Source organism: Pseudomonas sp. IT-232MI5 (genome assembly GCF_949767845.1).
Taxonomy (GTDB): Bacteria; Pseudomonadota; Gammaproteobacteria; order Pseudomonadales; family Pseudomonadaceae; genus Aquipseudomonas.
Genome location: NZ_CATKQE010000059.1, coordinates 230,686 through 288,356, shown reverse-complemented (window position 1 = coordinate 288,356; position 57,671 = coordinate 230,686). Strand labels below are relative to the sequence as shown.

The window sequence follows — 57,671 nt, the reverse complement described above, 5'->3', positions numbered from 1 at the left end:
CCTGGAACTGTCCGCCGCCGTGCGTCACGACAAGTACAGCGACTTCGGCAGCACCACCAATCCGAAGTATTCGTTCCGCTTCCAGCCGTTCAAGGAACTGGTGGTGCGCGGTGCCTACAGCGAAGGGTTCCGCGCGCCCTCGTTGTATGAGTTGTACAACCCGACCTTCACCAGTTTTACCAACGCCAACTACAACGATCCGCGCTTGTGCGCTGGCGGCAATCCGAGCAATGGCGGTATCGCCAACCGTGATTGCGCGCAGCAGTTCAATCGCACCAGTGGCGGCAATACCGACCTGAGCCCGGAAACCGCGCGCAACGTTACCCTCGGGTTCGTCTATCAACCGTTCGAGCGCCTGAGCGCCGGGCTGGATTTCTGGTGGATCGACATCGCCAACCAGATTGCCGAATTCCCCGAGTCGGCGGTGTTCGACAATCCTGAGCTGTACCCGGATCGCCTGATCCGCAAGCCGGACGGCTCCATCGATCACATCGTCACCGGCCTGGCCAACCTCGGCAAGATCAAGACCAACGGCGTCGACGTCAGCTTCGATTACCGTCTGCCGAGCACCCCGTACGGCAATTTCGGCATCGGCCTGCAAGGCACTTACGTCACTCGCTATGACTATCAGCAACAGCTCAAGGGCGACTACATCGACAAACTGGGCGATTTCCGTGGCGGCGACTTTGCTTCGGCGGGCGCCGTGGCGCGCTGGCGGCACAGCCTGACCGGCAGCTGGAATTACGGCCCGTTCGGCGCCGCACTGACCAACCGCTACACCAGCGGTTACCACGACTCCGACCGCGACACCCACGACTACGTCGGCTCGTACAACGTCTGGGATCTGGCCGGCACCTACACCTGGCGCAAGACCCTGAGCGTGACCCTCGGCGCGAAAAACCTGTTCGACCGCGAACCACCGTTCAGCAACCAGACGTACACGTTCCAGAGCGGCTACGACCCGAAATACGGCGATCCGTTTGGGCGGACGCTGTACACGCGGGTCAGTTACAAGTTCTGAAACCAGCCCTGTAGGAGCTGCCGAAGACTGCGATCTGTTGATCTTCCAATGGCGATAGATCGCAGCCTTCGGCAGCTCCTACAGAACGGGCTTTAGCAGTTGGTGCGGATTTTAGTCACCTATTGATCTAAAGCCCGCCCTATAAAAATCGCCGGCCTGTTGCACATCACAGGTAGGCAGAAGGTGTATTGGCTGTTCTGGCCTCATCGCTGGCAAGCCAGCTCCCACATGGGATTTGTGAACACCACAGACCCTGTGGGAGGTGGTTGCCAGCGATGAGGCCAGTAGCAGCACCGTGTAAAAGGATCTGCCCATGTTCTCCAGGCTCATTTTATTCAGCGCATGTGCGCTTTTAACGCCGTTCAGTTGGGCCGCACCGCAACCCGCGTTAACGGTCTACGGCGAACCCGCCAAATACGCCCCCGACTTTCAGCACCTGGCTTACGCCAACCCCGATGCACCGAAGGGCGGCAGCCTGCGCCGTTCTTCGCTGGAAAGCGGCCCGTTCGATCACCTGATTCCCTATACCGACAAAGGCACTGGCGTGGCCGACATCGATGGCTGGCTCTACGCACCGCTGGCCTATCGCAGCAAGGATGAGCCCTACAGCGTCTACGGTCTGGTGGCGCAGCAGATGGAGCTGGATCCGGATCGCCGCTGGATACGCTTCTACCTGAACCCGAAGGCGCGTTTCGACGACGGCACGCCGATCACCGCCGAAGACGTGCGCTACACCTTCAACCTGTTCACCACCCAGGGCAGCCTCAAATACCGCCAGCAGTTTCGCGATGTCGCTGAAGTCGTCGTGGAGTCGCCGACGCAAGTGCGCTTCCTCTTCAAGAACAACGACAGCCGCACCTTGCCGCTGGATCTGGCGACACTGCCGGTGCTGCCCGAACATTGGTGGCGGACCCGCGATTTCGCCGAGGGTGGTGGTTTCGAGATCCCGCCCGGCAGCGGTCCGTATCGCCTCAGCGCGGTGGATGCCGGACGCAGCGTGAAATTCCAGCGGGTGCAGGACTGGTGGGCGAAGGATCTGCCGATCACGCGCGGTTTGTACAACTTCGATCAATTGAGCGTGGAGTTCTTCGCCGACACCGACGTGTCACGGCAGGTGCTCAAGGCCGGTGGCTTTGATTACAACCGCGAATTCTCCGCCACCAGTTTCACCATCGGTTACGCGGGGGTCGCACTGGAGCAAGGCAAATTACTCCGCGAACATCTTGCACCCGGTGCTGCGCAAGGCGCGCAGGGCTTTGTGTTCAACCTGCAGAAACCGCCGTTTCAGGATCGTCGCGTGCGTCAGGCGATCGCCATGCTCTGGGATTTCGAGTGGACCAACCGACAGATGATGCGCGGCATGTACCTGCGTCAGCGCAGCTTCTTCTCCCACAGCGCACTGGCGGCCACGGCATTGCCGGATGCCGAAGAGTTGAAGATTCTTGAGCCGTTGCGCGGACAGATTCCCGATGAAGTGTTCACCACGGTGTTTGAAGCACCGAAAACCGATGGCAGCGGCAACGTCCGCGCCGAACAGTTGCAGGCTTTGAAATTGCTCGAAGCCGCTGGCTGGAAACCCCGTGGCGATCAATTGGTGAACGCCAATGGCGAGCCGCTGCACTTCACGTTTCTCAATGGCCAGAAAGGTTTCGAACGACTGTTGTTACCGTTCAAACGCAACCTCGCGCAGATCGGCATCGGCTTCGATATCCGTCAGGTCGACACCGCGCAATACACCAACCGCGTGCGCAATCGCGACTACGACATGATCGTCGCCGGTTACCCGGTGAGTCAGGCGCCGGGGCGCGAGATGTTCAATTACTTCGGCTCAGATGGCGCCGCTGATCCTGGCTCGAACAATTACATGGTGCTGCGCGATCCAGCCATCGATGCCCTGCTCGAAGGGCTGGTGCGGGCCGACAATCGCGAGAGTCTGCTGCGCCATGCTCATGCGTTGGATCGGGTGTTGCAGTGGGGCTATTACTGGGTGCCCAACTATTACCCGCCGGGGATTTCCACGGTGTGGTGGAACCGCTTCGGCCGACCGGCGATTGCGCCGCTGTACGACGCCGGCCTCGACACCTGGTGGGAAATCAGCTCGACTGCACTGACCACAAGCGAGATGCACAAGGAGTACAGCCATGTGGGGTTATAGCCTGCGGCGTCTGCTGCTGATCGTGCCGACCTTGTTCGCGATCCTGCTGGTCAACTTCGTTATCGTCCAAGCCGCGCCCGGTGGCCCGGTGGAACAGGCCATCGCGCGCTTGCAGGGAATTGGCGTCGGCGCGGCGGTGGGTTCCAGCCATGTCGAAACCGTCGGTGGCGAGTCTCGCGCCACCCGAGGGCTGGACCCGAAACTGCTGGCCGATATCGAGCGTCAGTACGGCTTCGATAAACCGGCCAGCGAGCGTTTGTGGCTGATGCTCAAAAGCTATGCGCGACTGGATTTCGGCCAGAGTTTCTTTCGCGGTGCCAGCGTCACGCAACTGATCTGGCAGAAACTGCCGGTGACCTTGTCGTTGGGCGTGTGGGCGACGCTGATCACCTATCTGGTGTCGATTCCGTTGGGCATTCGCAAAGCCGTGCACAACGGCTCGGCGTTCGATGTCTGGAGCAGTGTGGCAATCATCATCGGTTATGCGCTGCCCGGATTTCTCTTCGCGCTGCTGCTGATCGTGGTGTTTGCCGGCGGCACGGCGCTGGACTGGTTTCCGGTACGCGGGCTGGTCTCGGACAACTTCGCCGAACTGTCGCCATGGGCCAAGGTGGCCGACTATTTCTGGCACTTGGTGTTGCCGGTGATTGCCTTGGTCATTGGGGGGTTCGCCACGTTGACCATTCTGACCAAGAACAGCTTTCTCAATGAGATCTCACGACTGTACGTGGTCACAGCGCGTGCCAAGGGACTGAGTGAAAAACAGGTTTTGTACGGGCACGTGTTTCGCAATGCGATGCTGCTGGTCGTCGCCGGTTTGCCGCAAGCCTTGGTGACGGTGTTCTTCGGCGGCTCGCTGTTGATCGAAGTGATCTTTTCCCTCGATGGTCTCGGCCGTCTCAGTTACGAAGCGGCGGTGGCGCGCGACTATCCGGTGGTGTTCGGTTCGCTGTTCATCTTCACCCTGTTCGGCCTGCTGATAAAACTGCTCGGCGACCTTTGCTACACGCTGGTCGACCCGCGCATCGACTTCACCGCGAGGGTTGCCTGATGTTGACGTTATCTCCGATCGGCCAGCGCCGCTGGGCGCGCTTCAAGACGCATCGCCGTGGTTGGTGGTCGTTGTGGCTGTTTCTCGCGTTGTTCGGCCTGAGCCTTGGCGGTGAACTGGTGGCCAATGACAAACCGCTGCTGGTGACGTATCAGGGCGACTGGTATTTCCCGGCGTTCAAGCGCTACACCGAGCAGGACTTCGCCGGTGAGTTGCCGTTTCAACCGGACTATCGCAGTGCTCAGGTGCGGCAATTGATCGAGGGGCAGGGCGGGCGAATGTGGTTTGCGCCGATTCCGTTCGCGTTCGACACGGTCAATTACGACCTGACGGAGCCGGCGCCGAGTCCACCCAGCGGCGACAATTGGCTGGGCACCGATGATCAGGCGCGCGACGTGCTGGCACGGGTGATATTTGGCACCCGCGTGTCGCTGCTGTTTGCCTTGGCGCTGACGGCGGCGAGTGCGCTGATCGGCATCGCCGCGGGGGCCTTGCAGGGTTACTACGGCGGCTGGGTCGACCTGATCGGTCAGCGCTTGCTGGAGGTCTGGTCGGGGCTGCCGGTGTTGTACCTGCTGATCATTCTGTCCGGGTTTGTCGAGCCGAATTTCTGGTGGCTGCTGGGGATCATGGCGCTGTTTTCCTGGTTGAGCCTGGTCGATGTGGTGCGGGCCGAATTCCTGCGCAGTCGCGGTCTGGAGTACGTGAAAGCGGCGCGGGCGCTGGGTGTAGGTGATGCGCAAGTGATCGTTCGGCACATCCTGCCCAATGCCATGAGCGCAACGCTGACTTATCTGCCGTTCATCCTCACTGGGGCAATCGCAACCTTGTCAGCACTGGATTTTCTCGGTTTCGGCATGCCGGCGGGCAGCGCTTCGCTGGGCGAGTTGATCGGCCAGGGCAAGAGCAATCTGCAAGCACCGTGGCTGGGTTTCACCGCGTTCTTTGCGTTGGCGCTGATCCTCTCGCTGCTGGTATTCATCGGCGAAGCCTGCCGCGATGCGTTTGATCCGAGGACTTGAGATGCCTGAACACTTGATTGAAATTCGTGACCTGCGCGTCGCCTTCAATGGCCAGTCTGTGGTGCACGGCATCGACCTCGATATCCGCCCCGGCGAGTGCCTGGCACTGGTCGGCGAATCCGGTTCGGGCAAATCCGTCACGGCGCACAGCATTCTGCAATTGCTTGACCCGGCCATCACCCGGATCGACGGCAGCATCCGCTATGACGGCACGGAACTGCTGGGCGTGCATGAGCGCTACTTGCGGCAATTGCGTGGCAACCGCATCGCAATGATTTTTCAGGAGCCGATGAGCTCGCTGAACCCTTTGCACACGATTGAGCGGCAACTGGGTGAAAGCCTTGCGCTGCACAAGGGGTTGGCTGGAGCGGCTGCACGTCAGCGAATTGTGCAGTTGCTCGAACTCGTGGGTATTCAGCGCCCGCGCGAGCGGCTCAAGGCCTATCCGCATCAACTCTCGGGCGGTCAGCGCCAACGGGTGATGATTGCCATGGCGCTGGCTTGCGAGCCGCAGTTGTTGATTGCCGACGAGCCGACCACCGCGCTGGACGTGACCGTGCAACGCAAGATTCTGCTGTTGCTCAAAGAACTGCAGGAGCGCCTGGGCATGGCGCTGTTGATCATCAGTCATGATCTGAATCTGGTGCGCAATATCGCTCAGCGGGTGGCGGTCATGCGTGGCGGGGTGATTGTCGAACAGGCGCCCTGTGAACAGTTGTTCAGCGCGCCGCAGCATCCTTACAGCATTGAGTTGCTCAATGCCGAGCCGGGTGGTGAGGCATTGTGCCGTGAGCCCGCCGAGGATTTGCTGGAGGTGCGCGATCTCAATGTGCGCTTCCGTTTGGGCGGTGGATGGCTGCGGGCGAAGTCTTGGTTGCACGCGGTCAACGGCATTGATTTGCATCTTCAGCGCGGCAAGACTTTGGGGATTGTCGGCGAATCCGGTTCAGGCAAGTCGACACTGGGCCAGGCCATTCTGCGTTTGCTCGATGCCCAGGGCAGCATCCGCTTTCAGGGCGAGGCGCTGGAGCACTTGAGCGGCAAGCAACTCAGACCGCTGCGCAAACGTCTGCAAGTGGTGTTTCAGGATCCGTTCGGCAGCCTCAGCCCACGCCTGTGCGTGGAGCAGATCATCGCTGAAGGTTTACAGGTGCACAGCGATTTGAACGCCAGCGAGCGTGAGAGGGCAGTGATTGAAGTGTTGCATGAAGTCGGTCTCGATCCGGCTACCCGCCATCGCTATCCCCACGAGTTTTCCGGTGGTCAGCGGCAACGCATCGCCATTGCCCGGGCGCTGGTGCTCAAGCCCGACTTGATCCTGCTGGATGAACCGACGTCGGCACTGGATCGCACGGTGCAAAAGCAGATCGTCGCGTTGTTGCGGCGTTTGCAGGCGGAGCACGGCTTGACCTATCTGTTCATCAGCCACGATCTGGCGGTGGTGCGCGCGTTGGCCCATGACTTGATTGTGATGAAGGACGGTGAAGTGGTGGAGCGTGGCGAGACGAGTACGCTGTTTCATGCGGCGCGGCATCCGTATACCCGGGAGCTACTGGCCGCTTCGTTCACCGGGTAACCCTGTAGGAGCTGTCGAGTGAAACGAGGCTGCGATCTTTTGACTTTGCTTTCTAAAAAAACAGGGTCAAAAGATCGCAGCGTGCCGCAGCTCCTACAAGGCCGAAACGCAAAAATCCCGCCACAGGGGGCGGGATTCTTGTGTCACTGAACGCGTTATTACGACGGGAACAGCTCGGACAGTTTCATCGACAGCATCATGTCGCCTTCAACGCGCAGCTTGCCGCCCATGAAAGCCTGCATGCCGTCGGTTTCGCCGCTGACGATACCTTTCAGGGTTTCGCTGTCCAGCACCAGCGTGCAGTTGGCGTCCGGGTTTTCGCCTTCCTGGATGTCGCAGGTGCCGTCTTTGACGATCAGCGAGTACTGCTTGTCTTCGTCAGTGATGTTGAAACCGAAGACCAGATCCAGACCGACAGCAGCGGCTGGGTTGAACTTGGCTTGCATTGCTTTTACGGCATCGGCTACGGAGGTCATGGTTCGATCCTTATGAGGTTGATTACAGCAAGGTTCACAGTTAACCGGACTCAGCGAAAAGTGATGAGTTCCGGAGCCTTCAACAACTGCAGATGTGCATGACTGTTGAAGGCGGCCAAAGCCACCTCGCGACCGCGGAACTTCAGCAGGTTGAGCGAGGTGTTGACGATTTGCCAGTTCAATTCAAAAGCCTGTTTAGCCGGCATTTGCGTAATGAGGTGGAGCAGGGCGGTGATGGTGCCGCCGGAGGTGAACACGGCGATTTTCTGGTTTTTATCGGCCAGATCAAGAATCCGCTGCAGCCCGGCCTGAACGCGTTCGACGAACCCCAGCCAGCTTTCCAGCCCCGGTGTGTCATAAGTGCCGGCCAGCCAGCGCTCGATGATCAGGGCGAAAATGCGTTGGAATTCGCCACGGTTTTGCGCGGCGTTGCGCAAGATGTCGAGCGCTTCCGGCTCGTCCGCCAGCATGTCCGGGAGCAGCGCGCGGATGACCGCGTCGGCATCGAATTCGTTGAAAGCGGAATCGGTTTCCAGCGTCGGCACCGGCAAACCTTTGGCGGTGAATTGCGCCAGCGCGCTGGTGGCCGTGTGCTGCTGACGACGCAGGTCGCCGGCAAGGCAGCGATCGAAGCTGATACCCAGTTCAGCGAGGTGCTGACCGAGGATTTCTGCCTGGTGCACACCGGTCGGCGAGAGGACGTCATAGTCGTCTGCACCAAAGGAGGCCTGGCCATGTCGAATCAAGTAGATGCTGCCCACGTCCGCGTCATCCCGGTACGTTGAAGGTTGTGGCGAGGTTATGAGGATGACGGGTAGCTGTCAATGAAAAAACATACGCTTGTTTGAAATGCCCGTTACAGGGGTGTTGCCAGAGGTTTCACGGCTGGCCGACAAGCCGGCGCATGGGTATGCTGGAGCCATCCCGCGTGTGTCTGAAATCCGCGCATCGTTTAAGGAGTCTCTGTGGAGTTTTTCACCGAATACGCCAGCTTCCTGGCCAAGACCGTCACCCTGGTGATCGCCATTCTGGTGGTGCTGGCCAGTTTTGCTGCATTGCGCAGCAAGGGCCGGCGCAAATCGGCCGGTCAGTTGCAGGTCAGCAAACTCAATGATTTCTACAAGGGCCTGCGCGAACGCCTGGAGCAGACCTTGCTCGACAAGGATCAGCTCAAGGCCCTGCGCAAGGGCGAGGCCAAATCGGAGAAAAGCGAGAAAAAGAAGAAGAGCAAGCCCGAGACCAAGTCACGGGTGTTCGTGCTGGATTTTGACGGCGACATCAAGGCCTCGGCCACCGAAAGCCTGCGCCATGAAATCACTGCACTGCTGACCCTCGCCACACCCAAAGATGAAGTGGTTCTGCGTCTGGAAAGCGGTGGCGGCATGGTTCACAGCTACGGTCTGGCGTCCTCGCAACTGGCGCGTATACGTGAAGCCGGCGTGCCGTTGACCGTGTGTATCGACAAGGTCGCGGCCAGCGGCGGTTACATGATGGCGTGCATCGGCGAGAAGATCATCAGCGCGCCGTTCGCGATTCTCGGCTCGATTGGTGTGGTTGCACAGTTGCCCAACGTCAACCGCTTGCTGAAGAAACACGACATTGACTTTGAAGTCCTCACCGCCGGTGAGTACAAGCGCACCCTGACCGTATTTGGCGAAAACACCGAGAAGGGCCGGGAGAAGTTCCAGGAAGACCTCGACATCACTCATCAGTTATTCAAGAACTTCGTCGCCCGCTACCGTCCACAACTGGCGATCGACGATGTCGCCACCGGTGAAGTCTGGCTCGGTGTCGCGGCGCTGGATAAGCAACTGGTCGATGAACTCAAAACCAGCGATGAATACCTCGCAGACCGAGCGAAAAAGGCCGAGGTCTATCACCTGCACTATGCCGAGCGCAAAAGCCTGCAAGAGCGCATTGGCATGGCCGCCAGCGGTTCGGTTGATCGCGTACTGTTGAGCTGGTGGAGTCGCCTGACCCAGCAGCGTTTCTGGTAAATCGAGCAGGCATAAAAAAACGCCGGTCACATGACCGGCGTTTTTTTGTCCGCGCTAAACCAGAAGACTTAGCGGCGACGGAACAGCGGCAGCGGCTCGTCGGTGGCAGCCTGGTAGGTCACCGAAAAGTCCTTGAGACCTTCCAGGGCTTCGTACGGATCTTTGTCCGCACGCACGGCAAAGGCGTCGAAACCACAGCGGTGCATGTAGAACAGCTGATCGCGCAGCACGTCGCCAATCGCCCGCAGTTCACCTTTGAAACCGTAACGGTCACGCAGCAGGCGGGCGTTGGAGTAGTTGCGGCCGTCAGTGAACGCCGGGAAGTTCAGGGCAATCACCTGGAACTCGGCAACGTCTTCACCGATTTCTTCGGCTTCTTCGTCGGCGTCCAGCCATACACCCAGACCGCCGTCGCGAGCCTTGAGCATGCGGCTGTGTTCGCGCCACAGTTGCAGCGGAACGATCAGATCGTCGCAGTTACTGATCTCGTCGATGTTGAAATCCTTGGGCAGCAAGTGCCAGGTTTCGTCGACGACCTCGTTGTTCTTAATGATTCGCTGCATAGACGCGTTCCTTGAAGAGGTCGATGCCAATACGCTGGTAGGTGTCGATGAAGCGCTCGTCTTCGGTACGTTGTTCAACGTACACGTCGATCAGCTTCGAGATCACGTCCGGCATGGCTTCCTGAGCGAAGGACGGGCCAAGGATCTTGCCCAGGCTCGCATCACGGCTGGCGCTGCCGCCGAGGGAGACCTGGTAGAACTCTTCGCCTTTCTTGTCGACGCCGAGAATGCCGATGTGGCCGACGTGGTGGTGACCGCAGGCGTTCATGCAACCGGAGATGTTCAGGTCCAGCTCGCCGATGTCGAACAGGTAGTCGAGGTCGTCGAAGCGGCGCTGGATCGACTCGGCAATCGGGATCGACTTGGCGTTGGCCAGCGAGCAGAAATCACCGCCAGGGCAGCAGATGATGTCGGTCAGCAGGCCGATGTTCGGCGTAGCGAAACCGCCTTCACGCAGTTCGCCCCAGAGAGTGAACAGTTGGCTTTGCTCGACGTCGGCAAGAATGATGTTCTGCTCGTGCGAGGTGCGCAGCTGACCGAAGCTGTAGCGGTCGGCCAGATCGGCGACGGCATCGAGCTGCTTGTCAGTGATGTCGCCCGGGGCAACGCCGGTCGGCTTCAGCGACAGGGTCACGGCGACATAACCCGGCTTTTTGTGCGCCAGGGTGTTGCGGGTACGCCAGCGGGCGAAACCCGGATGCTCTTTGTCCAGCTCGGCCAGTTGCGCAGTCTGGTTGTCCAGCGCCTTGTAGTCCGGGTCGACGAAGTGCTTGGCCACGCGCTGCAGTTCAGCGTCGGTCAGTGTGGTCTGGCCACCGCGCAGGTGTTCCATTTCCGCATCGACTTTCTGTGCGAACACTTCAGGCGTGAGTGCCTTGACGAGGATCTTGATCCGCGCCTTGTATTTGTTGTCGCGACGGCCGTAGCGGTTGTAGACACGCAGGATGGCGTCGAGGTAGCTCAACAGGTCCTGCCACGGCAGGAACTCGTTGATGAACGCGCCAACGACTGGCGTACGACCAAGGCCACCGCCGACCAGCACGCGGAAACCCAGTTCGCCGGCGGCGTTGTGCACCGGCTCAAGACCGATGTCGTGGACTTCAATGGCCGCACGGTCAGCGGTCGAACCGTTGACGGCGATCTTGAATTTGCGCGGCAGGTAGGCGAATTCCGGGTGGAATGTAGTCCACTGACGGACGATTTCGCACCATGGGCGCGGGTCGATCACTTCGTCGGCAGCGACACCGGCGAACTGGTCAGTGGTGACGTTGCGCAGGCAGTTACCGCTGGTCTGGATCGCGTGCATCTGCACGGTCGCCAGTTCAGCGAGGATGTCCGGGATGTCTTCCACCGCCGGCCAGTTGAACTGCACGTTCTGCCGCGTACTGATGTGGGCGTAGCCCTTGTCGTAGTCGCGGGCAATCTTGGCCATCATGCGCGTCTGACGCGAAGTCAGCTGGCCGTAAGGCACCGCCACACGCAACATCGGCGCGAAGCGCTGGATGTACAGGCCATTTTGCAGGCGCAGGGGGCGGAATTCTTCTTCGCTCAGCTCACCTGCCAGATAGCGTCGGGTCTGATCACGGAACTGCTTGACGCGGTCCTCGATGATCCGCTGATCGTACTCGTCGTATACGTACATATAAGTCCTGTTCTCAGGCTTGGGCCATTCGGAGTAGCACTGCGTTTTCGCTTGCTGGAGTCCGATTGTGCCTCTGCAATTCTGCGCGCACGGCCGCGCACTCCCTAACGGAGCCGGGGCAATATACCCGTTTGCAGTTATGCGCAAAAGTGATGTTTGAGTATATGTAAAGAACCAAATCGCCTAACGAGAATGGCTGTCAACTAACCCACATTTGTCGTGCGGACAATCATCGTCTTAACTGTGGTCGAGTCTTTCTGCAATCACCGATAAAACCGACAAGAGGCGATGCAATGAGCAATCCGACCAAGGCAAGAAAAAGCGACAGCAGTGTCGATGCGTGGGCCATTCTGTTCCTGATCATTCTCGTAGTAGGAACAGCGGTATTCTGGGTCAGCCATCAGTAAACGACCCATCCGGGCTCGCCTCCGACAAATTGTCGGACAAAAAACGGGATCAGGCGTCAATAGCCGGTAGATCGATGGCTATAATGCGCGGCCATTTTTCCTTGGGCCCGGATGCTTCATGTTCAAGTTTTTCCACATCAGTCTTCTGTTGTTCGGCGCGCTTTTCCAGAGCGGCGCGCGGGCGGAGTCTGTGCTGTTTTTAAATCCGGGTTCGACGCAGGAAGCCTTCTGGGTCAGCTATTCGCAATTCATGCAGGCGGCCGCCCATGATCTGGGCATCGATCTGCAGATTCTCTACTCCCAACGCCAGCCCGAACTGACCCTGGCTCAGGCGCGTGTCGCGTTGCAGGGGCCGAATCGTCCCGAGTACCTGGTGTTCGTCAACGAACAATACGTCGCCCCGCAAATTTTGCGTCTGGCCGAGAACAGCGGCGTGAAGCTGTTTATGGTCAACGCGGCACTGACACCTGACCAGCAAGCGCTGGTCGGCGAACGGAATGACCGCATCGGCAGTCTGGTGCCGAACGACGAGGAGGGCGGTTACCTGATGATGAAGGAACTGATCCGCCTGCACCCGCCGACGCCCGCTGCCGAACCGATTGAAGTGTTGGCGTTCTCCGGGCTGAAAGTCACCCCCTCGGCGCAATTGCGCGAGCGTGGCATGCAACGGGCGCTGGCCGAACACCCTCAGATGCGTCTGCGGCAATTGGTCTACAGCGGCTGGAACCAGGAACGCGCCTATGAGCAGGCCAAACAGCTGTTCGCCCGTTACCCGAAGGTGTCGCTGGTGTGGTCGGCCAATGATGAAATGGCTTTCGGCGCGATGCGCGCGTACGCCGAGACCGGCAAAGTCGCCGGCAAAAATGCCTTGTTCAGTGCGGTCAACACCTCACCGGCGGCCTTGCAGGCGCTGGTTGACGGGCGCCTGAGCGCACTGGTCGGTGGACATTTCACCTTGGGTGGCTGGGCGTTGGTCGAGTTGCATGACGTTGAGCAGGGCGTCGATTTGAATCACTACGGCGGCCGTGACCGGCAGATTCCCTTGTTGCAATTGATCGACAAATCGCATGCCCGGCAAATGCTGGCCATGGGCAAGTCGCCGAACTACGGCGTGAATTTCCGCAAGCTCTCGGCCAAGGGGCAACCGGTGTCGTATCGCTACCCGTTCACCTTGCAGACCCTGATGCGCTGATCACGTCAGACCCCGGCGAAATGCAGCACCAGTTTGACGATGGCAAATAGTGTCAACGCAAACACCGCCGTGAACAGAATGCCCAGCACCACGAAATGGCTGGGCTTGCCATGGGTGAAGTCCCTTGCCCGGTTCTTGCCGCTCTGCACCCCGAACGCCGCCGCCATCACACTGTGCAGCATCTGCCAGAAGGTCGGTGGTTTGTTGTCGATTGGATCGTCCATAAATCCCCCTTCGAAATCGTGCATTTGAAGCATAGTCAAAGGCGCCAGCGGTGCCTCGGTCTTTTGATTCAGATGACTTGTTACAACTGATACCGATCGCCAATAACTATGTATCGCAGTACAGCGGGGCAGAGATGGTGTGCTGTCGCTCCATTTACAGGAGCGATGTATGTCCCCCAATTCCCTTACTGCCCAAGACAACGGGCCAGCCAGACCTCAAGCCTCGGACAGTTTTCACGCGCAGTTCCTGGAAGCCGCAGTACCGCAATGGCTGATCGATGCCAGCGAGCCGAGAAGGACGGCGATCAAGCGCGCGGGGACGGTGATGCCAGACTGGTACGCGCGCGCGTCATCTCAACAACGCCAGATTCTGGATGCCAGTTTCAAGAGCAGTGTCACGGCGCAGGTGCAATTGGACAACACCCTGTCCAGCTTCAAAGACATCGACGCGTTTGCCCGGCCTTTACTGCTTGAAGCGTTGAAAAGTCGCCATCAGGTGGATGTCGACGTCGATAAGACCTTGTTATGCCTCAAGCGTCCTTTGGTCATGGGGATCTTTCAAGCGGAAATCGGTTCTTTCGAGGTCTTGAAGTTGCCGCTGCTGCAGGCGGCTCTGCACAACTTCGAAAGTCAGGAGTGCAAGTACGGTGCCTTTCACCGCAGTTCCGGTTTCATCGTAGAGACCACTACTCCCGGCATTTACACGCCAGTGCCCGTTAACGTCTCGGTCAGAGGATTTCTGAGCCTGTGCCGCGACCTGGACATCGGGGCGAAATACCAGGCGTATCTCAAGGCTTTTTTCCACCCGGCGGACACTGCGGCAGAAACGCTGTTGCGCGAGCATTTCATTGCCAGTCAAAAGGCCGCCCTGAGGGCGGCGGCCGAACGCGCGTTGTTGGCCGGGGATATTCAGCCAGAAGATCACGCCATGATTCTTTCCGTCGTCGATGGTGAAAAACATCCAAGGGTGGGAGGCAAACCCGTCTGGTTTCATGACTTGGGCCTGATGGGGGAAAGGCTGGTGGGCTGCGTCGCCTTCACGATCGCTGAAAAGCGCCGGTCGTTCGATGCAACGATTCTCTATGTGCCCAATGATCCCGAGCATCCGCTGAAGCGCTACTCCGGCCAGCAAGCCGACGAAACGTTCAAGCGCCTGTTTACCACTCGCGATGCACAACAGGCACAGAGTGCCGAGCCGACACCCTATCAGCGGTTTTTCAGCCAGTTTTTGCCTTATGCCAAGCGCCCCTATTACTTCAGCCAGTTCGTACAGGAGGCTGACGATGCATCAACTGATCTGCTTTGGTCGCCGTGGCGCAGGATCATCGAGGTCATTACCCCGGCTTACCCGTTTATCGCGATCCAGGAGCTGCCACCCAAGCATACGGAAATGCAGCCCGATCCTGATCCTTACCTGGGCGCCTCACTTTTGCGTCACGAAGGCGATGGTCATTGGGCCGAGAACGCGGATTTGTGGACATATCTCTATGACCAGCATCGCGACAGGGTATTGGCCGACGCGCGCAGTCATGCGGTTCCGACCGCTGACGTCAACATCAAGGCGCGCGACGCCAAACTGGCGGCCTTGCTGCAGGTCGGGTTGCTGGGGCTGAACATGGTGTCGATGTTCGTCCCGGTGTTGGGCGAGGTCATGATGGTGATCATGGCCGGACAACTGTTATACGAAACCTTCGAAGGCGTAAAAGTGTGGAGCGAGGGCGACAAGCACGCCGCCAAGGCGCACCTGGTGGATGTGGCAGAAAACCTTGCGCTGATCGCTGTGATGGCTGGCGCGGGCGCGGGGTTCAATCGACTGGCTGCCGTCAAGCCTGAGCCGGTGATCGAAGATCTGCACCCGGTGACATTGCCCAACGGTGAAACACGTTTGTGGAAATCCGATCTGAGCGGCTATGAACATCCTGTCACGCTGAGTGATTCGACCGGGCCGAATGACCTGGGGCAACACGCTATCGACGGTAAAACCTACATCCGTCAGGGTGACAAGTTCTACGAACAGTTTTTCGATCCCTCTTCGTCGCAATGGCGCCTCAGGCACCCCACTGAACCCAACGCTTACCAGCCCGTCCTTGGGCACAACGGCCGGGGTGCCTGGCGCCACACGCTGGAACGCCCGATGTCCTGGGACACGCTGACACTGCTGCGGCGCATGGGGCAGGTGACCGAGGGCCTTTCGGATGAGGCGTTGTTGATGCTGGCGCAGATCAGCGGTGTCAGCGACAACACCTTGCGCAAGATGCACCTGGATCATTTGCCACCGCCGCCGGAATGGCTCGACGCCATGCGTTTGTTCAAAGCGGATGCGTCGGCAGGGCAGGTCATCGAACAGTTGAGCGGGGCAGCGCGGATCGATGATCGCTATCTGTATGCACTTACCCTGGTCACCGAAATGCCGCGCTGGCCACTCGGTCGGGCGCTGGAAGTTTTTGAAGCGGCGGGATTGTCCGGGCCGTCCATCCGCTATGGCGCGGCAAAACAACCGCCATGGGTCGTGCCCCGACCGGTTATCCAGCTCAGTCGTGCGCAGGTGTTGAACGGCGAAATGCCAGCGCGGATTCTGGCGGCGCTGGACGAAAACGAGATTACCTATCTGCTTGGCAGGGATGCGGCGCGACTCCATTCCGCCAGAGCAGACGCATTGCGCAAGCAACTCGCCGGTTTTGCCAATACACGCCAGCCTGCGATTTTTGCCAGCCTCTACGACGGCACTGAACCGCTCGATGCGCGTGTCAGCCTGCTGCAGCGCGAGTGTCCAGGTTTGAGCGAAGCAGCCGCGCAGGATGTGCTGGATCATGCCACTGCAGCACAGCTGGCGCGTATGGATACGACGGGGCGCTCGCCTTTGAAAATGCTCGAAGAGGCTCGCTGGCATGCCCGTCAAGGACGCCAGACCCGCGCCTTTATCGGTTTGCGCAGTGCCAACCTTGCAACGGCGGACAGCCGACGATTGGCCTTGCACGCCTTGCGGCAATTGCCAGGCTGGCCGTCGACCCTGCGTCTGGAACTCCGTGAAGGCAGCACCACCGGAGCACTGCTCGACAGTCTCGGTGAAACAACCGCGCCGGATAAAAGATACCTGGTCAAGAACGGAGCATTTTTTCTCACCTTCAATGAGCGCGGTGAATTGCTTAACCACGTTTCCGGGGCGGGCGACAACTTCTACAACTCGATCATGTATGCGCTGCCGGATGACGCACGTGCGGCGATCGGTCTGCCGCAGGTCAGTGACAGCCATGAACTGCAACGCAAAATCATCGAATACGCGCATATCCACCGCCGTGAAGCCGCACAATTGCTGGCGCCGCCACTCAAAGGGTTCAAGCCTCCGACACGGGTGAGCGCAACACTCAAGGGCTACTACGCAAGCGGGCGTGGCGCCAGCCTGCATTCCTCCGTCGCAGCGAGCGTGACGGAGCTTTATCCGAGTCCGCAACAGGCCGAGGCATTTCTGCGCCAGCAGCGCGGCCGGACCGACAGGCAAATCTTCACTGAACTGGGCACGCGTCGGCGTGAGTGGGAGGCGCTCAACGCCACACTGGATCAATGGCAGGCCGGCCCGACTGGCAGTCAGGCTGGACAACACCAGTGGTCATTCTCTCAAGCGCTCAGGGAGGCTTGGCGCAATGGCCCGCTCGCGGAGCACTCAGCCGAAGCGGCGCGTCTGTCGCTGGTGTGTGAGACGCCGCTGCCGGTGATCACCACGCGTTTTCCCCATGTGCGCGAACTTTCGGTGACAGGCAGCGGCATCACGGATGCCAATGCCGACGCCTTCATCGCGTTGTTCCCCAATGTCACCCGGCTGACCCTGGGGGATCTGGGCCCCAGCTATGGTCAACTGCCCGCCAGGCCTCAACCACTCACCTCATTGCCCGAGGCGGTCACTCGGTTGTCCGGGCTGACCCACCTGCGGTTTTCAACCCATGCGCCGGAATTGGCGGAGAGTTTTACGCACAGGCTCAGTGCGTTGACGTCTTTGCAGACGTTGCGCATCGACTATTCAGGATTCGACTCGACAACCCTGCACGCGCTGGATCTTTCACCGCTGAGTGGTTTGCGTGCTTTGCGAGTCAACGCCCCCTACGCATTGCGACAGTGGCCGGCTTACGTCGAGCGGCTGGAACAGCTTGAGCGTCTGGATTTGACACGTACCTCGATCGACACACTGCCCGATGCTCTCTACAGCGGGCACGAAAGGCTTTGGGCCGGACTCTCGCTGGACTGGTCGAAACTGAGTCGGGCGGCGTTCAGGCGCGCTTTTGAATACGTCAAAAACTATTCAGGCCCCTTCGGCCATCTGGTCGATCTGGAACAAATGGTGAGCGAGTATTGCCGCGCAGAGCTGGACTTCATGGCCGTGATGCCGAACTTCAGCGATCCTCTGCCGCAGAGATTCAATGAGGTCTGGACAACGCCCGAAGCGAGACTGCTGGCGATTGACCAGCTCAGGGTCGAACACGATGAAATCTTTGCGCAGTTCTACGCCCCGTCCCAGCAGGGCGGGCTGCGCAACCCGGCACTTCGCTGGCAATGGGCGACCGGACGCAGCGCCGGCGTTTTAAGGGCGCTCAAGAGCAGCTGGAATGGCGCGCTTCGTCAGCGTTACGGCGTGAGGGCAGACCTTTCCACATTTGCCCTGCCTGAGTCAGGGCCGAGCCTTGGAGGACTGACATCGGCCGAGAAGATCCTCACGCTGCCGTCATTGCCGGCGGGCAGTTTTCCCCACGTTTCTACGTTGCGCCTGGGGTTGCTCGACGTTCCCGTCGAACAGGCCCGCGGGTTTATCAGAGGTTTCAGCGGTGCTGAAATACTGGATGTCAGTGGCAATGCGTTCACCGAACTGCCGTTTACCGCCAGTGAGCTACCGGCCTTGACCGAACTCGACTTGTCCAATAACAACCTGCTCGTCACACCGCCAGTGCAAGCGCAATTCAATGATTTGCCGCGCATCGAGGTACTGAATCTGGGGCATAACCCGTTAAACACTCTGGATGTCAGGGCGATGATCGGGTTGCAGGCGTTGAACCTTCGCTCGACGAAGCTGCAATCCTGGCCAACCGGCGCCGAAAGTCTGCCGCAGCTGTCCTGGCTCGACTTGCGTGACAACGAGATAGCGTCGCTTTCGCCTCAAGCACTGGCGCATCCCGATGCATTGATAAAAGCCAATCTGACGGGCAATGTCTTCAGTGCTGAAGGCGAGACCGCCCTGAGTACTGCTTTACGCCGCATCGAACAGGCCAAAGGGCTTGGGCAGGGCGCATTGACACGGTTCGCCGAGGAGCCGGTGCCTGCACAGTTTCCACCGACGGAAACGGGCTGGTCTCTGACTGACCTGTTGTTACCCGTGCCCGAGCGCGGCGCCGTGATTGCGGACAAGGCGGGGAGGCTGGCGCACCTGCGGCGCCTGACCCCGAGCATGACGCCCGAACGCGCCCGGCTGCTATTGCGCAAGCTGCGTGAAGCGGGACGCAGCGATGTGCAGATAGACGCGCAAATCAGCCAATGGCAGCAAGCCAGTGAAGGCTTGATTCGCCAGTTGAATGACTGGCTGTATACCCGCGAGGTGCGCACTGGCAGGCGCCACATCACTGCGCAAAATCGCTCGTTCGCGGCTTTGCGCATCTGTGAAGCCTGGCTCGAGGGGCTGACGCCGGGCGTCGCTGGCGAAGCCATGGAGCTTAGGTTGCAAGGACTGCAGACCGGCGATCTACCCTCTCTGGATGCGCCGCTTGCAGGGGTGACGACGCTGAACCTGCGCGGTGTGGGAATCAGCGAGCACGGGTCCGATGGCTTTCTGAATGCCTTTGCTGATCTGAACACATTGATCATCAGTGGCAATGACCTCGCGAATCTTCCAGGCGCGGTGCGCCGCATGCGCGAACTGGAACAACTGGAAATGCAACACTGCAACCTCTCGAGCGGCGCCAGTGTTTACCCGTTGCTGAGCCATAACCGTCTGCGCAGACTGGATCTGGGCTACAACATTCTGCAAGCCTTCAACCCGCCCGGCTTCGGCGTCCTCGAAACGCTGGATCTGCGCTACAACGCGTTGAACGATTGGCCCGCTGGCGTCTTGCAGGCTCGATACCTGCGCCGGCTGGATCTGCGCAGCAACAACATCGCGCACCTTCCCGAGACGCTTTTCGATGGCAATCACTCGCGCCTGGTAGCAGGCACCGATTTGTCCGGCAACGATGACCTGTCACTTTCTGCGTTACAGCAGCTCAGATACTTCAGTCGCGTGAATGCCTCTTCTCATGTCCTGGGCATTTCACGCGGGCAGATTGACGGGATGATTCACGCTCAGCTGTTTGGCGCCGACGTCAGCCCACTCGCCGAGCAGCCCATTGCCGGAAACAGTGGCGTGGTGGAAGGCGAAGATGGCGCCGTCGCGGGGCATGACCCCCATGCGGCCGTGTTGCCAGCCGAAAACATCTTTGACCCGGCCAACGACATTGCGCCAAGGGCATTGAATCCCTGGCTCGAGGGGGCTTCACCGCAATTGGCTGAAGTGAGAAGGGGTGTCTGGGCGCGATTGGCGCAAGAGCCAGGCCACGAGCGCTTTTTCCAGTTGATCCGACTGTTGCGCGATACCCGCGACTACAGGCTTGTGCAGGCCGATCTGACGCGCAGGGTGTGGGATGTCATGGACGCCGCAAGCGAAAACACCGAGCTTCGGGAGTTGCTGTTCCAAAGCGCTGAGTCCCATGGCACCTGTCCTGATGGACGAACTCTGACGTTCAGCGAAATGGAAGTGCGGGTGGCGGTGTATCGCGCCTTGCGCGAAATTCCACCGAATCGACTGATGCTCCGAGGGCGGGCCTTGTTGAGGTTGTCACGGCAGTTGTTTCGTCTGGAAAGGGTCGAGACCCTGGCCGAGGCCGCAGGGCAGGGGCATGATCGCGCCGAAATACGTCTGCGTTATCGGATCAGCCTGACCAGCGGTTGGGGGGACGGCGTGGATTTGCCCGGGCAACCGGCGTACATGCTATACGGCACGCCGATCAGCGACCAAATGCTGGCGCAATCGCGGGCATCGATTCTGGAGGCGGAGCGCACCGATGCACTGTTGGTGAGCATGGCATCGCGCGACTACTGGAACGAATATCTGCACGAGCGTTATCCCCAGGAAATGAATGCGATCGACCGCGCGGTGGCCGAGCAGCGTCACCAATCGCTCAGCGAGCTTGAGGATCGCCAGTCAAACGGTGAAATCGACAAAGAACACTACAACCTGGAATTGGCTGAGCTGAGCAGGACAATTGATGCCCTGCGCGTACAGAAAGTAGTCGAACTGACCCGTCGAGAGATCAACGATCTTCGGAGTCTGGCCGATGAGTCGGAGCGCCCAGGCACGCTTTCAGCCAAGCCCGGGCCCTCGTGGCGTTCTTGACTGAGTGATTGACCGGGCTCGGGATTAGAGAAATCCCGGGCCCTTGACCGGTCTCAGTTGTCGTAACCCAGATTCGGCGCCAGCCAGCGCTCGGTCACGCTCAACTCCTGACCTTTACGCGAGGTGTAGCTCTGCACCTGATCCTTGTCGACCTTGCCCACGGCAAAGTACTGCGCTTGCGGGTGGGCGAAGTACCAGCCGCTGACCGCAGCCGCCGGGAACATCGCGTAGTGTTCGGTGAGGAACACGCCGCTGCGGCCGGCGCGCATTTCTTCGGCTTGCGGATCGAGCAAGGCGAACAGCGCGGCTTTCTCGGTGTGATCCGGGCAGGCCGGGTAACCCGGAGCAGGGCGGATGCCGCTGTATTGCTCTTTGATCAGCGCGTCGTTATCGAGCACTTCGTCCTTGGCGTAACCCCAGTGCTCTTTACGCACTTGCTGGTGCAGCCATTCGGCGCAGGCTTCGGCCAAACGGTCGGCCAGCGCTTTGACCATGATCGAGTTGTAATCGTCGCCAGCGTCCTGATAAGCCTTGGCCACTTCCTCGGCGCCGATGCCGGCGGTGGTGATGAAACCGCCGACGTAGTCGGTCACTTCGCTGTCCTTCGGCGCTACGAAGTCGGCCAGCGAGAAGTTCGGCTTGCCGTCGGTCTTGATGATCTGCTGGCGCAGGTGATGCAGCTTGGCCAATGGCTTGCCGTCATCGCCGTACAGTTCGATGTCGTCGTCATGCACCTGATTGGCCGGCCAGAAACCGAACACCGCACGGGCGCTGATCAGCTTCTCGTCGATCAGCTTGGCGAGCATTTCCTGCGCGTCCTTGTACAGCGCGGTGGCGGCCTCACCGACCACTTCGTCTTCAAGGATGCGCGGGAACTTGCCGGCCAGATCCCAAGAGATAAAGAACGGCGTCCAGTCGATGTATTCAGCGAGGACTTTGAGGTCGATGTTGTCCAGCACCTTGCTGCCGGTGAAGGTCGGTTTGACCGGCTCATAAGTTGCCCAGTCGAACTGCGGCTTCTTGGCGATGGCCGCGGCGTAGCTCAAGCGCTCGGTACGGGCACTGCGGTTCGAGGTGCGTTCGCGTACATCGACGTATTCCAGACGGGTTTTCTCGACGAAACCGGCCTTCAATTCTTTCGACAGCAACTGCGTCGCTACGCCGACCGCGCGGGAAGCGTCGGTCACGTAAACCACGGCATCGTTGCTGTACTTCGGTTCGATCTTCACCGCGGTGTGCGCTTTGGAAGTGGTCGCGCCACCGATCATCAGCGGCAGATGGAAATCCTGACGCTGCATCTCACGGGCAACGTGAACCATTTCGTCCAGCGACGGCGTGATCAGGCCGGAGAGGCCGATGATGTCGCACTTCTGTTCTTTGGCGACCTGCAGAATCTTCTCCGCCGGCACCATTACGCCGAGGTCGACGATGTCATAGCCGTTGCAACCGAGTACCACGCCGACAATGTTCTTGCCGATGTCGTGCACGTCGCCCTTCACCGTCGCCATGAGGATCTTGCCCTTGGCTTCCGGCTTGTCGCCTTTTTCCAGTTCGATGAACGGGATCAAGTGCGCCACAGCCTGCTTCATCACCCGGGCGGATTTCACCACCTGCGGGAGGAACATTTTGCCTGCGCCGAACAGGTCACCGACGATGTTCATGCCCGACATCAGCGGACCTTCGATCACTTCGATCGGACGCGCGAACGACTGACGCGACTCTTCGGTGTCTTCAACGATGTGCGTGGTGATGCCTTTGACCAGCGCATGTTCCAGACGCTTGTTGACGTCCCAGTTGCGCCACTCTTCGGTTTCGGCTTCCTTGACGCTGCCGTCGCCCTTGTACTTGTCGGCGATGGCGAGGAGGGCGTCGGTGCCTTCCGGCGTGCGGTTGAGGATCACGTCTTCCACAGCGTCGCGCAGTTCCTGCGGGATCTGATCGTAGATCTCCAGCTGCCCGGCGTTGACGATGCCCATGGTCAGGCCTGCGCGGATCGCATACAGCAGGAACACCGAGTGGATCGCCTCACGCACCGGGTTGTTGCCCCGGAACGAGAACGACACGTTGGACACGCCGCCCGACGTCAGCGCGTACGGCAGTTCGTCGCGGATGTAGGCGCAGGCGTTGATGAAGTCCACCGCGTAGTTGTTGTGTTCTTCGATGCCAGTGGCGACGGCGAAGATGTTCGGGTCGAAGATGATGTCTTCCGGCGGGAAGCCGACTTCGTTGACCAGAATGTCGTAGGAGCGTTTGCAGATTTCTTTTTTGCGCGCTTCGGTGTCGGCCTGGCCGGCTTCGTCGAACGCCATCACCACCACTGCCGCGCCGTAGCGCTTGCACAGTTTGGCGTGGTGGATGAACTGCTCGACGCCTTCTTTCATGCTGATCGAGTTGACGATGCCCTTGCCCTGAATGCACTTGAGGCCGGCTTCGATGACTTCCCATTTCGACGAGTCGATCATGATCGGCACGCGCGAGATGTCCGGTTCACCGGCGATCAGATTGAGGAAGGTCACCATGGCCTTCTTCGAATCGAGCATGCCTTCGTCCATGTTGATGTCGATCACCTGCGCGCCGGCCTCGACCTGTTGCAAGGCGACTTCAAGCGCTTCGGTGTAGTTGTCTTCACGGATCAGGCGGGCGAACTTGGCGGAACCGGTGATGTTGGTACGTTCGCCGACGTTGACGAACAACGAACTGCGATCGATGGTGAACGGTTCCAGACCCGACAGGCGGCAGGCCTTCGGAATGTCCGGAATCTGCCGCGGCGCATAACCGGCGACGGCTTTGGCAATGGCTTCAATGTGCCCCGGCGTGGTGCCGCAGCAGCCGCCGACGATGTTGAGGAAGCCGCTCTGGGCGAATTCTTCGATGACTTTGGCGGTTTCCGACGGCAGTTCGTCGTACTCGCCGAATTCGTTCGGCAGGCCGGCGTTCGGGTGCGCGGACACATGAGTGCTGGCCTTGTTCGATAGCTCTTCCAGGTACGGACGCAGTTCACTGGCGCCGAGCGCGCAGTTCAGACCTACAGAAATCGGCTTGGCGTGCGCCACCGAGTTCCAGAACGCTTCGGTGGTCTGGCCCGAGAGGGTACGGCCGGAGGCGTCGGTGATGGTCCCGGAAATCATGATCGGCAGTTCGATGTGCAGCTCTTCGAACACACCTTGCACGGCGAAGATCGCCGCTTTGGCGTTGAGGGTGTCGAAAATGGTTTCGATCAGGATCAGGTCGGCGCCGCCCTCGATCAGACCTTTGGTGGCTTCGGTGTAGTTTTCCACCAGCTCATCGAAGGTGACGTTGCGATAGCCGGGGTTGTTGACGTCCGGCGACAGGGAACAGGTGCGACTCGTAGGACCGAGCACGCCAGCGACGAAACGTGGCTTGGCCGGGTTCTCGGCGGTCTTGGCGTCGGCAATCTTGCGCGCCAGACGTGCGCCTTCTACGTTTAATTCGTAGGCCAGTTCTTCCATGCCGTAGTCGGCCATGGAAATGCGCGTGGCGTTGAAAGTGTTGGTTTCGAGGATGTCGGCACCGGCATCCAGGTAGGCTTTCTCGATGCCGCCGATCACGTCCGGACGGGTGATCACCAGCAGGTCGTTGTTGCCCTTGACGTCACTCGGCCAATCCGCGAAGCGTTTGCCGCGATAATCCTGCTCTTCGAGCTTGTAGCTCTGGATCATCGTGCCCATGCCGCCATCGAGTATCAGGATGCGCTCTTTGAGAGCTTGCTTGAGAGCTTGAAGGCGGACGCTGCGATCGGACATTTGGACTACTCGGAAAGACCATTACGAAGGAGCGGGATCATAGCAAACCTGTGCGGTTTTAGAGCATGCGGGGCTTTTGCATGAATATCGCTCATGTTGGTACGAGCGTCATAATGTAGAATCGCGGCGTTTTTTTAACAATCGGGATCAGCAGCATGTCTTACCGCGTCATTGGTTTAGTGTTGCTGTTTCTCAGCTGGGGCGCCGTGGCGCAAGAGCCAGCGACTGCACCGGCCATTTCTCCTTCGATTTCTTACGTCCGCGACATCCAGCCAATCTTCACCGAGAAGTGCGTAGCCTGTCATGCGTGCTACGACTCCGCTTGCCAGTTGAATCTGGGCAGCGGCGAAGGCGCGGCCCGTGGTGCGAGCAAAATGCCGGTCTATGACGGCGAGCGCACTGTCGCGGCGCCGACCACCCGACTGTATTACGACGCCTTCGGCAAGCACGCCTGGCAGCAGAAAGATTTCTATTCGGTGCTCGACGCCCAAGGCAGCCAGGCTGCACTGATGGCGCGCATGCTCGAACTCGGGCACAAGACGCCGCTGACACCGAACGCCAAACTCCCGCAAGAGATCGTGCTGGGCCTGAACCGCCAGAATATGTGCGCGCTGCCCGCCGAGTTTGAAGGTTACGCCGGCGCTCACCCGAAAGAAGGCATGCCGCTGGCGGTGACCGGGTTGACCGATCAGCAATATCAGACGTTGCAGCGTTGGCTGGCATCCGGAGCGCCGATTGACGAACAAGGCCTGGCGCCGAGCGCGAAAGAGGCGCTGCAAATCGTCCAGTGGGAAAACCTGCTCAACATGCCGGGGGCACGGCAAAGTCTGGTCGGCCGCTGGTTGTACGAGCACTGGTACCTCGCGCACATTTATTTCAAGGACGGCGAGCCGGGGCATTACTTCCAGTGGGTGCGTTCGCGCACGCCGAGCGGTCAGCCGATCGACCTGATCGCCACCCGTCGTCCCAACGACGATCCGGGTACTCAGGTGTATTACCGCTTGTGGCCGGTGCAGGGCGTGATTGTGCATAAAACCCACATCACCTATCCGCTGAGCGCGGCGAAGATGGCGCGGGTGAAAAGCCTGTTCTACAGCGGCAACTGGCAGGTCAATGCCTTGCCCGGTTACGGCCCGCAGAGCCGTGCCAATCCATTCGCGACGTTCGAAGCGATTCCGGCCCAGGCGCGATATCAATTTATGCTCGATAACGCCGAATACTTCGTCCGCACCTTTATTCGCGGGCCGGTGTGCCGGGGACAGATCGCGACCGACGTGATCCGCGACAACTTCTGGGCGCTGTTCCAGGCGCCGGAACACGACCTCTATATCACCGACCCGAACTATCGCGGCCAGGCCACGCCGTTGTTGGCCATGCCCGGGCAGAACGACGATGTCGGCAGCGTTTTGAGCTTGTGGCACAACTACCGCAACAAACGTAATGAGTACGAAGCGCTGCGCCGCGACAGCTACGCCGATCTGCCCGCGCCGAGCTGGTCGACCCTGTGGGCCGGTAACGACAACGCGCTGCTGAGCATTTTCCGCCACTTCGACAGCGCTTCGGTGACCAAAGGCCTGATTGGCGAGGTGCCGCAGACAATGTGGCTGTTCGACTATCCCTTGCTCGAGCGCACCTATTACCAGTTGGCAGTCAACTTCGACGTGTTCGGCAACGTTTCGCATCAGGCGCAAACCCGTCTGTATTTCGACCTGATCCGTAATGGCGCCGAGCAGAACTTCCTGCGCCTGATGCCCGCCGATTCCCGCGAGGATTACCTCGACGATTGGTACCAGAGCAGCGGCCAGTTCAAGATGTGGCTCGATTATGAGGCGATCGATGACGACAAGCCGACGGCGCTGAAGCTCGATGAAAAGGATCCGAAATACGACTTCGCCATGCAATTGCTGGCGCGTTACGGCGACCTCAACGCGCGGCCCGATCCGATCAACCGTTGCGACGGCGCTTACTGCTCACGGCCGAATATTGACCCGGCGCTGCAAAATGCCGAGCAGGCGCTGAGTCGCCTGACGTCGCGCCCGGCGGCCGGCTTGAAGGTGATCGACCAGTTGCCGGAAGCGACCATGCTGCGCATAGAAACGGCCAACGGCAAGCGCGAGGTCTACAGCCTGCTGCGCAACCGTGCGCACAGCAACGTGGCGTTCCTGCTTGGTGAGTCGCTGCGCTATCAGCCTGGGCTGGACACGATCACGATTTATCCGGGCGTGCTCAGCAGTTATCCGAACTTCATGTTCAACATTCCTGCCGACCAAGTGGCGGAATTTGTCGATGCCATGGAAAACGCCAAAGATGCCAACCGCTTCGAGAAAATCGTCGAACGTTGGGGGATTCGGCGCAGTCATCCGCAATTCTGGTTCTATTTCCACGATTTGAGTCAGTACATCCACGAAACCGATCCGGTGGAAGAGGGTGTGCTGGACATGAACCGCTACGAGAATCTTTGATCGTTTGAGAGCGTCCTGCTGTCCCAACTTCAAGCAACACCGCAAAACCCTGTAGGAGCTGTCGAGTGAAACGAGGCTGCGATCTTTTGATCTTTCAAAATCAAGATCGAAAGATCGCAGCGTGCCGCAGCTCCTACAGGGATTGAGGTGAATTTGAGGGTGTGATCGGGAGCAGGTGATGTTGATTTCAGTGCAAGCCCTGCGTGCGCTGGCCGCGTGGACGGTGGTCTGCCATCACTTCATGCAGATTTTCTTCGACTTCAAGGCACGCGGACCGATCGGGCAACTGTTCATCGATAAAGGAGCGGTGGGCGTCGATATTTTCTTTGTCATCAGCGGCCTGGTGATTTTCCTCTCGACCGAAAACAAACCGCTGCCGCCGGCGCGGTTTCTCTTGTACCGGCTGTTTCGCATCGTCCCGGCGTATTGGCTCTACACGCTGCTGATGGCGCTGCTGGTGGTGTTTGCCCAGCCCATATTGCCGGATCAAACGGTGGACTGGGGCCATCTGCTGTTGTCGTTGCTGTTCATTCCTACCGAGAACCCCGGCGGTTACGGCATCTACCCGACGCTCAATGTCGGCTGGACGTTGAATTACGAAATCCTTTTCTACGTGCTGTTTGCCTGGGCGCTGTTGTTTCGCTTGCAGGTGCGTCTGTTGGTGGTCGCGGCGCTGTTGTTCGCCGTGTGTCAGACCTGGACCGGGTTTGGCTGGATCAGCGAGTTCTATCGTTCGGACATCGTCTATGAATTCCTGCTGGGGATTGGCATCGGCATGCTTTATCGCCGGGGCTGGATCGGTGCGGGACTGTGGCTGCCGCTGGCGGCAATCTTGGCGGTATTGCTGACGATCTATCAGTTGCCGCCGGCGCCGAGGTTGCTGAACTGGGGTGTGCCGAGCGCCGTGCTGGTGATGGCGTGTATCTCACTTGAGCGTTATGTCGAGCGCAGTCGGGTACTCAAACTGCTCGGTGATTGCTCGTATTCGGTGTACCTGATGCACGTTCTGGTACTGTCGGCAGGCGGTTTTCTGGCCCGGCGCTACGGCGTCAACCCGTATTTGATGTTTGTCGTCTGCGCGCTGGCCATCGGTGTCGGCTCCTGGTTGAGCTACGAGTGGGTGGAAAAACGCAGCTATCGCTGGCTCAAGGCGCGAATAGACGAAGAGCCTGACGAGAATCTTTCCCGACAAAAATACTAGGACTTTGTCCGGCGCAACGATTGGCGTAAACTGCGCCCAAGCCTGCGAGGAGTTTCCATGACCGCTATTACCATTACCGACGCCGCCCACGATTACCTGGCTGATCTGCTCTCCAAGCAGAACACCCCGGGCATCGGCATCCGCGTCTTCATCACCCAGCCTGGCACCCAGTACGCCGAAACCTGCATTGCCTACTGCAAGCCGGGCGAAGAAAAACCTGAAGACACCGCGCTGGGGCTGAAAAGCTTCACCGCGTATATCGATCACTTCAGCGAAGCGTTTCTCGATGACGCCGTGGTCGACTACGCCACCGACCGCATGGGCGGTCAACTGACCATCAAGGCGCCAAACGCCAAAGTACCGATGGTCAACGCTGACAGCCCGGTCAACGAGCGCATCAATTACTACCTGCAAACCGAAATCAACCCGGGGCTTGCCAGCCACGGCGGTCAGGTCAGCCTGATCGATGTGGTTGAAGACGGCATCGCCGTTCTGCAGTTCGGTGGCGGTTGCCAGGGCTGCGGCCAGGCGGACGTGACCTTGAAGGAAGGCATCGAGCGCACCTTGCTCGAGCGCATCCCGGAGCTCAAGGGCGTTCGCGACGTGACCGACCACACGCAGAAAGAAAACGCCTACTACTAAGGTGTTCGCTGCGGACATGAAAAACGGCGCCCCGTGAGCGCCGTTTTTTTATGGGTGACATTCAGGAATGCATTCGCGAGCAGGCTTCATGGGCGATAGAGGTGAGCATGCCCGGCGCGATACAACGATGACTCGCTAAAAACCTCACTGCCCAACACGCGTCCCACCAGAATCAACGCCGTACGCCGAAACCCTTTGGCCTCAACCTTCCCGGCAATATCCGCCAGCGTCCCCACCACCCAATCCTGATCCGGCCACGTCGCCCGGTGGATCACCGCAATCGGGCAGTCTGCGCCGTAATGAGGCAACAGCTCCGCCAGAATCTTCTGCAGATGGTTGACCCCCAGATGAATCGCCATGGTTGCGCCGTGCTGCGCCAGGCTGCCCAATTCCTCACCGGCCGGCATGGCGGTTTTATCGGCGTAGCGGGTCAGAATCACGCTCTGCGACACGTCCGGCAGTGTCAGTTCCGCGCCAAGCAACGCCGCACACGCAGCGGTCGCGGTCACCCCGGGAATGATCTCAAACGGAATATCCAGCTCACGCAGATAACGAATCTGCTCACCAATCGCGCCATACAGACTCGGATCGCCGGAATGCACCCGCGCCACATCCTGGCCGTTGGCATGCGCGGTTTTGATCAGTTCGATGATCTGTTCGAGGTGCAGCTCAGCGCTGTTGACCACCGTCTCGGCTTGATGGCCGTCGAGCACCGCTGCCGGCACCAACGAACCTGCATAGATAATCACCGGGCAACTGCGGATCAGCCGCTGGCCTTTGACGGTGATCAATTCCGGGTCGCCGGGGCCGGCGCCGATGAAGTAGACAGTCATCGTTAAATCCTTGGAAAAGAGGTGCAACAACGCTTCAGATGAAGATTGCTCATGATCAATGGCGGGGATTATCGGGATTTTACGCCGCGCCGGCCAATGCCAACGTGGCCTGGGCGTATTTCTGCCGGGAAATCAGCAGTTTTGCCGGTGCCTGAATCAACTGTTCGGCGAGGGCCAGTGCCGCACTTTCGGCGACGCCGTAGCAACCGGTGCGTTCGAAGGCGATTTGCGAATGGTGACTGAGTCGTTGCTGATAAGTGGCCAATTCCTCGCTGCTGAAGTACAGCAAGGGCAGGGCCAGTTGCGCGGCAAGTTCTTGCAGCCCTGGCTCGTCGCGCTTCAAGTCGATGCTGGCCAACGCCTTGACCGCTTGCAGCTCGATTCGGTGTGCCTGTAAGGCTTGGTCAAGCAATGCGCGCAGCGTGCTGGCCGGGCAGCCGCGCTGGCAGCCCAGGCCGATCACGAAGGTCGGCACTGCGCTGTCATCGGTCATACGTGGTATTGACCATCGCTTTTGCGGCGGAACAACCAGGCGCTGATCAGGCCCAGGGCCAGCCAGAACACTACGTTGGTTAGCTGCGAAGCGATTTTGAACTGGGCTTCCAGTGCTTCCGGCGCGAGCATCGAATGCACTTGCGGCTGCGGCGCGCCGATCACGTGCGGCACGGCGAGGATGGCCACACCAAGGATCTTCATCAGCCAGTGGCGGCTGAACACGATCAGCGACAGGCCGACAGCGGTCGAAGCGGCCGTGCCGATCCACCACATTTGTCGTGAGGCCAGATCAGCGGCAGCGGTGCCCGGCAACTCGGGCGGCAGGCCCAGGGTTGGCGCGAGGACGAAGGTCGCGTAACCGGCCAGACCCCAGAGCAGGCCTTGCGAGGTTTTGGTCGGCGCGCGCAGGGTGTAGAGGCCCGCGAGCATCAGGGCGAAACCGACAGCCACCACCAGATTGCCGCCTGTGGTCGATACCACGCGCTGCCAGCCGTCTTCCGGCTCCCAGGCTTCTGCATCGTGGGTGTGGCCGGCCATGGCGCCTTCGGCGTGTTCATGAACAGCCACCGGCTCGGCTTTCTCGTAGGTTTCAGCCTGAATAATCAGCGGTGAAACCCAGAAGCTTTGCAGCAGAGTGAGGAGCAGGGCGGCCAGCAGGCCGGTGAAACCTGCGGTTTGCGCAATACGCTTGATCATGTCGGCAGGTCTCAGTGGCACGGGAACGCGGCGCTGTGACGGGTATCGTGAGCGGCGTTGTGCACCGCCTCGATGTGCGAGAAACCGGCGAAGTAGACCAGGCTGGCGCCGAGGATCGACGCGAAGATCGCAGCGCTCAGGCGTTGGCTCAGGGTGGTGGTGCTGACGATTTTGTCCGTGTTGCTGCCGGTGCTGCTGATGATCGACATGGCGCTTCCCTCTGGAGTGTCAGTGGGTGAATCGAGCGCATGAAAACCCCTGCGGGTCGGGCTCGCAGAGGTTCGAACAGCGCCCGCCCACCGCGGGTTTGTTATGTTCAGCGACGCACAAAATGCGGGCTGTGTGTTGCGGGCCGGTCTCCGGGCTCACGAGGGGTTGGCGTCAGGCCGACCTGCAAGCGCCACCTTCCCATGCCTTGCTGACACAGTGGTTTTGACGCTTCGCTCGCTTACCGTTGCGGGGGCAGCACCGGACTGACATGGGCTTGAGTAAAGCACATGATTCACCGGTTTCCCGTTTCACCCTGTGAAGGGCACCCGTAACAAGTTGTGTAGGAGAGCATGGGGGTGGGGTTTTGGTCAATTTTTTGGGGTGGATCCGTTGCTGCGGGTGTTGCTGATTAGGGTTCCGCCCTTACGGCGGGTCACTTTTTCCAGACGCCGAAAAAGTAACCAAAAAGGCTTGCTCCTACGTGCGGCCCGCTCGCTGGGGCTCGGGGTTCCTTCGCTCCGGGATCGATCCGGGCGCAGCGTCTCCGGTTTGCTTCGCTGCACCTACTCCCGCTGTGTTTGGCTGCGCCAAACGGTCGCTGCGCTCCCACGCCCGGATCAATCCCTCCACTCAGCCTTCCGACGTCGCCGGTGGATCAAGATCAAGATCAAAAGCAGGCGAGCTGACACTCGGCCTATTGAGTGGTTAGGAGCACAGCGTGGTCGGCTTTCGATTTGTGGTGGATTCGCCCCTCACCCCAGCCCTCTCCCTAAGGAGAGGGAGCCGATTTTTGGGCTTCTCAAAATCTGAGTTCAACGCGGTATCGCACGTCGGCGTACCTCCCCCAAACGCCTCGATCAGTCCAATCTCCCGAGGTAGAGGAAGCCGATTTATGTGCTTTTCAAAGCCTGAGTTCAACGCGATATCTCACGTCGGCGTACCTCCCCAAAACGCTTCGATCAGTCCAATCTCCCGAGGTAGAGGAAGCCGATTTATGTGCTTTTCAAAGCCTGAGTTCTACGCGATATCTCACGTCGGCGTAACCCTACCAAACCACTCGGTCAGTCCCCTCTCCCTTTGGGAGAGGGCTAGGGTGAGGGGCTCTTGATCTGGCTTTGCCTTTGGCTTTGGCTTTTGATCTTTTGCCCCTTCGGCAGGCCGAGCAGAGGTGTTCATCCGGGGGTAGGCGCGCAGCGCCGTTCGACGAAGTCGAACACATCGAGAGGAGGTGCAGCGAAGCAAACCGTAGGCGATGCCCCCGGATGGACACCGTAGCGAGGGAACACTGAGCCTCAGCGAAGTGCCGTACGCCGGGGCAAAGCCTTTTGCTTACTTTTCGGCGTCTGGAAAAGTGAGTCGCTGTAAGAGCGAAACCGCCAGCGGCAGCACCCGCAGCAACGGATATGCCCCCAAAACCAAATCTCAACGCCCATTGACCCACCCTTAGACGATGCGTAGCCTTGCGCCTTCGAGGTTCTTCGGCCCACGCCGAAGCTAAGAAGGGAACGCGGTCAATGCCGCGGCTGCCCCCGCAACTGTGAACGGTGATGTTCGCTGCCACGCCACTGCCAGCTCAACTGATGAGCCCGCGGGAAGGCGCAGCAAACGCCAGGCCCAGCGCCTGAACGCCGTCAGCCAGGAGACCTGCCTCGTCACAGATTCTCAATTCAACCGGGCGGGGTGATCCGGTGGCGAACTCTCCGGGCACGCACGCGCGTTGCCGGTTCTCGTCCCGTATGCCCGCCGCTTGCCAAAGGGCATACCGATGAAAACACTGGCCAAACTCCCCGTCACCATCGTCACCGGCTTCCTCGGTTCGGGCAAAACCACGCTGCTGCGGCACATGCTCGACAACGCTCAGGGCCGTCGTATCGCGGTGATCGTCAACGAGTTTGGCGAGTTGGGCATTGACGGTGAAATCCTCAAGCAATGCACCATCGGTTGCACCGAAGAAGAAGCCACCGGCCGCGTTTACGAGCTGGCCAACGGCTGCCTGTGCTGCACCGTTCAGGAAGAATTCTTCCCGGTGATGCGTGAACTGGTTGCCCGTCGTGGCGACCTCGACCACATCCTCATCGAAACCTCGGGCCTGGCCCTGCCGAAACCGTTGGTACAAGCTTTCCAGTGGCCGGAAATCCGCAGCGCCTGCACCGTTGACGCGGTGATCACTGTGGTCGACAGCCCGGCCGTCGCTGCCGGCACCTTCGCTGCGTTCCCGGATCAGGTCGATGCCCAGCGCAAACTCGATCCGAACCTCGATCACGAATCGCCGCTGCACGAACTGTTCGCCGACCAACTGGCCAGCGCCGACCTCGTCATCCTCAACAAGGCCGACCAGACCAGCCCGGAAGATCTGGCTCGCGTTCGCGCTGAAGTCGCCGAAGAGCTACCACCGGCGGTGAAAATCATCGAAGCCAGCAACGGCCGTCTGCCGCTGGACGTGCTGATCGGCCTCGGCGCCGGATCCGAAGAACACATCGACAGCCGCCACAGCCATCACGATCACCACCACGGTGAAGGCGATGACGACCACGATGATCACGATCACGACGCCTTCGATTCGATCTCCATCGAACTGCCGCAAGCCGATGAAAGCCTGCTGCTCGACGCACTGACACAACTGGTGGTCAAGCACGGCATCCTCCGGGTCAAAGGTTTCGCCGCCATTCCGAACAAGCCGATGCGCCTGCTGATCCAGGGTGTGGGTACGCGTTTCGACAAACATTTCGACCGTCAGTGGGGCGCCGATGAAGCGCGCGTGACGCGTCTGGTGTTGATCGGCCAGGAGCTCGACGCCGCCCAACTCGAAGCGCAACTGCGCGCCGCGCTCAGCGTTTAAACCATGCACCTGCTCAGGACCCAGCCCGGCGGTTTCGTCTCGGATGACAACATTGCCGACCTTGGCCAAACCCCCGCCGAGCTGGTGATCCTGTGCAGCGGCGACTCCAGCCTGGCGCTGCTCGCCGAGGCCGCGCAGCAGTTGCCCGAGGATTACCCGAGCCTGCGCCTGGCCAATCCGATGCAGGTGCAGAATCACGCCTCGGTCGATCTGTATGTCGATGAAGTGCTGCGTCACGCCAAGGTGATTCTGATTTCGTTGCACGGTGGCATTGCTTATTGGCGTTATGGCGTTGAGCGTCTGGTTGAGTTGTCCGAGCGTGGCGTGCAGTTGATTCTGGTGCCGGGCGATGACCGTCCCGATCCGGAGCTCAGCGACTTGAGCACTGTCAACGCCGAAGATCGCGACCGGCTCTGGCAGTTTTTGCGTCAGGGCGGCTTGGGCAATGCGCTGGACTTCTTCCGCTGTCTGGCCAGCCGTTGGCTCGCCCGCGATTACCCTTGGGAAGAACCGCAGACCCTGCCGCGCACGGCGATTTACCACCCCAATAAAACCTCCGCCGCACTGAGTGACTGGCAAGCCGAATGGTTGCCCGAAAACCCGGTTGCGGCGGTGCTGTTTTACCGCTCGCATCTGCAGGCGGCGAACACTGCTTTTATCGATGTTTTCTGCCAGCGTATGCAGGCGGCGGGGCTTAATCCGCTGCCGATCGCGGTGGCCAGTCTGAAAGAACCCGGCTGCCTGACGGTGGTCGAGGATTGGCTGGATGAAGTCGAGACTGGGGTGATTTTGAACACCACTGGCTTCGCCCAATCCAGCCCTGAAGCGCCGCACTTGCGGCCGTTTCGCCGCAATATTCCGGTGATCCAGGCGATCTGCGCACAGGACAACGAGCCTGGCTGGCGCGCCAGCGAGCAAGGCCTGGGGCCGCGGGATCTGGCCATGCACATTGCCTTGCCGGAACTCGACGGACGCATCATCAGCCGACCGATCAGCTTCAAGGATCTGGCCTGGCGCAGCGAGCGCAGTCAGTCCGACGTGGTCTGCTATCGCGCGCAACCCGAGCGCATGGATTTTGTCGCTGAACTGGCGCGGCGCTGGATCGATCTGGCGCGGGTGCCGAATGGCGAAAAACGCATCGCGCTGATTCTCGCCAACTACCCAACCCGTGATGGACGCATCGGCAACGGCGTCGGCCTCGACACGCCGGCAGCGGCACTGAACATCCTGCGTGCGTTGCAGGCTGAGGGCTATCCGGTCACCGCAGAATTGCCGGGCAGCGGCACCGAGTTGATCCAGCAGTTGCTCGGTGGCGTCAGCAACGATCTCGACACCATTGATCTGCGCCCCTGCCAACAAAGCCTGGCGATGGACGCTTACCTGACGATGTTCAACGCCTTGCCCGAAACCAATCGTGCGGCGGTGGTTGAACGCTGGGGCGCGCCGCAAAACGATCCGATGTGCCGCGACGGGCGCATGATGATCGCCGGCATTCGCTTCGGCCTGACCTTCGTCGGCATTCAACCGGCGCGTGGTTATCAGGTCGATCCGAGTGCGGTCTATCACGACCCGGATCTGGTGCCACCGCACGGCTATCTGGCGTTCTATTTCTGGCTGCGCAACACCTACGGTGCACACGGCGTGATTCACGTTGGCAAACACGGCAACCTCGAATGGCTGCCGGGCAAGGGTGTTGGTCTTTCGGAGAATTGCTGGCCGGATGCGTTGCTCGGGCCGCTGCCGAACATTTATCCGTTTATTGTCAACGACCCGGGTGAGGGCGCCCAGGCCAAGCGCCGCACGCAAGCGGTGATCATCGATCACCTGATGCCGCCGCTGACCCGCGCCGAAACCTACGGGCCGCTGCGCAATCTGGAACTGCTGGCTGACGAGTATTACGAAGCACAACTGCTCGATCCGCGCCGCGCTCGCGAGTTGCAGCGCGACATTCTGCAATTGGTTCGCGAGACGCAGATCGACCGCGAGCTGCAACTCGACGCCGGGATGGACAGCGACGCCGACGCGGCAATCTGGCTACCGCGTCTTGATACCTATTTGTGTGATTTGAAGGAATCGCAGATTCGCGATGGCTTGCACATTTTTGGCGAGTCACCGAGCGGGCGATTGCGCATTGATACGTTGCTGGCGCTGCTGCGCATTCCACGCGGAGACGGCAAGGGCGCGCAGTCGAGTCTGCTGCGCGCGTTGGCCAAAGCCTTTGAACTCGGTTTCGATCCGCTCGATTGCGCGCTAGCCGATCCATGGACCGGCCCGCGCCCCGCAGAGCTGCAATCGCAAAGCGATGAAGTCTGGCGCAGCGCCGGCGACACCCGCGAACGCCTCGAACTGTTTGCCACGCAACTGATTTCCCAGACGCTGCAATCCCCTTGTAGGAGTGAGCCTGCTCGCGATAGCGGAGTGTCATTCGATACGGATTTGCCTGACACACCGCCATCGCGAGCAGGCTCACTCCTACAAGGACCGCGTTGGGCTGAAGTCAGTGCAATAGTCGAGAATCTGCGCGAAGTCGTCGCCCCACGCCTCGATGCCTGCGGCCCTGCCGAAATGCGCGGCCTGCTCGACGCCCTCAGCGGTCGTTTCGTCCCTGCTGGCCCGAGTGGCGCACCCAGCCGTGGCCGCCTCGACGTGCTGCCCACCGGTCGTAACTTCTACTCGGTCGACGTACGCAACCTGCCCACCACCACCGCGTGGCGCATCGGATTCCAGTCGGCGACGTTGATTCTCGAACGCCATCTCCAGGACCACGGCGATCACCTGCGCCAGCTCGGTTTATCGGTCTGGGGCACGGCAACCATGCGCACCGGTGGCGACGACATCGCCCAGGCCATGGCGTTGATGGGCGTGCGTCCGGTGTGGGCCACTGGCAGTCAGCGCGTTGACGATTTCGAAATTCTGCCGCTGAGTCTGCTCGACCGCCCGCGCGTCGATGTCACGTTGCGGGTTTCCGGATTTTTCCGCGATGCGTTCGCTAACCTGATTCGCCTGTTCGATGCGGCGGTGCAGGCGGTAGCGGCACTGGACGAGCCGGACGATCTCAACCCATTGGCCGCCAAAGTACGGGCCGAGCGCGAGGCACTGTTGCAGTCGGGCGTCGATGCGGACACCGCACGGCGTCAGGCCGGTTGGCGGATCTTCGGCGCCAAACCCGGTGCCTACGGCGCAGGCGTGCAGGGCGCGATCGATGGCCGTTTGTGGCAGAGCCGCGACGATCTGGCCGAGGTTTATCTGAACTGGGGCGCTTACGCCTATGGCGGTGCCGACGAAGGTACGGCCGCCCGCGAGCAGTTCGTCCAGCGCCTGAGTCAGGTCCAGGCGGTGCTGCAAAATCAGGACAACCGCGAGCACGACCTGCTTGATTCCAATGATTACTACCAGTTCCAGGGCGGCATGCTTGCTGCCGTGGAGACCCTGCGCGGCGAAGCGGCGGCGAGTTATCACGGCGATCACAGTCAACCGGATCTGCCGAAGATTCGCACCTTGAAAGAAGAACTGAACCGGGTGATTCGCTCACGGGCGGCCAATCCGAAATGGATCGACGGGGTCAAGCGTCATGGCTATAAAGGCGCGTTCGAGATGGCGGCGACGGTGGATAATCTGTTCGCGTTCGATGCCACGACACAGTTGATCGATGATCATCAGTACGCTTTGCTGGCCGATGCCTATTTGCTCGACCCGGCGACTCGGGAGTTTGTTCGCGAGCATAATCCGCATGCGCTGAGGGACATGACCGAGCGCATGTTGGAGGCTCAACAGCGGGGGATGTGGCAGGAGCCGGGGGCTTATAAGGAAGCACTGGAAAATCTGCTGCTGGATATTGAGGAAGATATGTAGCGTCCTCAGGAAAGTCACCCCCTCACCCCAGCCCTCTCCCCCAAGGGGGCGAGGGGGAAAGGGAGCCGATTTGTGTGCTGTTCAGAATCGAAGTCGACTCGATAATCCAGGTCGGCGTAACTCGAAAGAGCACCGCAATCAGTTCCCTCTCCCCCAGGGGAACATGGGGGGAAGGGGGAAAGGGAGCCGATTTTTGTTGGCTTGGAGTCTGAGTTCAACTCGATAAATCAGGTCGGCGTACCTTGAAAGAACACCTCGGTCAGTTCCCTCTCCCTCCGGGAGAGGGCTAGGGTGAGGGCCACCCCGACTGACACCCCACAATGCCAAGTACATCCACGACCACGACAGAGAAAACCCAAATGACCGACACCCCGCATTTCCCGCTCTCCGCCGTGGTCGGTGCCGATGACTTGAAACTCGCCCTGTGCCTCACCGCCATCGACCCGAAAATCGGCGGCGTGCTGATCGAAGGCCCGCGCGGCATGGCCAAATCCACCCTGGCCCGAGGCTTGGCGGATCTGCTCGCCAGCGGTCAATTTGTCACCTTGCCGCTGGGTGCGACTGAAGGACGCCTGGTCGGCACCCTCGACCTCGACGCCGCCCTCAGCGAGGGGCGAGCGCAGTTTTCGCCGGGCGTACTGGCCAAGGCTGACGGCGGCGTGCTCTACGTCGATGAAGTCAATCTGCTGCCGGATCATCTGGTGGATCTGCTGCTCGACGTTGCCGCCAGCGGCACCAACCTGATCGAACGCGACGGCATCTCCCATCGGCATTCGGCGAAGTTCGTGCTGATCGGCACGATGAACCCGGAAGAGGGCGAGTTGCGTCCGCAACTGCTTGACCGCTTCGGCCTGAACGTTGCCCTCAGTGGCCACACGGCGCCGACCGAGCGCGGGCAGATCATCCGCCGGCGTCTGGATTTCGACAGCGACCCGCAAGCGTTCTGCACGCAGTGGGAAGCTGAGCAACAAGCCCTGCGTGTGCGTTGCGAAAATGCTCGCGCTGCCTTGGCCAATATTGCGCTGGACGATGCCGCACTGGCGCAGATCACCGAGCGTTGCTTTGCTGCCGGCGTCGATGGACTGCGTGCCGACCTGGTCTGGTTACGCGCCGCTCGTGCTCACGCGGCATGGCGCGGGGCTGCGGTGATTGGCGAGGAAGACATCGACGCCGTGGCCGAGTTTGCCCTGCGCCATCGGCGCCGTGAGCAAGCGCCATCGAGTCCGCAACAACCGGCTCAGGCGCCGGCCGAGACTCAGGCATCACCGAGCGAAGGGCAGGGCCAGTGGGGTGACATGCCGGCGCCGGCGCTCGCCACCGGCGCCCGCCGCGAAGTGCCGAGCTGGCCAAAAAAGCCTTAGGCATTCGTCCCCGATCCGATGCGGGGGCGAATGCCAGACCCCGCGCCGGACGGCTGGACAACGGACGTCAGGGCAAGCGCCATACGGCCCGCAGCGGTACGGTGAACTGGCCGGGCACGTTGCTCCAGGGGCGTCCTCGGGTTCGTGAAGATCTGCTGTTTCAACTGCGCACACGCTCGCCGCATGAGCTGTGGCTGGTGATCGTCGATGCCTCCGCCTCGACGCGGCGTCATCAGGCCTTGAGCGATGCCAAAGGCCTGCTCGCGCAACTGTTCGATGACGCCTATCGCCAACGGGCGCGCCTGGCCTTGTTGACGGCCAGCGGCTCGGCGCCGAAATGGCAGGTGCAAGGGTTGAAGGCCTCCAGCGGTTTGCATAGCTGGCTGGAGGCGTTGGGCGCTGGCGGCGGCACACCGTTGCTGGCGGCGCTGGGGCAGGCGGAGCAATGGCTGGCGGTGCGGCGCAAGCGTTTTCCCGCCGAGCAGCAACGCCTGCTGGTGGTGACCGATGGGCGTTTAAAAAAGTGGTCGGGACTAGCGGCGCTGGCGTGTCCGGGGTTGTTGATCGATATCGAGCGTGGGCCGATCCGGTTGGGGCGGGCGCGGGATCTGGCCGAGTCGTTGGGGTCTGAGTATCGACATATCGATGAACTGATTTCCCTCTGATATTTTCCGTGTCTGGTCGGGCCCCATCGCGAGCAGGCTCACTCCTACATTTGGAATGCGTTCGAATATGGCAGCGAGCCTGCTCGCGAAGGCATCGACTCGGTACCCGATCAGGAACACCAAAACCCGCATCACTGCTCTATGCTGCACCCAGCCCAATCACAAGGAGTGAGCGATGCGCGTTCTGGTCAAAAACCCTCAAGACGACTTCCGCGTCAAAGCCTACGCCGGCACCAACGGCGTGCTGCTGGCCATGGATCTGGCCGAACCCCGGCGCAAAGGCCTGCTGGGATTTGCCATCGAAAAGCAGCAGGGCGCCAAACCCTGGTTGTTCCTGTTCAACAGCCTGACCTTCCCGAATAAGGCTCACACCTTTCCCCAGTTCCACGCGACACCAAGCGATACCGCGCCGCTGCAGAAATTTCGCTGGGCGGATTACGCGGTCAATCCGGGCATGACCCTCCACTATCGCGTGCATCTGGCCTACGGCACGGCCGATGCCGTGCAGTTGGGCGAGTCGCTGGAGCTGACGATCACTTCCGATGACGGCCAGCCGAGCAACCAAAGCGTGAATTTCAATCGAGCCGTTGCTGCCAGTCAGGCGTTCCAGCGCAAGTTTCCCGATCTCGACGCGCAGATCAGCGCCAATAAAAACATGCCCATCGAAGCCTGGCCCGATGCGGCCCGTCAGTGGCTGGAAAACGGTTTGCTCGGGCGCTTGCTGGGTTTTATCGAGCGTGCCGTCGATGACCAATGGGCGCTGGACATTGCCATCTACGAATATCAATTGCAGGCGATCGTCGTAGCGGTGAACGCGGCGTTCGCGCGGGGCGTGAAGGTGCGGGTGCTCTACCACGCCCGGCCGGACGATGAAGACACCACAATCAACGAAGCGAGTCTGGCGGCACTGCCTGCGGCGAGCAAACGCGGGCGAGTGACCCATAACATCTTTCACAACAAATTCATGGTCCTCAGTCGCGTCGGTGTCAGTGGTGAGCATCACCCTGAAGCGGTTCTGTGTGGCAGCACTAATTTCACCGCCAACGGGGTCTACCGGCAGGCCAACGTGGTGCATGTGCTGGACGATGAATCGATCGCCGCGAGTTATCAGCAGACGTTCGAGCAGATCTGGGTGCAGCCGGACGACGTCGGTGCAACCCGTGACTGGATCACCGAACACAATCCGATGAATCCGCAGCAGCCGTTATTTACCGGGTTTTCACCGCGTACCGGCGGGGCTGACCTGCAGGCGTTCGAGAACATCATCAGCGCGGCAAAAAAGGACGTGCTGTTCGTCACCGCGTTTTCGCTGCCGGACGCGATCCTTAATGCCTTGCTTGGACAGCCCCACGACGACATTTTGCGTTATGGCCTGCAAAACACCGCCAGCCGCATCACCGGGTTTCACGCCGACCGCAGCGCCGAATTCGCCGCCACCGCTTTGCTCAATACCGGCCTGGAAGGCTGGCTGCGCGAGAACATGAAAGGTCAGAAAGGCAATCTGCTGGTGCACACCAAAGCGGTGGTCACCGATTTCACCAGCGACTCGCCGACGATCATCAGCGGCAGCCACAACCTCAGTGCTTCGGCCAGCAATGGCAACGATGAAAATTACCTGATCATTCGCGGCGATACCGATCTGGCGGATCGTTACGGGCTGGAACTGCTGCGATTTTACGAGCATTACCGGTTTCGCTATTTCGCGAAGAAGCTGGCGTTGAAGCAGGTGAGTCCGTTGGCCGTGGATGATCGCTGGACCAACGATTACTACGTCGAGGGGGATTTGCGGCAGTTGTCGCGATTGCGTTTTGCCGGACGCTGACACCGTACTGTAGGAGCTGCCGAAGGCTGCGATCTTTTGATCTTGTTTTTAAGAATCAAAATCAAAAGATCGCAGCCTGCGGCAGCTCCTACAGAGGTATTCGGGGCGGATTACAGATTTTGAAATGATTTGCCGCTGTAGGAAATGTTCCCAAAGCCTGTACGCTCCAAGGCCACTTTTCATTCAGGATCTACATGAACACCCTCTCGGAGCCTCCCAGTTTCAGCTTCCCCTCGCGCCATGGCGCGGTCTTGACGCACTCGCAGCATCCAGTTTTCCGACACCCGACTATCGTTGCTAACGCGGCCCCAGAGCCTTTGCGTTGCGCTTTGCCGTGTCCGGCAGCCTGAATCAATCGAGAGAGATAGAGACGTTTTATGGAATGGTTAGCGGATCCCACGGCCTGGTTAGGCTTGTTGACTTTGATCGTGCTGGAACTGGTGCTGGGTATCGACAACCTGGTGTTCATCGCAATCCTCGCGGATAAATTGCCGCCGCATCAACGTGATCGTGCACGGATTATCGGCCTGTCGCTGGCGCTGATCATGCGTCTTGGCCTGTTGGCGAGTATTTCCTGGCTGGTCACCCTCACGCAGCCGTTGTTCGAGGTGTTCGACAAGAGCTTCTCCGGCCGCGACCTGATCATGCTGTTCGGTGGTGTGTTCCTGCTGTTCAAGGCCACCATGGAATTGCACGAGCGCCTTGAAGGCCACATCGGTGAGCGCACGACCAACGCCGCTTATGCCTTGTTCTGGCCGATCGTCGCGCAGATTGTGGTGCTCGATGCAGTGTTCTCCCTCGATGCGGTGATCACCGCCGTGGGCATGGTCGATGAACTGGCGGTGATGATGATCGCGGTGATCATCTCGATTGGCTTGATGATTGTCGCCAGCAAGCCGCTGACGCGCTTCGTCAACGCGCACCCGACGGTGATCATGCTGTGTCTGGGCTTCCTGATGATGATCGGTTTCGCCCTGACCGCCGAAGGTCTGGGCTTCCACATTCCGAAAGGTTATCTGTACGCCGCCATCGGTTTCTCGATTCTGATCGAGGTGTTCAACCAGATCGCCCGGGCACGCCGCAAGCGCTCGATGCAGGGTTTACGGCCGATACGCGAGCGCACGGCTCACGCGGTCATGCGTTTGCTAGGCGGGCGCAAACTGGCGGTGGAAGAGGTCGGCGAGGAACTCTCCGACCTGCTCGACGACGGTGACGCGCCAAGTACCGAACTGTTCGATCGTCGTGAACGGGTGATGATCAGCGGTGTGCTGCAACTGGCCGAGCGGCCGATTCGCGGGCTGATGACCGTGCGCGCCGATGTCGACACGATTGATCTGGCCGATGACCGCGAGGCGATTCGAACCCGCTTGATGCACTCGTCCTATTCGCGTCTGCCGTTGATTCGCAACGGTGCGGTGGATGAGCCGTTGGGCTTCGTGCACAAGAAGGAACTGCTCAAGGAATACCTGGCCGGCACCGAGCCGAACCTGGAACACCTGGCGCGCAAGACCATCAATTTGCTCGACAGTTACTCGATCCTCAACGCACTGGAGCAGATGCGCGCTGCGTCGACGCACATTGCCTTCGTGGTCAACGAGTTTGGCGACTTTGTCGGCGTATTGACCATGACCGACATTCTCGAATCGATTGCCGGTGAGTTGCCCGATGCCAGCGAAATCGAAGGCCCTGACGTGGTCGAGGAGCAGGGTGGGTTTATGGTCAGCGGTGCGTTGAACCTGGCGCGGGTGCGCCAACGCACCGGGTTTGGCGCCAAGCCGACCGAGGACTATCAGACCATGGCCGGGTTGGTGATGAGCCTTCTTGATCGTCTCCCGGTCATTGGTGATCGTCTGGAACTTGAAGGCTGGCACATGACGGTCAAAGCGGTGGAAGAGCGGCGGGTGACGCGGGTGCTTTTGGAGCGCGCGCCAGCGTAATCCTTGAGTTCTCTACGAAACGTGCCGGCCACTTCGCGAGCAAGCTCGCTCCCACATTGGAATGCGTTTCAAATGTGGGAGTGAGCCTGCTCGCGAATGCTTGGGTTGATCCATTGTTCATCCTGACGTACCACTGCCTTGCTGTTCCTTGGGCGTTTTTACTTCCGGCTTCCGACGTCACTGCTCGAATGAGTGCGCTTCAAACAAGAGAACAGGAAGCTGGATTTATCCCCTGACACCGAACAGGGATCTCCACTACACCACGATTCGCTCAAGGGTGTTTTTCGGTTCTCTAGTCTCCAGACTCAGTAGCACCAGACTGCCAAATTGCGCGGCGGCGACGCTGTTTGCTCCGTCTGTCTGGAGTCTGACTGTGGCGCCGGTCGTGCCGGCTGGCGCGAGGATCCAGTCGGTTCGCACTTGCCAGTTTGGATCGTCTGTCAGCGCCAACTCAAGTTCGTCGCCAGCAGGATGTAGCGTCAATATCACGCGAGCCGTGGAGCCGGATGCAGTCTTGATTCTGGCGGACAGCGCATATTCTTCGGCTTCAGATTGGAAAATGACGTCCTGACTGATGTATCCGGGTGAAGTGATCTTGCAGTCATCCTCGTTGAATTTCACCTGATCTGGATGGCTCACTGACCAGTCTTTCTCGCCTTCGTAGAACTCGCCATTCCTGATCAAATTCGTCATGTCCTTATCCCTCCCTGCGACTTTTTGGTTAACCCGGCTTCGGAACCTTCAGCCTGTTCAGCACTGACTCCGCAGGTGCGCACGTGCAACGGTGCACAGAGTACGAAGTGTCTGACGCAGCCAGGGCAGATCATGCGTTTTTTTACGGACGGCAACGGGCGCTTTGGTCTTGCCGATGTGCTCGGCGAAATCCCGTGCGAGGGTTTCTTCCGTGCCGATGCCTTTGAGTTTTTTCACCAGCCTGCCGTTCTTGTAGAACAGTACGGTGGGCGTACCGGTTACCAGCGGATGACGGGCAGTTTCGCTGGTATTGAGCATGTAGATATTGGCGCGATGCCGGTATGGCTCGGCCGTCTGGCGAAAAATCGGCCCGGCCCACTCGCAGGCGGGGCAATGTTCGTTGGCGAAATACAGAATCACCGGGCGCCAGGTTTTCAGCGTTTTTCGATAGGTGGCCGGCAAGGCTGCGAAAGGGGTTGTCGAGTCCATTGGAAACTCCCTTTTCGGAATGCAGTGGCTCACGGAAAAAGCGAGCCGTCACGAGATGAAAGCTCGCTTTCAAGAGTACTGGCTCAGAGCAACTTGGATAGCGTTAAATCGCTGAAATAAGAGCCAAGTTCATGAAACGTACCGTCATTGGACTCTACCTTCACCGTGAATTTGAGTGTCGCAAGAGGTGCTTCGAACTCTTTGAACTTGATCGTCCAGTTTTGACCTCCTGAAACGTCAAGTTCAACCGGGTTGCCTGTCGGATGTGGTTGCACAGTGACGCGGCCAGCATAGCCAGGCAGTGTTTTCATTCTTGCCGAGATCATGAATTTGCCACCGCCCTCGCTGCCCAGGAGAATGTCCTGACTGATGGAGTCAGGAGTCGCGATTATGCAGTGACCATTTACGTAACTGACGTTATTCGGGGTTGTTGCTGTCCAGTGATCGCCCTGATTCGCAAAATCACCATTTTTAATCAGATTGGCCATTTCAAAAGTCCTTATTGAGATTTTAAGTTCGGTTCCTGACCCGTTCGGTCCGGACCAGTAGGCCTATCAATTCACCGGTCAACAACTGTCAACTCTGACAGGTCGAGCCGGAAATCCGATGAGCGGTCACTCGCGCTCAAGCCATTTTCCAAGTCCGATTCAATGCTTTATCTGTGCATCAATCGGTCGCGCACATGCCCTTGGATGTGACGTTACTTCCCAATCGGTTGCCCTCAGTAGCGAAGTTCAAACCTCTATTGGCAATGGTCGCGCGCAGATCCGCGGGCTAACTTGTTGAACCGATTAATGTTTCCGAAGACCTGGGTTTTATTGCCAAAGCTATGGCACACTTTCTGCTGTCTATTCCGTAGTAACAAACCATGTTCCGGTATAGCGGAATAAACACCATTCTGGAGTGCTTGCCATGCATCGCCGTCCTTCGTTGTTCAAAGCGTGTGTTTTTGTTCTTGCGGCTTCGTCCGCTGTCATGGGTATGGCCCAGGCAGCTGACAGCAAACTCGACAGTGTTCTGGCCCGTGGCAAATTGATCGTGGGCACCGGCAGCACCAATGCGCCGTGGCACTTTCAGGGCGCGGACGGCAAGTTGCAGGGCTTTGATATCGACATCGCGCGGATCGTCGCCAAAGGTCTGTTCAATGATCCGAGCAAAGTCGAGTTCGTGGTGCAGTCGTCCGATGCGCGGATTCCCAATCTGCTCACCGACAAGGTCGACATGAGCTGCCAGTTCATCACCGTTACCGCCAGCCGCGCGCAACAAGTGGCGTTCACCCTGCCGTACTACCGCGAAGGCGTCGGCCTGTTGCTGCCGAATAACAGCAAGTACAAGGAAATTGAAGACCTGCAGGCCGCCGGCGACAGCGTCACCGTGGCGGTGCTGCAAAACGTCTATGCCGAAGAACTGGTGCATCAGGCATTGCCGAAAGCCAAGGTCGATCAGTACGACAGCGTCGACCTGATGTATCAGGCGGTGAACTCCGGCCGCGCCGATGCCGCCGCCACCGACCAGTCCTCGGTCAAATACCTGATGGTGCAGAACCCTGGCCGCTACCGCAGCCCAAGCTATGCGTGGAGCCCGCAAACCTATGCGTGCGCGGTGAAACGCGGCGATCAGGACTGGCTGAACTTCGTCAACACCGCGCTGCATGAAGCCATGACCGGCGTTGAATTCCCGACTTATGCGGCGTCGTTCAAGCAATGGTTCGGTGTAGATCTGCCTTCGCCAGCAATTGGTTTCCCAGTCGAATTCAAATGATCCCGTGAGAGTGGGGCGATTGAAGTCGCCCCGCTCAAGGTACTGCTGACCATGAACTATCAGTTGAACTTTGCCGCCGTCTGGCGCGATTTCGACACCTTGCTGGCGGGGCTCGGTCTGGGCCTCGAACTGGCGCTGGTGTCGATCGCCATCGGCTGCGTGATCGGCCTGCTGATGGCGTTTGCCTTGCTGTCGAAGCATCGCGCCTTGCGGGTGCTGGCTTCGGTGTACGTCACGGTGGTGCGTAACACGCCGATTCTGGTGTTGATTCTGTTGATCTACTTTGCGCTGCCAAGCCTGGGCATTCGTCTGGACAAGATTCCCTCGTTCATCATCACGCTGTCGTTGTATGCCGGGGCGTACCTGACCGAAGTGTTCCGTGGCGGCTTGCTGAGTATTCCCAAGGGCCAGCGCGAAGCAGGGCTGGCGATAGGGCTCGGCGAGTGGCAGGTCAAGGCCTACGTCACCGTGCCGGTGATGTTGCGCAACGTCTTGCCGGCGCTGTCGAACAACTTCATTTCGCTGTTCAAGGACACCTCGCTGGCTGCCGCGATCGCGGTGCCGGAGCTGACCTATTACGCGCGCAAGATCAACGTCGAGAGCTACCGGGTGATTGAAACCTGGCTGGTGACCACGGCGTTGTATGTCGCGGCCTGTTACCTCATTGCCATGCTGCTGCGCTACCTCGAGCAGCGTCTGGCGATCCGCCGATAGGAGGCTGCGATGTACGAATCGCCCAGTTGGTTACATGAGTTGTGGGTCGCACGCGAGCCACTGTGGCAGGGTTTTTTGACCAGCGTGCAAGTGTCGGCGCTGGCGATTCTGCTCGGCACGATGCTCGGCGTTATTACCGGGTTGGTGCTGACGTACGGCAAGTTCTGGATGCGCGCACCGTTTCGGTTTTACGTCGATCTGATTCGCGGCACGCCGGTGTTTGTGCTGGTACTGGCCTGCTTCTATATGGCGCCGGCACTCGGCTGGCAGATCAGCGCATTTCAGGCCGGGGCCTTGGGGCTGACGCTGTTCTGCGGCTCCCACGTCGCTGAAATCGTGCGGGGTGCGCTGCAAGCCTTGCCGCGCGGGCAGATGGAGGCGAGCAAAGCCATCGGCCTGACATTTTATCAATCCCTCGGTTATGTGCTGTTACCCCAGGCACTGCGGCAGATCCTGCCGACCTGGGTCAACTCGTCCACCGAAATCGTCAAGGCTTCGACCTTGCTCTCGGTGATCGGCGTGGCCGAATTGCTGCTCAGCACGCAACAGATCATCGCCCGGAACTTCATGACCCTGGAGTTTTATCTGTTCGCCGGTTTTCTGTTCTTCGTCATCAACTACGGCATCGAATTACTCGGCCGGCACATTGAAAAGCGGGTGGCCCTGCCATGACTCAAGCTCAAGTTTCTCCACAGAATCAGGCGTTGCTGGACATCCGTGGCCTGCACAAACATTACGGCGCAGTAGAAGTGCTCAAAGGTGTCGATCTGAGCATGCAGCGCGGCAACGTGGTGACGCTGATCGGTTCCAGCGGTTCGGGTAAAACCACGCTGCTGCGTTGCGTGAACATGCTCGAAGAATTCCAGGGCGGACAGATCCTGCTCGACGGCGAATCCATCGGCTATGAAGAGGTCAACGGCAAGCGAGTGCGGCATGCCGAAAAAGTCATCGCCCGCCATCGTGCGATGACCGGCATGGCGTTCCAGCAGTTCAACCTGTTCCCGCATTTGACCGCGTTGCAGAACGTCACCCTGGGCTTGCTCAAGGTGAAGAAAATGCACAAGGACGAAGCCGTCGTCCTCGCGGAAAAGTGGCTGGAGCGCGTCGGCTTGCTGGAGCGGCGCAATCACTTTCCCGGTCAGTTGTCCGGCGGTCAGCAACAGCGCGTGGCGATTGCCCGGGCGATTGCGATGAACCCGAGTTTGATGCTGTTCGACGAAGTCACTTCGGCCCTCGACCCTGAGTTGGTCGGCGAAGTGCTCAACGTGATCAAGGGCCTGGCCGAAGACGGCATGACCATGCTGCTGGTGACCCACGAGATGCGTTTCGCCTTCGAGGTCTCGGACAAAATCGTTTTCATGAATCAGGGGCGGATCGAAGAGCAGGGGCCTCCCAAGGAACTGTTCGAGCGCCCGCAATCGCCGCGTCTGGCTGAGTTTCTCAAGAGCACGCGGTTTTAACTTTCGTTTTGTAATCAGGAGAAGCACCCATGAGCATTACGCGTTACGGCACCGGCAGCACCGCCGCTGGCGGCCAGCCACGTCCCTTCGCTCGCGCCGTTGAAGCGGATGGCTGGCTGCATGTGTCCGGCCAGGTGCCGGCGGTGGATGGCGAGATTATTGTCGGCGGCATCGTCGAGCAGACCCATCAGACCATGAAGAACCTGATCGCGATTCTCGAAGAGGCCGGTTATGGCCTGGAAGATGTCGTGCGTGCCGGGGTGTGGCTGGATGATCCGCGTGATTTCAGCAGTTTCAACAAGGTTTTCGGCGAGTACTTCAAACCTGAACACGCACCGGCGCGGGCCTGTGTGCAGGCGAGCATGATGGTCGATTGCAAGGTCGAGATCGACTGCATCGCGTACAAGAAGAAGGCTTGAAAATTGCTGTGTTGCTTAGGCCGCAACCCCTCACCCTAACCCTCTCCCAAGGGAGAGGGGACTGATCTGTATCGATGTGGATTTTGCGTATGACGCTTACATTTACATCGATACGGCCAGGCTCTCTCTGGGAGAGGGGACTGATCTCCATCGATGCAGATTTTGGCGGCTGACCATGACATGTGCATCGATACAGTCAGGCTCCCTCTCCCTCAGGGAGAGGGCGGGGGGTGAGGGCAGCAATCCAACTGACACAACACCAAGGGCCAGTTACCATCCGGCGACTTTGAATGGGAACCACTGAAATGACCGAAGACACCATCAAACGCCGGGCACGCGGTCTGGACCGGGCGTTCGATATCCTCGATTTCCTCAAGGAGATCGGCCAGCCGCTGCGCCCCAACGACATCGCCAACGGCATCGGCAGCCCGAAATCCACGGTCTACGAACTGGTCGCGTCGCTGCTCGAGCGACGAATTCTGGAGCCGGTGGGCAAGGACGGTCATGTCTATCTGGGCCGGCAGTTGTATTTTCTCGGTCAGGCGCATTTGCGTCATTTCGACCTCAGCCGCGAGGCCGATCACGCCTTGCAGGAGATCGTCAGCCAGACCCATGAAACCGCGCAGATGTGCCTGCTCAACGGCCGTAAATACACAGTGGCGTTGATGAAGGAGGGCGAGCGGCATTTCCGCATTTCCTCCGACATCGGTGAAAACGCCCCCATCCCGTGGACGGCTTCCGGGCGTCTGTTGCTCGCGCACTTGAGCGATCAACAGATCATCGACCTGATCGACGAAGACGACTTCATCCTGCCCGATGGCGAACGTCTGCCGCTGGAGCGTTTTCTCGCGGAAATCCGTCAGGCGGGTATCGATGGATTCTTTTCCTTCGACAGCGTCGCCGACACCTTTACCCACTGCTTCGCCGCGCCGGTCAAAGACTCTCAAGGCGTGGCGATTTGCACCTTGTGCATCGTCGCCCCGCGGGCCGATGCGAAGAACAATTACAACGACTATCGCCGGGTGCTGATCGAGAGCGCCAACAGTCTCGCCCGGCGCATCAACGAATAACCACGGCTGCCTGCGGCCGCGAAAGTGAGGAGTTCGACCATGACGACTGCCATCAATACTGCTGTGGAAAAGGGCGACGCCGCCATCGGCGCGCAACTGGTACGCGACGTCAGCCTGCCGGCGCTGGTGCTGCACCGCGAAGCGCTGGAGCACAACATCCGCTGGATGCAGAAGTTTGTCAGCGACAGCGGCGCGCAGCTTGCGCCTCACGGCAAAACCAGCATGACCCCGGCACTGTTCAAGCGTCAGTTCGACGCCGGTGCCTGGGGCATCACCCTCGCCAGCGCGACCCAGACCCGCGCCGCTTACGCCCATGGTGTGCGCCGGGTGCTGATGGCTAACCAACTGGTTGGCACGCCGAACATGGCGCTGATTGCCGATCTGCTGGCGGATCCGTCGTTCGATTTTTACTGCATGGTCGATCACCCGGACAACGTCGCGGATCTCGGCGCCTACTTCGCCACGCGCGGGGTGAAGCTGAACGTGATGATCGAATACGGCGTAGTCGGCGGGCGTTGCGGTTGCCGCAGCGAACAGGAAGTCATCGAACTGGCCAAGGCGATCACCGCGCAACCGGCGCTGGCCCTGACCGGTATTGAAGGTTACGAAGGGGTGATTCACGGTGATCACGCGGTCAGTGGCATTCGTGAATTTGCCGCGTCACTGGTGCGCCTGGCGGTGCAATTGCAAGACAGCGGCGCGTTCGCTATCGGTAAGCCGATCATCACTGCCTCGGGTTCGGCGTGGTACGACCTGATTGCCGAATCGTTCGAAGCACAAAACGCATCCGGACGTTTCCTCAGTGTGTTGCGTCCCGGCAGTTACGTGGCCCATGACCATGGCATTTACAAGGAAGCGCAGTGCTGCGTGCTTGATCGTCGCAGTGATCTGCACGAGGGCTTGCGCCCGGCGCTGGAAGTCTGGGCGCACGTGCAGTCGCTGCCCGAGCCGGGCTTCGCGGTGATCGCACTGGGCAAACGTGATGTTGCGTTCGATGCCGGTTTGCCGGTGCCGTTGTTGCGTTACAAGGCGGGTGTGGTGCCGGCAGTGGGCGAGGATGTCGGTGCGTGCAAAGTCACGGCGGTGATGGATCAGCACGCGTTCATGACGGTGGCTCCGGGCGTTGAATTGCGGGTGGGTGACATCATTTCCTTTGGTACGTCGCACCCGTGCCTGACGTTCGACAAGTGGCGTGTGGGGTTGCTGGTGGATGAGCAGTTGTCAGTGATCGAGAGCATGGAGACTTGCTTCTAAAGCTTGAGACCGAGTCGCGGCCATTCGCGAGCAGGCTCGCTTCCACAGGGGAATGCATTCCAAATTGTGGGAGCGAGCCTGCTCGCGAAAGCGCCCGTCCAGACACCAGCGATCAACCAGAGACACAACAACATGACCACCCTAAGCCCCTTGGGCCCGAACACCCCGCGCATTGCCCTGATCGGCGAGTGCATGATCGAACTGCAGCAGCGTGCCGACGGCAGCCTGCAGCAAAGTTTCGGCGGCGACACCCTGAACACGGCGGTGTATCTATCCCGCGCCATGGGCGACAAGGCCCAGGTCGACTACGTCACCGCGCTGGGAGATGACAGCTTCAGCGACGCCATGTGCCAGATCTGGAGCAGCGAAGGTATCGGCCTCGGTCTGGTGCAGCGTCTGCCGGGTCGCTTGCCGGGCCTGTATTGCATTCAGACTGACGCCAACGGCGAACGGCGCTTTCTCTACTGGCGCAACGAGGCCGCCGTGCGCGACTGTTTCACCACGCCAGCCGCCGCGCCGATTCTCGCGGCGTTGCCGGATTACGATGTGCTGTATTTCAGCGGCATCACCCTGGCCGTGCTCGGTGCGCTCGGCCGGGAAAAACTGATCCAGACCTTGATCGAAGCACGGCAGCGTGATGCGCGCATCGTCTTCGATAACAACTACCGGCCACGGTTGTGGGCTTCTGTAGAAGACGCGCGGACGGCGTATCGCAGCGTGTTGCCTTACGTTGATCTGGCGTTGCTGACCGTGGATGACGAACAGGCGCTGTTCGGTTTCGCCGATGGCGACGCGGTGTTTGCCGCTTACACGCAGTTCGGCACGCCGGAAGTGGTGCTCAAGCGCGGCGCCGAGGCGTGTCTGATTCGCTGTGATGGTGAGGCATTTGAAGTGCCGGCGCAGAAGGTCGGGAAAGTGGTGGACACTACGGCGGCGGGGGATTCGTTCAGTGCTGCGTATCTGGCCAGGCGACTGCTGGGGGGGAGTCCGGCGGAGGCTGCCGAGGCGGGGCATCTGCTGGCAAGTCGGGTGATCCAGATGCCAGGAGCACTGATCCCCAGAACCTGAAATGCAATCCCTGTAGGAGCTGGCGAAGGCTCGGGCCGCGATCGGACGATCTTTTGATCTTGTTTTTCAAGATCAAGATCAAAAGATCGCAGCCTCGTTTCACTCGACAGCTCCTACACAGCTCCTACACAGCTCCTGTGAGGAAAGTATTAATCCCGGTAAAACACCTGCACCAGGTGATAGCCGAACTTGCTCTTGATCGGCCCATGCACAGTGCGCAGCGGTTTCTTGAAAATCACCGCATCAATCGCCCCGACCATCTGCCCCGGCCGCACTTCACCCAGATCGCCGCCGCGCTTGCCGGACGGGCAGGTCGAAAATTTCTTCGCCAGCACATCAAACGCTTCACCCTTGGCGATGCGTTGTTTTAGCTGTTCGGCCTCTTCGGCGGTTTTCACCAGAATGTGGCGGGCTTGGGCTTTCATCGTGCGGTACCTGATAACGGGGTGACGGCGGGGCGCGGATTATGCCTCAAGTCACGGGGTTTGGCTGATCATCGTGCGGATCTTGCTGGCCAGCAGCTCAATGGCAAACGGTTTGGCGACCATGTCCATGCCGTCCTCGAGAAACCCCTGCCGCTCGGCGGCTTTCTGTGCGTAGCCGGTCATGAACAGCACCTTGAGGCCCGGCCGATGCTGACGGGCAATCTCCGCCAACTGTCGGCCGTTCATGCCTGGCAGGCCGACGTCGGTGACCAGCAGGTCCACGCGCAGATCGGATTCGAGCAGGGGCAGGGCGGTCTTGGCGTCTTCGGCTTCGTGGGCCTGATAACCCAGCTCCCGGAGCAGATCGAGCACCAGCATGCGCACCGCCGGGTCATCTTCGACGACCACCACGGTTTCACCGGTCGCCGTCGTCGGCGCTTGTTTTACTGGCACGATAGCCGGCTGTTCCGGTTCGATGCCGTACAACCGCGGCAAGTACAAGCGCACACACGTGCCCTGGCCTGGCAGGCTGTCGAGGCTGACATGCCCACCTGATTGCTGGGCAAAACCATAAATCATCGACAGGCCCAGCCCGGTGCCTTGACCAATAGGCTTGGTGGTGAAAAACGGATCGAAGGCCTTGGAACGTACGGACGGCGTCATGCCGGTGCCGTTGTCGCTGACCGCCAGCATCAGGTAATCGCCAGCCTTGACCGGTTCGAGCGTGGTGATATCGCTGCCGTCGAGATAGACGTTGGCCGTCTCAATCAACAACTCGCCGCCATCGGGCATGGCATCGCGGGCATTGATGACCAGGTTGAGCAGGGCGTTTTCCAATTGGCTGACGTCGGTGCTGACCGGCCACACGTTCTCGGCCAGGCGCAGGGTGAGTTCGATCGGGTCGCCCTTGGTCCGACGGATCAGGTCTTCCAGCGAATGCACCAGTTCATTGACGTTCAGGGTTTTGCGATCCAGCGACTGGCGCCGCGAAAATGCCAACAGGCGATGGGTCAATGCTGCCGCACGGTTGGCCGATGACACCGCCGCTTCGGTAAAACGACCAATCTCGTCGGCCCGGCCGTTGGCGATGTAGCGCTGCATCAAATCGAGGCTGCCGATAATGCCGGTGAGCATGTTATTGAAGTCGTGGGCGATACCGCCGGTGAGCTGACCGACCGCCTCCATCTTCTGCGCGTGACGCAAGGCATCTTCGGCGCGCTCGCGTTCGAACATCTCGTTCTGCAAACGCTGGTTGGCCTGGGCCAATTGTTCGGTACGGGCGCTGACCCGTTCTTCCAGGGTTTCGTTGAGATTGCGCAAGGCTTCTTCGGTTTTCTTGCGCTCGGTCTCATCGATCACAAAGATATAGAAACCACTGATCGCGCCGTCGGCGGCGTAACGCGGCAGGTAATTCATCAGCGCGTGGCGATTACTGCCATCACGGTGCGGGGTGTACAGGCTGAACGAACATGGTCTGCCGGCCAGCGCTTCGGCAATGTAGGGCAGGCGCAGGAAATAGGCTTCTTCACCGATGACTTCGCGAATGGTGCGGCCGTAGAGTTCCTGTGGCGTGAGGCCGTACCAGTCCAGATAGGCCGCGTTGTTCAGGCGAAAGCGCTCTTCACAGTCGACATAACTGATCAGGATCGGCATGGCGTTGATGATCAACTGCAGTTCGGTCTGGCTCTGGCGCAGCGCCTGTTCGGTGTGTTTGCGCTCGGTCAGGTCCAGCGCCGCACCGAGGAAGCGCATGGGCCTGCCGTGGTGATCCTTGTAGCAACGCCCGCGGGCGAACACCCAGCGCACCTCGCCATCGCCTTGCTGCAAGCGATATTCCTCAGCGTATTCGGTGCCGTGGGTGATGCAGTGTTTGATGCTGCGCGCAATCATGGCGCGGTCTTCAGGGTGCACGCCTTGCAAGTAATCGCTGATCGGCAACTGTCCGGCGAGGCTGGGATCGACGCCATGCAATTGGGCGAAATGCGCGTCGGCGATAAAGCGGTCTTCACCGATGTCCCAATCCCAGGTGCCAACGGCATCAGTTGCGGCCAACGCCAGTTGCAGGCGCTCTTCGGTTTCCCGTTGAGCCTTGAGGCTTTCCTCGGAGCGTCGCTGCAGTTCCAGAGCGATGCGTCGGCGTTCGTTGGTTTCGATGGCGGTGACCAGAATCCCGGCGACTTGCGCGGTTTCATCGCGGATCGGACTGTAGGTCAAATCCAGCCAGAAGTCGGACTCTTGGCCTTCGCGCTGCAGGGTGAAGCGTCTTTCGCTGTAGGTGCGAACCTGGCCTTGTAGGACGGCGCTGTAAATCGGGTCGGTAAAGTCGCGAAGTTCTGGCCAGATCTGGTGCGCAGGCTGTCCGAAAGCGTGCGGATGCTTGTGGCCGGCGAGCAGGGCGAAACCATTGTTGTAGATCTGCGTGAGTTGCGGGCCCCACAACAACAGCATCGGCATCGGCGAGTGAATCACGATGTCCACCGCGGTGCGCAGGCTCTGCGGCCAGTTGCCGGCAGCGCCCAAAGGGCTGCGGCTCCAGTCGGTGCGGGCGATCAGTGCCTGGGCGTCGTCGTTGTTCGGTACAGCATTCATTACATCAGTCCTGAGCGTGGTTCGGTGAGGCGACGTCTATCATTGTTGCAGTTGATCTGCGCCAGGCGTAGTTCATTGTCTGTTCATTGAATGCTTCGCGGGTGTTTTTTGCCATGGAAATCGATGCACTGTTGTCAGTTTTGTCCAATAAAAACGGTTCGGATCTGTTCCTGTCAACGGGAGCAGCGCCCAGTGCGCGCGTCGACGGCGTGCTCACGGCGTTGAGCGAACGACCTTTCAAAAACGGTGAAACGGCCGCCATCGCAGCCTCCCTGATGGACGCCGAGCAACGACGGGAGTTCGACCGGGATCTGGAAATGAACCTGGCGATTTCGCGAACGGGCATTGGCCGCTTTCGCGTCAATATCTTCAAACAGCGCAACGATGTATCGATCGTCATTCGCAACGTCAAACTCGACATTCCGCGTTTCGCTGATCTGAAACTGCCAGCGGTACTGCTCGAAACCGTCATGCTCAAGCAGGGGCTGATTCTGTTTGTCGGTGCCACCGATTCCGGCAAATCGACGTCGCTGGCTGCGCTGATCGACCACCGCAATCGCCACAGCAGCGGGCACATCATCACCATCGAGGATCCGATCGAGTACATCCATCGCCACCAGCGTTCGATCATCAATCAACGGGAAGTCGGGGTCGATACGCGCAGTTTCCACGCCGCCCTGAAAAACACCCTGCGTCAGGCACCGGATGTGGTGCTGATCGGCGAAATCCGTGACCGCGAAACCATGGAACATGCGCTGGCATTCGCCGATACCGGGCATCTGGTGCTCTCGACGTTGCACGCTATTAACGCCAATCAGGCGCTCGACCGGATTATCAATATGTTCCCGCAAGAGCGACGACCGCAGTTGTTGCAGACGTTGGGCAATAATCTTAAAGCCTGTGTTTCCCAACGATTGGTGCGCACCGTTGACGGGCAGAGACGGGCAGCTGTGGAAGTCATGCTGGGAACGCCGACTGTCAGAGATCTGATACATCGTAATGAATTAGGCGAGCTTAAAACGATCATGGAAAAATCCGTGGCGCAGGGTATGCAGACGTTTGATCAATCATTGTTCGATTTGTTTGAGAGTCATGTTGTTAACGAAGAGGAGGTGATGAAACATGCCGACTCTGGAACCAATCTGAAGCTGAAGATCAAGCTGAAAGTTGAGGGTGGGATTGGCGCGGGCGACGGGAGTGATGGTTGGGGTTTATTGGAGTAGTTGTTGTTTTTTTAATTTCTTACATACGAACTTATAAATGTTTGATGGCGTCTTTGGCGATGAGTGGGGTTAACTTTACTTGCTCAGCTAGAGCGCATCTATATTTATAAGGAAGTCGTGATGTTATCTGAAAGTTCAGGGAAGTTATTCAAGTCTTACAGCGTTGCCCATCAAGAGCAGCAGCGCCGACAAGCGATTGACGCTGAAGAGCGAGAGGCCGTACTTGCTCAGTTGCGCGATGCAGTCAAAGAGCAAGGCGTTGATCCGGTTTATAGCTGGCAGGGCTACGCCGTTGATGTGCAGGCGGGATCGTCTTTTCATGAGGTTTTTAATCCTGGGCGCGTGCTCTGGAGCAAATTGCTCGACAACGAGCGGATTATGAGTGAGCTACGTCGCCATCGTGCGCTTAATACCGTCTTGGTCAGAGTAAATGAAAACGGTGGGGTCGAAGTCTTTCGAAAGGACACCGGGGAATGGCATGAAGTGGATATCGACAATATCCCCCATCGTACCCGCCTTTATCAAAATGTTCTGCTGGTCGGTGATATCGCCAGGCAGGCTCGTGGATATATCTACGACGCCGATGACGTCAACATTGATCAATGGCTAAAGTTCCACAATTTGCCCGTCCCGCAAACCTTGGTGCAAACCCAGAATCTGATCGGTTACTTCGAATTCAATCCGCAGGTGGATTCGCTCGGCAATTTCTGGGAATTGCTGGATGCAGAAGATCATTCGCTGATCGTGCTGTCTGCCGAACAATGCCGCGCCATACGTTCGGTAACAACGCAACTGGTGGGAGCAGGCCAAAAGCTATTGGACGTTCTGCACCGTAATACCGGACAAACATCCGTCACCGCAGAGAATGCTGACGGATGGATTGTGCGTGTACTTAGCCATGACTATGCGCGTGATCTGGCCACGGCTTATCTGCAAAAACTGCAGTGGCTGGGTTCGCAGCCGGGAGAGATACCATCAAATCGTGGTCTCGCC

42 protein-coding genes and 2 riboswitches (2 of these 44 only partly in view) are annotated in these 57,671 nt (G+C 59.5%); of the genes, 27 read left to right on the top strand and 15 right to left on the bottom strand.

Annotation, left to right across the window (positions count from 1 at the left end):
- The 5 genes from ACM6JQ_RS26140 to ACM6JQ_RS26120 all read left to right on the top strand — a co-directional run.
- Positions 1 to 1,021 carry the end of a TonB-dependent receptor gene (locus tag ACM6JQ_RS26140; protein WP_414894929.1) on the top strand. 1,634 nt of this gene lie to the left of the window's left edge, so the window shows 1,021 of its 2,655 coding nt (coding positions 1,635-2,655); its start codon lies beyond the left edge, outside the window; it ends in the stop codon at positions 1,019 to 1,021.
- A gap of 313 nt (positions 1,022 to 1,334) precedes the next feature.
- Positions 1,335 to 3,176: an extracellular solute-binding protein gene (locus ACM6JQ_RS26135; protein WP_414894928.1), complete on the top strand. Its 1,842-nt coding sequence runs from the start codon at positions 1,335 to 1,337 to the stop codon at positions 3,174 to 3,176.
- Positions 3,163 to 4,227: a microcin C ABC transporter permease YejB gene (locus ACM6JQ_RS26130; RefSeq protein WP_095113383.1), complete on the top strand. Its 1,065-nt coding sequence runs from the start codon at positions 3,163 to 3,165 to the stop codon at positions 4,225 to 4,227. The genes ACM6JQ_RS26135 and ACM6JQ_RS26130 overlap by 14 nt, the downstream gene beginning before the upstream one ends.
- Positions 4,227 to 5,249, top strand: a complete 1,023-nt coding sequence (locus tag ACM6JQ_RS26125) for an ABC transporter permease (protein WP_095113382.1) — start codon at positions 4,227 to 4,229, stop codon at positions 5,247 to 5,249. Before ACM6JQ_RS26130 ends, ACM6JQ_RS26125 begins: the two co-directional genes overlap by 1 nt.
- 1 nt (position 5,250) lies before the next feature.
- The gene (locus ACM6JQ_RS26120; RefSeq protein WP_414894927.1) at positions 5,251 to 6,825 is read left to right on the top strand and encodes an ABC transporter ATP-binding protein; all 1,575 of its coding nucleotides are present in this window, start codon (positions 5,251 to 5,253) and stop codon (positions 6,823 to 6,825) included.
- 158 nt (positions 6,826 to 6,983) lie between these two features.
- Here ACM6JQ_RS26120 and ACM6JQ_RS26115 read toward each other — a convergent pair whose 3' ends face one another.
- Both ACM6JQ_RS26115 and ACM6JQ_RS26110 read right to left on the bottom strand, forming a co-directional pair.
- Complete coding sequence (locus ACM6JQ_RS26115) at positions 6,984 to 7,301, bottom strand: SCP2 sterol-binding domain-containing protein (RefSeq protein WP_095113380.1); 318 nt, start codon at positions 7,299 to 7,301, stop codon at positions 6,984 to 6,986.
- Positions 7,302 to 7,351: 50 nt separating this feature from the next.
- Positions 7,352 to 8,062 carry a histidine phosphatase family protein gene (locus tag ACM6JQ_RS26110; RefSeq protein ID WP_414894926.1) on the bottom strand — a complete coding sequence of 237 codons (711 nt, stop codon included), beginning with the start codon at positions 8,060 to 8,062 and terminating at the stop codon, positions 7,352 to 7,354.
- Positions 8,063 to 8,266: 204 nt separating this feature from the next.
- On the opposite strand from ACM6JQ_RS26110, the gene sohB reads away from it, so the two are divergent.
- Positions 8,267 to 9,298: a protease SohB gene (gene sohB, locus ACM6JQ_RS26105; RefSeq protein ID WP_007912571.1), complete on the top strand. Its 1,032-nt coding sequence runs from the start codon at positions 8,267 to 8,269 to the stop codon at positions 9,296 to 9,298.
- Positions 9,299 to 9,366: 68 nt separating this feature from the next.
- Here sohB and ACM6JQ_RS26100 read toward each other — a convergent pair whose 3' ends face one another.
- Positions 9,367 to 9,861, bottom strand: coding sequence for a DUF934 domain-containing protein (locus ACM6JQ_RS26100; protein WP_007912572.1), 495 nt, complete (start codon positions 9,859 to 9,861; stop codon positions 9,367 to 9,369).
- The gene (locus ACM6JQ_RS26095) at positions 9,845 to 11,503 is read right to left on the bottom strand and encodes a nitrite/sulfite reductase (RefSeq protein WP_007912574.1); all 1,659 of its coding nucleotides are present in this window, start codon (positions 11,501 to 11,503) and stop codon (positions 9,845 to 9,847) included. Before ACM6JQ_RS26095 ends, ACM6JQ_RS26100 begins: the two co-directional genes overlap by 17 nt.
- Before the next feature lie 525 nt (positions 11,504 to 12,028).
- On the opposite strand from ACM6JQ_RS26095, the gene ACM6JQ_RS26090 reads away from it, so the two are divergent.
- Complete coding sequence (locus ACM6JQ_RS26090; RefSeq protein WP_414894925.1) at positions 12,029 to 13,102, top strand: ABC transporter substrate-binding protein; 1,074 nt, start codon at positions 12,029 to 12,031, stop codon at positions 13,100 to 13,102.
- Positions 13,103 to 13,107: 5 nt separating this feature from the next.
- Here the strand turns inward: ACM6JQ_RS26090 and ACM6JQ_RS26085 are convergent, their stop codons facing one another.
- Complete coding sequence (locus tag ACM6JQ_RS26085; protein WP_007912583.1) at positions 13,108 to 13,326, bottom strand: DUF2970 domain-containing protein; 219 nt, start codon at positions 13,324 to 13,326, stop codon at positions 13,108 to 13,110.
- Positions 13,327 to 13,495: 169 nt separating this feature from the next.
- Between ACM6JQ_RS26085 and ACM6JQ_RS26080 the strand changes: the two genes are divergently transcribed.
- Positions 13,496 to 20,734, top strand: coding sequence for an NEL-type E3 ubiquitin ligase domain-containing protein (locus ACM6JQ_RS26080; protein WP_414894924.1), 7,239 nt, complete (start codon positions 13,496 to 13,498; stop codon positions 20,732 to 20,734).
- Positions 20,735 to 20,787: 53 nt separating this feature from the next.
- On the opposite strand, the gene metH is transcribed toward ACM6JQ_RS26080, so the two are convergent.
- A complete protein-coding gene (metH, locus tag ACM6JQ_RS26075) occupies positions 20,788 to 24,498 on the bottom strand; it encodes a methionine synthase (RefSeq protein ID WP_007912586.1) in 3,711 nt (1,236 codons plus the stop codon).
- Between the two features lie 155 nt (positions 24,499 to 24,653).
- On the opposite strand from metH, the gene ACM6JQ_RS26070 reads away from it, so the two are divergent.
- The 3 genes from ACM6JQ_RS26070 (at position 24,654) to nfuA (ending at position 28,803) form a co-directional block, all read left to right on the top strand.
- A complete protein-coding gene (locus ACM6JQ_RS26070) occupies positions 24,654 to 26,960 on the top strand; it encodes a fatty acid cis/trans isomerase (RefSeq protein WP_414894923.1) in 2,307 nt (768 codons plus the stop codon).
- Between the two features lie 178 nt (positions 26,961 to 27,138).
- The gene (locus ACM6JQ_RS26065; protein ID WP_414894922.1) at positions 27,139 to 28,161 is read left to right on the top strand and encodes an acyltransferase family protein; all 1,023 of its coding nucleotides are present in this window, start codon (positions 27,139 to 27,141) and stop codon (positions 28,159 to 28,161) included.
- A 57-nt stretch (positions 28,162 to 28,218) separates the two neighbouring features.
- Entirely contained in the window at positions 28,219 to 28,803 is a 585-nt protein-coding gene (gene nfuA / locus ACM6JQ_RS26060) for a Fe-S biogenesis protein NfuA (protein ID WP_007912592.1), read from the top strand.
- 86 nt (positions 28,804 to 28,889) lie between these two features.
- Here nfuA and cobM read toward each other — a convergent pair whose 3' ends face one another.
- The 4 genes from cobM to ACM6JQ_RS26040 form a co-directional block, all read right to left on the bottom strand.
- On the bottom strand, positions 28,890 to 29,636 hold the full coding sequence (gene cobM, locus ACM6JQ_RS26055) for a precorrin-4 C(11)-methyltransferase (RefSeq protein WP_414894921.1): 747 nt from the start codon (positions 29,634 to 29,636) through the stop codon (positions 28,890 to 28,892).
- 79 nt (positions 29,637 to 29,715) lie between these two features.
- Positions 29,716 to 30,129, bottom strand: a complete 414-nt coding sequence (locus ACM6JQ_RS26050; protein ID WP_007912596.1) for a cobalamin biosynthesis protein — start codon at positions 30,127 to 30,129, stop codon at positions 29,716 to 29,718.
- Complete coding sequence (locus tag ACM6JQ_RS26045; protein WP_095113374.1) at positions 30,126 to 30,827, bottom strand: CbtA family protein; 702 nt, start codon at positions 30,825 to 30,827, stop codon at positions 30,126 to 30,128. The genes ACM6JQ_RS26050 and ACM6JQ_RS26045 overlap by 4 nt, the downstream gene beginning before the upstream one ends.
- 11 nt (positions 30,828 to 30,838) lie before the next feature.
- Complete coding sequence (locus ACM6JQ_RS26040) at positions 30,839 to 31,036, bottom strand: CbtB domain-containing protein (protein WP_007912603.1); 198 nt, start codon at positions 31,034 to 31,036, stop codon at positions 30,839 to 30,841.
- A gap of 123 nt (positions 31,037 to 31,159) precedes the next feature.
- A riboswitch (cobalamin riboswitch) is annotated at positions 31,160 to 31,382 on the bottom strand.
- Between the two features lie 1,109 nt (positions 31,383 to 32,491).
- Positions 32,492 to 32,704: riboswitch (cobalamin riboswitch) on the top strand.
- A gap of 98 nt (positions 32,705 to 32,802) precedes the next feature.
- Between ACM6JQ_RS26040 and cobW the strand changes: the two genes are divergently transcribed.
- From cobW to ACM6JQ_RS26010, 6 genes are all read left to right on the top strand, one after another.
- Complete coding sequence (gene cobW / locus ACM6JQ_RS26035; RefSeq protein ID WP_034154301.1) at positions 32,803 to 33,876, top strand: cobalamin biosynthesis protein CobW; 1,074 nt, start codon at positions 32,803 to 32,805, stop codon at positions 33,874 to 33,876.
- A 3-nt stretch (positions 33,877 to 33,879) separates the two neighbouring features.
- A complete protein-coding gene (cobN, locus tag ACM6JQ_RS26030) occupies positions 33,880 to 37,728 on the top strand; it encodes a cobaltochelatase subunit CobN (protein ID WP_414894920.1) in 3,849 nt (1,282 codons plus the stop codon).
- Between the two features lie 359 nt (positions 37,729 to 38,087).
- Positions 38,088 to 39,089, top strand: coding sequence for an ATP-binding protein (locus ACM6JQ_RS26025; RefSeq protein ID WP_414894919.1), 1,002 nt, complete (start codon positions 38,088 to 38,090; stop codon positions 39,087 to 39,089).
- The gene (locus tag ACM6JQ_RS26020) at positions 39,071 to 39,754 is read left to right on the top strand and encodes a vWA domain-containing protein (RefSeq protein ID WP_414894953.1); all 684 of its coding nucleotides are present in this window, start codon (positions 39,071 to 39,073) and stop codon (positions 39,752 to 39,754) included. Before ACM6JQ_RS26025 ends, ACM6JQ_RS26020 begins: the two co-directional genes overlap by 19 nt.
- Positions 39,755 to 39,929: 175 nt before the next feature.
- Positions 39,930 to 41,576 (top strand): phospholipase D-like domain-containing protein, encoded by a 1,647-nt coding sequence (locus ACM6JQ_RS26015; RefSeq protein ID WP_414894918.1) that lies wholly within the window; start codon positions 39,930 to 39,932, stop codon positions 41,574 to 41,576.
- A 377-nt stretch (positions 41,577 to 41,953) separates the two neighbouring features.
- The gene (locus tag ACM6JQ_RS26010; RefSeq protein WP_414894917.1) at positions 41,954 to 43,513 is read left to right on the top strand and encodes a TerC family protein; all 1,560 of its coding nucleotides are present in this window, start codon (positions 41,954 to 41,956) and stop codon (positions 43,511 to 43,513) included.
- A gap of 255 nt (positions 43,514 to 43,768) precedes the next feature.
- Here the strand turns inward: ACM6JQ_RS26010 and ACM6JQ_RS26005 are convergent, their stop codons facing one another.
- The 3 genes from ACM6JQ_RS26005 to ACM6JQ_RS25995 all read right to left on the bottom strand — a co-directional run bounded on the left by ACM6JQ_RS26005 (position 43,769) and on the right by ACM6JQ_RS25995 (position 45,183).
- Positions 43,769 to 44,206: a hypothetical protein gene (locus tag ACM6JQ_RS26005; RefSeq protein ID WP_123375085.1), complete on the bottom strand. Its 438-nt coding sequence runs from the start codon at positions 44,204 to 44,206 to the stop codon at positions 43,769 to 43,771.
- Positions 44,207 to 44,263: 57 nt separating this feature from the next.
- Positions 44,264 to 44,695 (bottom strand): thioredoxin family protein, encoded by a 432-nt coding sequence (locus tag ACM6JQ_RS26000; protein WP_414894916.1) that lies wholly within the window; start codon positions 44,693 to 44,695, stop codon positions 44,264 to 44,266.
- Between the two features lie 83 nt (positions 44,696 to 44,778).
- On the bottom strand, positions 44,779 to 45,183 hold the full coding sequence (locus ACM6JQ_RS25995; RefSeq protein ID WP_414894915.1) for a hypothetical protein: 405 nt from the start codon (positions 45,181 to 45,183) through the stop codon (positions 44,779 to 44,781).
- Between the two features lie 424 nt (positions 45,184 to 45,607).
- Here ACM6JQ_RS25995 and ACM6JQ_RS25990 point away from each other — a divergent pair, with 424 nt between their 5' ends.
- From ACM6JQ_RS25990 to ACM6JQ_RS25955, 8 genes are all read left to right on the top strand, one after another.
- Positions 45,608 to 46,456: a transporter substrate-binding domain-containing protein gene (locus ACM6JQ_RS25990; protein ID WP_007912334.1), complete on the top strand. Its 849-nt coding sequence runs from the start codon at positions 45,608 to 45,610 to the stop codon at positions 46,454 to 46,456.
- 51 nt (positions 46,457 to 46,507) lie between these two features.
- On the top strand, positions 46,508 to 47,170 hold the full coding sequence (locus tag ACM6JQ_RS25985; protein ID WP_003225455.1) for an amino acid ABC transporter permease: 663 nt from the start codon (positions 46,508 to 46,510) through the stop codon (positions 47,168 to 47,170).
- Between the two features lie 9 nt (positions 47,171 to 47,179).
- The gene (locus ACM6JQ_RS25980) at positions 47,180 to 47,842 is read left to right on the top strand and encodes an amino acid ABC transporter permease (RefSeq protein ID WP_007912332.1); all 663 of its coding nucleotides are present in this window, start codon (positions 47,180 to 47,182) and stop codon (positions 47,840 to 47,842) included.
- Positions 47,839 to 48,630, top strand: coding sequence for an amino acid ABC transporter ATP-binding protein (locus ACM6JQ_RS25975; RefSeq protein WP_414894914.1), 792 nt, complete (start codon positions 47,839 to 47,841; stop codon positions 48,628 to 48,630). The genes ACM6JQ_RS25980 and ACM6JQ_RS25975 overlap by 4 nt, the downstream gene beginning before the upstream one ends.
- A 29-nt stretch (positions 48,631 to 48,659) precedes the next feature.
- On the top strand, positions 48,660 to 49,049 hold the full coding sequence (locus ACM6JQ_RS25970) for a RidA family protein (protein WP_007912330.1): 390 nt from the start codon (positions 48,660 to 48,662) through the stop codon (positions 49,047 to 49,049).
- A gap of 305 nt (positions 49,050 to 49,354) precedes the next feature.
- Complete coding sequence (locus ACM6JQ_RS25965) at positions 49,355 to 50,119, top strand: IclR family transcriptional regulator (RefSeq protein ID WP_414894952.1); 765 nt, start codon at positions 49,355 to 49,357, stop codon at positions 50,117 to 50,119.
- A gap of 39 nt (positions 50,120 to 50,158) precedes the next feature.
- Positions 50,159 to 51,373, top strand: a complete 1,215-nt coding sequence (locus ACM6JQ_RS25960) for an amino acid deaminase (RefSeq protein ID WP_414894913.1) — start codon at positions 50,159 to 50,161, stop codon at positions 51,371 to 51,373.
- Between the two features lie 132 nt (positions 51,374 to 51,505).
- On the top strand, positions 51,506 to 52,441 hold the full coding sequence (locus tag ACM6JQ_RS25955; protein ID WP_414894912.1) for a sugar kinase: 936 nt from the start codon (positions 51,506 to 51,508) through the stop codon (positions 52,439 to 52,441).
- 149 nt (positions 52,442 to 52,590) lie between these two features.
- On the opposite strand, the gene ACM6JQ_RS25950 is transcribed toward ACM6JQ_RS25955, so the two are convergent.
- Both ACM6JQ_RS25950 and ACM6JQ_RS25945 read right to left on the bottom strand, forming a co-directional pair.
- The gene (locus ACM6JQ_RS25950; protein WP_007912322.1) at positions 52,591 to 52,866 is read right to left on the bottom strand and encodes a peptidylprolyl isomerase; all 276 of its coding nucleotides are present in this window, start codon (positions 52,864 to 52,866) and stop codon (positions 52,591 to 52,593) included.
- A 51-nt stretch (positions 52,867 to 52,917) separates the two neighbouring features.
- Positions 52,918 to 55,455 (bottom strand): PAS domain-containing sensor histidine kinase, encoded by a 2,538-nt coding sequence (locus ACM6JQ_RS25945; protein ID WP_095113364.1) that lies wholly within the window; start codon positions 55,453 to 55,455, stop codon positions 52,918 to 52,920.
- Between the two features lie 113 nt (positions 55,456 to 55,568).
- Between ACM6JQ_RS25945 and ACM6JQ_RS25940 the strand changes: the two genes are divergently transcribed.
- Positions 55,569 to 56,678: a PilT/PilU family type 4a pilus ATPase gene (locus tag ACM6JQ_RS25940; RefSeq protein ID WP_414894911.1), complete on the top strand. Its 1,110-nt coding sequence runs from the start codon at positions 55,569 to 55,571 to the stop codon at positions 56,676 to 56,678.
- A 120-nt stretch (positions 56,679 to 56,798) separates the two neighbouring features.
- Positions 56,799 to 57,671, top strand: the beginning of a protein-coding gene (locus ACM6JQ_RS25935; protein ID WP_414894910.1) for a hypothetical protein. It continues 2,976 nt past the right edge of the window; the window shows 873 of its 3,849 coding nt (coding positions 1-873); its start codon is at positions 56,799 to 56,801; the stop codon falls past the right edge of the window.

Bases quoted from the DNA above. Each gene is read 5' to 3' on its own strand.
- ACM6JQ_RS26005 (WP_123375085.1), bottom strand. From the start codon at position 44,206: ATGACGAATTTGATCAGGAATGGCGAGTTCTACGAAGGCGAGAAAGAC.
- cobW (WP_034154301.1), top strand. From the start codon at position 32,803: ATGAAAACACTGGCCAAACTCCCCGTCACCATCGTCACCGGCTTCCTC.
- ACM6JQ_RS25975 (WP_414894914.1), top strand. From the start codon at position 47,839: ATGACTCAAGCTCAAGTTTCTCCACAGAATCAGGCGTTGCTGGACATC.
- metH (WP_007912586.1), bottom strand. From the start codon at position 24,498: ATGTCCGATCGCAGCGTCCGCCTTCAAGCTCTCAAGCAAGCTCTCAAA.
- ACM6JQ_RS26050 (WP_007912596.1), bottom strand. From the start codon at position 30,129: ATGACCGATGACAGCGCAGTGCCGACCTTCGTGATCGGCCTGGGCTGC.
- ACM6JQ_RS26080 (WP_414894924.1), top strand. From the start codon at position 13,496: ATGTCCCCCAATTCCCTTACTGCCCAAGACAACGGGCCAGCCAGACCT.
- ACM6JQ_RS26000 (WP_414894916.1), bottom strand. From the start codon at position 44,695: ATGGACTCGACAACCCCTTTCGCAGCCTTGCCGGCCACCTATCGAAAA.
- ACM6JQ_RS26070 (WP_414894923.1), top strand. From the start codon at position 24,654: ATGTCTTACCGCGTCATTGGTTTAGTGTTGCTGTTTCTCAGCTGGGGC.
- ACM6JQ_RS25995 (WP_414894915.1), bottom strand. From the start codon at position 45,183: ATGGCCAATCTGATTAAAAATGGTGATTTTGCGAATCAGGGCGATCAC.
- ACM6JQ_RS26100 (WP_007912572.1), bottom strand. From the start codon at position 9,861: ATGCAGCGAATCATTAAGAACAACGAGGTCGTCGACGAAACCTGGCAC.
- cobM (WP_414894921.1), bottom strand. From the start codon at position 29,636: ATGACTGTCTACTTCATCGGCGCCGGCCCCGGCGACCCGGAATTGATC.
- nfuA (WP_007912592.1), top strand. From the start codon at position 28,219: ATGACCGCTATTACCATTACCGACGCCGCCCACGATTACCTGGCTGAT.
- ACM6JQ_RS26085 (WP_007912583.1), bottom strand. From the start codon at position 13,326: ATGGACGATCCAATCGACAACAAACCACCGACCTTCTGGCAGATGCTG.
- ACM6JQ_RS26120 (WP_414894927.1), top strand. From the start codon at position 5,251: ATGCCTGAACACTTGATTGAAATTCGTGACCTGCGCGTCGCCTTCAAT.
- ACM6JQ_RS26025 (WP_414894919.1), top strand. From the start codon at position 38,088: ATGACCGACACCCCGCATTTCCCGCTCTCCGCCGTGGTCGGTGCCGAT.
- ACM6JQ_RS26015 (WP_414894918.1), top strand. From the start codon at position 39,930: ATGCGCGTTCTGGTCAAAAACCCTCAAGACGACTTCCGCGTCAAAGCC.
- ACM6JQ_RS26125 (WP_095113382.1), top strand. From the start codon at position 4,227: ATGTTGACGTTATCTCCGATCGGCCAGCGCCGCTGGGCGCGCTTCAAG.
- ACM6JQ_RS25960 (WP_414894913.1), top strand. From the start codon at position 50,159: ATGACGACTGCCATCAATACTGCTGTGGAAAAGGGCGACGCCGCCATC.
- ACM6JQ_RS25970 (WP_007912330.1), top strand. From the start codon at position 48,660: ATGAGCATTACGCGTTACGGCACCGGCAGCACCGCCGCTGGCGGCCAG.
- ACM6JQ_RS26010 (WP_414894917.1), top strand. From the start codon at position 41,954: ATGGAATGGTTAGCGGATCCCACGGCCTGGTTAGGCTTGTTGACTTTG.
- ACM6JQ_RS25985 (WP_003225455.1), top strand. From the start codon at position 46,508: ATGAACTATCAGTTGAACTTTGCCGCCGTCTGGCGCGATTTCGACACC.
- ACM6JQ_RS25980 (WP_007912332.1), top strand. From the start codon at position 47,180: ATGTACGAATCGCCCAGTTGGTTACATGAGTTGTGGGTCGCACGCGAG.
- ACM6JQ_RS26135 (WP_414894928.1), top strand. From the start codon at position 1,335: ATGTTCTCCAGGCTCATTTTATTCAGCGCATGTGCGCTTTTAACGCCG.
- ACM6JQ_RS25990 (WP_007912334.1), top strand. From the start codon at position 45,608: ATGCATCGCCGTCCTTCGTTGTTCAAAGCGTGTGTTTTTGTTCTTGCG.
- ACM6JQ_RS26045 (WP_095113374.1), bottom strand. From the start codon at position 30,827: ATGATCAAGCGTATTGCGCAAACCGCAGGTTTCACCGGCCTGCTGGCC.
- ACM6JQ_RS25950 (WP_007912322.1), bottom strand. From the start codon at position 52,866: ATGAAAGCCCAAGCCCGCCACATTCTGGTGAAAACCGCCGAAGAGGCC.
- ACM6JQ_RS26115 (WP_095113380.1), bottom strand. From the start codon at position 7,301: ATGACCTCCGTAGCCGATGCCGTAAAAGCAATGCAAGCCAAGTTCAAC.
- ACM6JQ_RS26095 (WP_007912574.1), bottom strand. From the start codon at position 11,503: ATGTACGTATACGACGAGTACGATCAGCGGATCATCGAGGACCGCGTC.
- ACM6JQ_RS25965 (WP_414894952.1), top strand. From the start codon at position 49,355: ATGACCGAAGACACCATCAAACGCCGGGCACGCGGTCTGGACCGGGCG.
- ACM6JQ_RS26090 (WP_414894925.1), top strand. From the start codon at position 12,029: ATGTTCAAGTTTTTCCACATCAGTCTTCTGTTGTTCGGCGCGCTTTTC.
- ACM6JQ_RS25945 (WP_095113364.1), bottom strand. From the start codon at position 55,455: ATGAATGCTGTACCGAACAACGACGACGCCCAGGCACTGATCGCCCGC.
- ACM6JQ_RS26040 (WP_007912603.1), bottom strand. From the start codon at position 31,036: ATGTCGATCATCAGCAGCACCGGCAGCAACACGGACAAAATCGTCAGC.
- ACM6JQ_RS25940 (WP_414894911.1), top strand. From the start codon at position 55,569: ATGGAAATCGATGCACTGTTGTCAGTTTTGTCCAATAAAAACGGTTCG.
- ACM6JQ_RS26065 (WP_414894922.1), top strand. From the start codon at position 27,139: ATGTTGATTTCAGTGCAAGCCCTGCGTGCGCTGGCCGCGTGGACGGTG.
- ACM6JQ_RS26130 (WP_095113383.1), top strand. From the start codon at position 3,163: ATGTGGGGTTATAGCCTGCGGCGTCTGCTGCTGATCGTGCCGACCTTG.
- ACM6JQ_RS25955 (WP_414894912.1), top strand. From the start codon at position 51,506: ATGACCACCCTAAGCCCCTTGGGCCCGAACACCCCGCGCATTGCCCTG.
- cobN (WP_414894920.1), top strand. From the start codon at position 33,880: ATGCACCTGCTCAGGACCCAGCCCGGCGGTTTCGTCTCGGATGACAAC.